The organism is Streptomyces sp. NPDC043996, from assembly GCF_056435225.1.
The window spans coordinates 111,318-167,677 of record NZ_JBWKEY010000007.1 but is presented as its reverse complement, the minus strand read 5'-3'; the positions used below and the strand labels follow the sequence as shown (position 1 = coordinate 167,677).

Below are 56,360 nucleotides of genomic sequence, written 5' to 3'. Positions count from 1 at the left end.
CGCTCGTCGAAGCCCTTCAGGAGCACCGTGCGCGCGCTCGGCCTGCCCTCGGCGTCCGCCGTCGACACGACCATCGCGTTCGGCTCGTACAGCACCCCGCCCGAGGTCTCCGCCTCCGCCGCCGCCTGCTGGAACCAGAGCGTGAACTGCTGGAACGGGTCGGCGGGGAAGTCGGCCTCGGCGATGCCGTCGGCGCGGTACTGCGCGCGCATGGCGGCCAGCCGGGCGGCGTCGGCGGACTCGGAGGCGGTGGCGCGGGACTCGGTCACGCGGTCATCTTGCCGTATACGAATGCCGGTCAACCAAGCGGCAGTCGGCGGGTACACGCCACCCCCAAGAGGTGATGTGTGGCACTGAGTGCCGCAGTGCATCGCCAAGGGTGGCACCAAGGGCTATCGTTCCGAATCCACACGGGTTGGGTGACCTCCGCCCGCACGGGGCATGACCGGGTTACTCCAGACCACGTGTCGAACACGTCACCGATGGTCGAACACTTCCTTTCGTACACCACCTGTCGTACACATCACGAGGAGCCGCCTGATGTCCGACTTCGTACCCGGGCTTGAAGGAGTCGTCGCGTTCGAGACGGAGATCGCCGAACCGGACAAGGAAGGCGGGGCCCTGCGCTACCGGGGCGTCGACATCGAGGATCTGGTCGGCAGCGTCTCGTTCGGCAACGTGTGGGGCCTGCTCGTCGACGGCGCCTTCGACCCCGGCCTGCCCGCCGCCGAGCCCTTCCCCATCCCCGTCCACTCCGGCGACATCCGCGTCGACGTCCAGTCCGCGCTCGCCATGCTCGCCCCCGTGTGGGGGCTGAGGCCGCTGCTCGACATCGACGAGGAGCGGGCGCGCGACGACCTCGCGCGGGCCGCCGTGATGGCCCTGTCGTACGTCGCCCAGTCCGCGCGCGGCCAGGGCCTGCCGATGGTGCCGCAGCGCGAGATCGACAAGGCCGAGACCGTCGTCGAGCGCTTCATGCGGCGCTGGCGCGGCGAGCCCGACCCGCGCCACGTCCAGGCCGTCGACGCGTACTGGACCTCGGCCGCCGAGCACGGCATGAACGCGTCCACCTTCACCGCCCGGGTCATCGCCTCCACCGGGGCCGATGTCGCGGCCGCGCTTTCCGGGGCCGTCGGCGCCATGTCGGGACCGCTGCACGGGGGCGCGCCCTCGCGGGTCCTCGGCATGATCGAGGAGATCGAGCGCACCGGGGACGCGGTCGCGTACGTGAAGCAGGCGCTCGACCGGGGCGAGCGGCTCATGGGCTTCGGGCACCGGGTGTACCGCGCCGAGGATCCGCGGGCGCGGGTGCTCCGGCGCACCGCGCGGGAGTTGGGGGCGCCCCGCTTCGAGGTCGCCGAAGCGCTGGAGAAGGCCGCCCTCGACGAGTTGCACGCGCGGCGTCCTGACCGGGTGCTCGCCACCAACGTGGAGTTCTGGGCGGCGATCGTGCTCGACTTCGCGGAGGTGCCGGCGCATATGTTCACTTCCATGTTCACGTGTGCGCGTACGGCGGGGTGGTCGGCGCACATTCTTGAGCAGAAGCGGACGGGGCGGTTGGTTCGGCCTTCCGCTCGGTATGTGGGGCCCGCGGCGCGGGGGCCTCAGGAGATTGGGGGGTACGGGGGCCTTTCCGGCTGAGGTCCCTCGCGGGGCGCCCCAGACCCGCCCCTTCCCACTCCGGGTGCGGCTGCCCCCGTTCCCCCGCTCAACCGCATTGGCGCTCCGCGCCTCGTCCTCAAACGCCGGACGGGCTGGAAACTCACCCGCGAGCCGCTAGGTCGGGGGGTGCGGGGGCGGCTGCAGGTGTAAGGGCGGGCGGGTGGGAGATATAGCCCGTCCGGCGATTGAGGACACGGCGCGGAGCGCCGAGGGGGCCGAGTCTTACCTGGCTTTGCCGTTGTTTTGGCGGGGGTGTGACGTGTGCCCGGCACCTTGTCTCGCGGGGCCCGAACGGGCCGAGGTGAGGAGAGGGCGATGACGTACAAGAGCACGGCCCGGCGCGCGGGCCTCGTGGTGGGCGCGATGGCGGTACTGGCCACCACGGTCCCGGCGGCCACGGCGGCAGCCACGGCGGCGGCCACGGCCGGGGCGCCGGTGAGCGGGCGGGCGGCGGCCACCGCACCCGGCTGGTGCCCCACCGTCGAGGGGCACCGCGTCGACTGCGGCAGCGTCACGCGCCCCCTGGTGGCGGGCGAGCCCCGCCTGGGCACGGTGAAGGTGAGCTACGCGGTGGTGCGGCACAGTGGCTCCGGCCCCGCCAAGGGCACCGTCGCCGTCAACCCGGGCGGCCCCGGCGAGACCTCGATCGACAAGGCGGCGGAGTTCACCTGGGGCCTGGAGCGGCTGGCGAAGGACCACGACCTGCTTCTGGTGGACCCGCGCGGCACCGGCGCCTCCCAGCGCGTCCCGTGCGGCGTCACCGACGCCGAGTACCGCTTCGGCACCCGGGCCCAGCAGCGCGCCGCGGTCGAGCGGTGCGCGAAGAACCTGGGGCCCAAGGCCGCGGGGTACACCTCGGCCGCCACTGCCGACGACATCGACGCCATCAGGGCCAGGATCGGCGTGGCGAAGCTCAGCCTGTACGGGCTCTCGTACGGCACCTATCTGATGCCGGTCTACGCCTCCCGCCACCCCGAGCGCGTGCGCTCCCTCGTGCTGTCCGGCGCGTACCCGCTGAAGTTCGACTCGCTGGCGCGGCCCAGCGCGCAGGCGGTGTCCCTCTCCCTGCGCCGGGTGTGCGAGCGCTCCGTGCCCGCCGCCTGCGACGGCGCGCGGGCCGTCAAGGACCTGGCCACCACGGCGGCGCGGCTGCGGGCCAAGCCCCTCACCGTGTCGATCAAGACAGGACACGGCGTCTACAAGAAGCGGTTCGGTGAGGACAAGCTCGCCAACCTGCTGTTCGAGGCCGCCAGCAGCGGCGTCGGCCTGGCCCCGCACAAGCCCTCGCTGCTCGGGCGACTGCCGCACGCCCTGCACCGGTTCGTGAAGGGCGACACCGGGCCGCTGCGCGCGCTGGTCAAGGAGGAGGGGTCCTCGGGCAGCAAGGCCGACCAGGCGCCGTACATCGCGGTCGTCTGCAACGACTACCGCAGGGCCTGGTCGAAGGACGCGTCGCGGGCCGAGCGGTGGCGGCAGTACCGGGCCGCGCTCGCGGCAGTGCGCCCCGGTGAGCACGGCGCGTTCAGCGCGAAGGGCTTCACCCGGGGCACCACCGACGGCGGCGACACCTGCATCGGCTGGCCCCGCGCGAACACCCCCGCCCCGCAGCCCACGAACCCCCGCCTGCCCGACGTCCCGGTCCTGGTGCTCTCCGGCGACCTCGACGCCAACACGCCCGACTCCAATGGCAAGAAGGCCGCCCGGCAGTTCCGCGACAGCCGGTTCCTCTCGGCCCGCAACATGGGGCACGTGCCCGAGCTTGAGCTGAGCCGCTGCGTCACCGGCGTCTCCGCGCGCTTCCTGCGCACCGGCGCGACGGGCGACACCTCGTGTCTGCGCGCGCTGCCGCCGATCACCGTCACTCCGGTACGCCGCTGACGCCCCCCGGCCCGTGTCACGCCAGTACCTCCGCGAGCAGCACGCCCCACTGCCGCACCACCCGCTCGCGCCGCCCCCGGTCGTCCGTGAGGAGGTTCGCGAGGCCGAGCCCCCGGGCCATGTCCAGGAGCCCCTGGACGGTCTCGCGGGCCCCGGGGCGGGACTCGTCGACACCGAGGAGCTCCACGGCTATGCGGTGCGTCTCGCGGCCGACGCGGGCCTCCAGCTCCGTTACTCGCGGCCCCAGTTGGGGTTCGTTGGACGCGGCCACCCACAGGTGCAGGGCCGCCCGGAACAGGGGGCCGGTGTAGAGGTCCACCAGGGCGGCGACGACCGTCTCCCGGTCGGCGCCGGTGGCGCCGTCGGGGAACAGGCCCCGCAGCGCCTCCGAGCGCCGCTCGGCCACGTGCTCGACGGCCGCCGTGAACAGGTCCTCGCGGGTCGGGAAGTGGTGCTGGGCCGCGCCCCGCGACACCCCGGCCCGCTCGGCGACGACGGTGACCGTCGAGCCGGACCAGCCGTGCTCGGCGAGGCACGCCACGGCGGCCTCCAGGAGTGCGCGCCGCGTGGCCCGGCTGCGGTCCTGCTTGGGCGAGCGGTCGGCCTCGGTCACAGCACCCATGGGCGCTCCCGTCGTTCCAGGAACGCCGCCACGCCCTCGCGCGCCTCGGCGGAGCGGAAACGGCGGGCGGACAGGGCGATGGCGGCGTCCGCGTCCTCATCGAATGCGGTGAGCACCTTAGCCGTGAGCAGTCCCTTGGTGTCGGCGAGGGCCCCCGGAGCCGCCTCGCGCAGGCCGTCGAGGAGCGGCGCCAGGACCGTGTCCACCTCGGCCGCGTCGGGCGCGTACGCCGTCAGCAGGCCGATCCGCGTCGCCTCCGCCGCGTCGAAGCGCTCCCCGGTGAGGCAGTAGCGGCTCGCCGCCCGCGCGTCGAGGCGCGCCAGGAGGGGGATGGAGATCACGGCCGGTACGACCCCGATGCGCACCTCGGTCAGGGCGAAGGTCGCGTCCGGGCCGCCCGCGACCGCCAGGTCACAGGCGGCGACCAGGCCGAGACCGCCCGCCCGGACGTGCCCGGACACCCGCGCCAGCACCGGCTTCGGCAGCGACACGATCCGCCGCAACAGGGCCACGAACGCCGCCGGTTCGGGCGGCTCGCGCAGATCGGCGCCCGCGCAGAACGTCGTTCCCGTGTGCGTGAGCACCACGGCCCGTACGCCGGGGTCGGCTCCCGCCCGCTCCAGGGCGGCCGACAGTTCGGCGACCAGGGCCCCGGAGAGCGCGTTGCGGTTCGCGGGCGAGTCGAGCGTGAGCGTCACGACGCCCCGCTCCGGCTTCGATACGGCCACCAGGGTCACCCCGGTCATCGGCGCACTCCTCCTGGAATCAGCTGGAATCAGTACGACTTGGGCAGGCCGAGGGTCTGGTGCGACACGTAGTTGAGGATCATCTCGCGGCTCACAGGGGCGATCCGCGCGACCCGGGACGCGACGATCAGCGACGCCAGTCCGAACTCTGCCGTCAGGCCGTTCCCGCCGAGGGTGTGCACGGCCTGGTCGACGGCCTTCACACAGGCGTCGGCCGCCGCCAGCTTCGCCATGTTCGCGGCCTCGCCCGCCGCGAGGTCGTCCCCGGCGTCGTACAGGTGCGCCGCCTTGCGCGTCATCAGGCTCGCCAGTTCGAGGTCGACGTGGCACTGCGCCAGCGGGTGCGCGATCGCCTGGTGCGCGCCGATGGGGGTCGCCCACACCTGGCGGTCCTTGGCGTAGGCCACGGCCCGCTCAAGGGCGTACCTGCCCATGCCGAGCGCGAACGCCGCCGTCATGATCCGCTCGGGGTTGAGGCCCGCGAACAGCTGGAGCAGGCCCGCGTCCTCGTCGCCGACGAGCGCGTCGGCGGGCAGCCGCACGTCGTCGAGGACGAGCTCGAACTGCTTCTCGGCCGCCTTGAGTTCCATGTCGATGGCGCGGCGCGTGAACCCCGGCGCGTCCCGGTCCACGATGAACAGGCACGGCTTGAGGCGGCCCGTGCGCGCGTCCTCCGTGCGGCCGACGATCAGGGTGGCGTCGGCGATGTCGACGCCCGAGATGAAGACCTTGCGGCCGGTCAGGAGCCAGTCGTCGCCGTCCCTGCGGGCGGTGGTCGTGATGCGGTGCGAGTTGGAGCCCGCGTCCGGTTCGGTGATGCCGAAGGCCATGGTGCGGCTGCCGTCGGCGAGCCCGGGCAGCCAGGTCCGCTTCTGCGCGTCGGTGCCGAAGCGGGCGATCACCGTGCCGCAGATCGCCGGGGACACCACCAGCATCAGCAGCGGGCAGCCCGCCGCGCCCAGCTCTTCGAGGACGAGGGAGAGTTCGGCGATGCCGCCGCCTCCGCCGCCGTACTCCTCGGGCAGGTTCACGCCCAGGTAGCCCAGTTTCGCGGCGTCCGCCCACAGCTCGTCGGGGTGGCCGCCGTCCTGGACGACGCGGGTCAGGTAGTCGCGGCCGTAGCGGCGGCCGAGCGCGGCGACGGCGGCGCGCAGCGCGGTGTGCTCCTCGGTTTCCAGGACTGTGCTCATGCGGGGACTTCCTCCCGAGACGTGGGTTCCTGGGGTGGGGGTTCCTGATCCGTGGACTCGTACTCGTGTGCTGGTACTGGGGGTTCCTCGGCCCCGGCCTCCTGGACCACCGCGAGCAGCGCGCCCACCTCCACCTGCTCCCCCGGCCGCGCGTGCAGCGCGGTCAGCGTGCCGGACGCGGGGGCGGTGACGCGGTGCTCCATCTTCATGGCCTCCAGCCACACCAGCGGCTGCCCGGCGGTGACCCGCGCGCCCTCGGCGAGGCCGTCGGCGACCCGGACGACCGTGCCCGGCATGGGCGCGAGCAGCGATCCCGGCTCCTGGCGCGCGGACGGTTCGGGGAGCGCGGGCAGCGGGGTCAGGGCCACGTTCCCGACGTACACGCGGCCGTCGGCGTACGAGGAGACGGTGAACGCGCGGCGCACGCCGTCCGTTTCGAGGACGACGCGGTCGGGCGCGGCCGCGAGCACCCGGGCCCCGTCCACGGCGAAGCCGTCCCGGGTGGCCGCGTACCGTGCCTCGTGCTCGGTGCCGTCCGCGTCGGCGTACCGCTTGACCTGCGGCTGCGAGCGCAGGTTGCGCCAGCCGCCGAAGCGGGAGCGGGAGCGGCCGCACGCGTCGGCGAGCGCGGCGGCGAGGGGCGCCCAGCGCGTCCCGGGGCCCGTGTCCGTGGCCGTCAGGTCGGCCAGGTGCCGGTCGTAGAACGCCGTGGTCATGCGCCCGGCCGTGACCTCGGGGTGGCGCAGTGAGCGGATCAGCAGCTGCCGGTTGGTGGCGGGGCCGTGGACGGTGGAGCGCTCCAGGGCGCCCGCCAGCTTGCGCAGGGCCTCCTCGCGGGTCGGCGCGTGGGCGATGACCTTGGCGAGCATCGGGTCGTAGTGCACGCCGACCGTGTCGCCGTCGGCGTACCCCGTGTCGAGGCGCACGCCCTCCGGCACCGAGAGCCGGTGCAGCGTCCCGGTCTGCGGGGCCCATCCGGCCGCCGGGTCCTCCGCGTAGAGGCGGGCCTCCACGGCGTGCCCCTGGGGCTGGGGCGGACTCTCCAGGGTGTGGCCTTCGGCGACGCGGATCTGGAGGGCCACGAGGTCGATCCCGCACACGGCCTCGGTGACGGGGTGCTCGACCTGGAGGCGCGTGTTCATCTCCAGGAAGTGGGGGGTGCCGTCCGCCGCGACGAGGAACTCCACCGTGCCCGCGCCCCGGTAGCCCACCGCGCGCGCGGCCTGTGTCGCGAGGCCGTAGAGCCGCTTGACGAGGGCGTCGGGCAGGCCGGGGGCCGGGGCCTCCTCGATGACCTTCTGGTGGCGGCGCTGGAGCGAGCAGTCGCGCGTCCCGTACGGCCACACCGTCCCGGCGGCGTCCGCGACCAGCTGCACCTCGACGTGGCGGCCGCCCTCCACGTACGGCTCGACGAACACCTCGCCGTCCCCGAAGGCGCTCGCGGCCTCGGCGCGGGCGGCCGTCAACGCGGCGTCCAGGTCGGCGAGGTCGCGGACGACGCGCATGCCTCGGCCGCCGCCCCCGGCCGCCGCCTTCACCAGGACCGGCAGGTCGTCCTTGGTGACGTCGCCCGGCGCGAGCGGGGCGAGGCCGAGCAGTCGCTTCGCGCGGGTCTTGGACGCCATCGCCTCGATGGCCTCGGGCGGCGGCCCGATCCACACCAGGCCCGCGTCCAGGACGGCCCGCGCGAACGCGGCGTTCTCGGACAGGAAGCCGTAGCCGGGGTGGACGGCGTCGGCGCCGGTCGCGAGGGCGGCCCGCACGAGGAGGTCGCCGCGCAGATACGTGTCGGCCGGGGCCGCGCCCGGAAGGCGTACCGCCTCGTCGGCCTCGCGCACGTGCAGAGCGTCGGTGTCGGCGTCGGAGTGCACGGCGACCGTGCCGATGCCGAGGACGCGGCACGTGCGGAAGACCCGGCAGGCGATCTCGCCCCGGTTGGCGACGAGCACTGAACGGATCACGAGGGCCTCACATCCGGAAGACGCCGAAGCCGCCGCGTGCGCCTTCGTAGGGGGCTGTGTGCAGGGCGGACAGGCAGATGCCGAGGACGGTGCGGGTGTCGCGCGGGTCGATGACGCCGTCGTCGTACAGCCGCCCGGAGAGGAACATCGGCAGCGACTCCGCCTCGATCTGTTGCTCCACCATGGCGCGCAGGGCCGCGTCGGCCTCTTCGTCGTACGGCGCTCCCTTGGCCGCCGCCGACTGCCGGGCCACGATGGACAGGACGCCCGCGAGCTGCTGCGGGCCCATGACGGCCGACTTGGCGCTGGGCCAGGCGAACAGGAAGCGCGGGTCGTAGGCGCGGCCGCACATGCCGTAGTGCCCGGCCCCGTACGAGGCGCCCATGAGCACCGACAGGTGCGGGACCCGCGAGTTGCTCACCGCGTTGATCATCATCGAGCCGTGCTTGATGATGCCGCCCTGCTCGTACTCCTTGCCGACCATGTAGCCGGTGGTGTTGTGCAGGAACAGCAGGGGGATGTCGCGCTGGTTGGCGAGCTGGATGAACTGGGCGGCCTTCTGCGACTCGGCGGAGAACAGCACGCCTTGGGCGTTGGCGAGGACACCGATCGGATAGCCGTGCAGGCGGGCCCAGCCGGTGGTGAGCGAGGTCCCGTACAGCGGTTTGAACGCGTCGAAGTCGGAGCCGTCGACGATGCGGGCGATGACCTCGTGCGGGTCGAAGGGGGTGCGCAGATCGCCGGGGACGACGCCGAGGAGTTCGTCGACGTCGTACTTGGGCGGCTCCCCCGGGACCGGATCGGCGTACGCCTTGCGCCAGTTGAGGCGGGCGACGACCCGGCGCGTCTGGCGCAGCGCGTCGCGCTCGTCCTGCGCGAGGTAGTCGGCGAGGCCCGAGGTGCGGGCGTGCATCTCGGCGCCGCCGAGGGACTCGTCGTCGCTCTCCTCGCCGGTCGCCATCTTCACCAGCGGCGGGCCGCCGAGGAATACCTTCGCGCGCTCCTTGACCATGATCACGTGGTCGCACATGCCGGGCACGTAGGCGCCGCCCGCCGTGGAGTTGCCGAAGACGACGGCGATCGTGGGGACCCCGGCGGCCGAGGACTGGGTGAGGTGTTTGAAGAGGGCGCCGCCCGGGATGAAGATCTCCTTCTGCGAGGGCAGGTCGGCGCCCCCGGACTCCACCAGGTGGATCGAGGGCAGCCGGTTGGCGTGCCCGATCTCGTGCGCGCGGAAGGCCTTCTTCAGCGTCCAGGGGTTGGAGGCGCCGCCGCGCACGGTCGGGTCGTTGGCGGTGATCAGGCACTCGACGCCCTCGACGACGCCGATGCCGGTGACCATGGAGGCGCCGACGGGGTACTCACTGCCCCAGGCCGCGAGCGGCGACAGCTCCAGGAACGGCGTGTCCGGGTCGAGGAGCAGCTCGACCCGCTCCCGGGCGAGGAGCTTGCCGCGCCGCCGGTGGCGCTCGACGTACTTCTCGCCGCCGCCTTGGAGCGCCTTCGCCTGCTCCGCAGCCAGCTCGTCAAGTTTGGCGAGCATGGCGGCGCGGTGGGCGGCGTAGTCGGGCCCGGAGGTGTCCAAGGCCGAGGAGAGGACGGTCACGGGGCGGCCTCCGGGGGGTGCGGGTGCGTCACGGCGGAGCCTCCGGAGGGCCCGGATGGGCCACGACGGCGAGACCTCGATAGGTCCGGGTACGTCACAACAGGGCCTCCGGGATGTCCAGGTGGCGGGAGCGGAGCCATTCGCCGAGGGCCTTGGCCTGCGGGTCGAAGCGGGCACGCGCGGCGACGCCCTGGCCGAGGACGCCTTCGACGGTGAAGTTGAGGGCGCGCAGGTGGGGCAGGAGGTGCCGGACGACGGTCAGCTCGCGGCTCTCGGGGATCAGGTCCTTGAACGCGTCGGCCGTCAGGCGGTGGGCCAGCCACCGCCACGCCTCGTCCGTGCGGGCCCACACCCCCACGTTCGCGTCGCCGCCTTTGTCGCCGCTCCTGGCCCCGGCGATGAGGCCGAGGGGGGCGCGCCGGGTGGGTCCTTCGTACGGCAACGGCGGAGGGAGCGGCGGTGGTTCGCAGGGGGCGAGCGCCTGGGTCCGGGCGGGCGGCGGGATCTCCACGCGGCGCCCGTCGTGCAGCACGGCGGTGTGCGCGACCGACGCCTGGTCGGCGTGGGCCGCCTCGAACACGCCGTAGGGGGCGCCCTTGCCGGGCGGGGCCGTCACGTGGAAGCCGGGGTAGCTGCCGAGGGCGAGTTCGACGGCGGCGCCGCTGAGGGCGCGGCCCACGGCGTCCGGGTCCGGGTCGCGCACGACGAGCCGGAGCAGGGCACTCGCGGTCTCCTCGGTGTCCGCGTCGGGCCTGTCGGTGCGGGCCAGCTCCCAGCGCACGTCCGCCGGGCGGGACGCGGCCGCGTCGAGGGCGTCCTCGATCTGGGCGCGGACCAGGGCGGCCTTGGCGTCGACGTCGAGGCCGGTGAGCACGAACACGACCTCGTTGCGGTACCCGCCGAGCCGGTTGAGCCCGACCTTCAGAGTGGGCGGCGGCGCCTCGCCGCGCACGCCGTGGACGCGGACGCGGTCAGGGCCTTCCTGCGTCAGGCGTACGGAGTCGAGGCGGGCGGTGACATCGGGTCCCGCGTACCGCGCGCCGCCCGTCTCGTACAGGAGTTGCGCGGTTACCGTGCCGACGTCCACGACGCCGCCGGTGCCGTCGTGCTTGGTGATGACGCTGGTGCCGTCGGCGTGGATCTCGGCGAGCGGGAAGCCGGGGCGGCGCAGCGCGTCCTTGTCGTGCCGCGTGAGTTCGGTGAAGAAGGCGTAGTTGCCGCCGGTGGCCTGCGTGCCGCACTCCAGGACGTGCCCGGCGACGACGGCGCCCGCGAGCGCGTCGTACGCGTCCGGGCCCCACCCGAAGTGGGCGGCGGCGGGCCCGGTGACGAGGGCGGCGTCGGTGACGCGCCCGGTGACCACGACGTCCGCGCCCGCGCGGAGCGCCTCGGTGATGCCGAAGCCGCCGAGGTAGGCGTGGGCGGCGAGGGCGCCGGGGTGGCGTCCGGTGAGGTCGTCGCCCTCGACGTGGGCGACGCGCGCGGGCAGGCCGAGCCGGCCGGCGAGCCGCCGCACGGCGTCGGCGAGGCCCGCCGGGTTCAGGCCGCCCGCGTTGGTGACGACGCGGACGCCCCGGTCGAGGGCTTCGCCGAGGCACTCCTCCAGCTGCGCGAGGAACGTCTTCGCGTACCCGCGCGCGGGGTCCTTCAGCCGGTCCCTGGCGAGGATGAGCATGGTGAGTTCGGCGAGGTAGTCGCCGGTGAGGACGTCGAGGGGGCCTTGGGTCAGCATCTCGCGGACGGCGTCGAAGCGGTCGCCGTAGAAGCCGGAGGCGTTGCCGACGCGCAGGGGCGCGGTCACCGGCGCCCGCCCTTGGGGGCGCGCCCCTTGCCGGGCGGTCCCGCGAAGGCCTGGGCGATGTCCAGCCACCGGTGGGCGTCCGGGCCTTCGGCGCGCAGGGCGAGGTCGTCGCGGTGGGCGCGCTGGGTGACGAGCAGGCAGAAGTCGAGCGCGGGGCCCGTGACGCGCTGGGCGGCGCCTTCGGGTCCGTACGCCCACAGCGAGCCGTCGGGCGCGGCCAGCTCGACGCGGAACTCCCCTTCGGGGGCGGCGAGTCCGCGTGCGGCGAAGGCGTAGTCCCGGGCCCGCACGCCGATGCGGACGACGTGCCGAAGGCGGGCGCTGGGGACCCGGACCACACCGAGGGTGTCGGCGACGTCCTGACCGTGCGCCCAGGTCTCCATCAGCCGCCCGGTGGCGACGGCTGCGGGCGACATGGGCGGGCCGTACCAGGGATACCGGGTTCCCGGCGGGGCCGCCCGCAGTACCCGCTGGAGCTGGTCACGGCCCTCCCGCCACCGGCCGAGCAGCTCGGCGGGCGCAAGCGCGGCGCCTTCGCGCGCGCCGTCGTCGACGAACGTGTCCGGCGTCTTCAGGGCCTCGGCGGCCCCCGCCGCGAACGCGTCGGCGTCGGTCGCGGCGAGCAGCGCGGCGCGGTCGGTCCAGGCGAGGTGGGCGATCTGGTGGGCGATGGACCAGCCGGGCGCGGGCGTGGACCGCGCCCACGCCCCGCCCTCCAAGTCCCGTACCAGCTCGTCGAGTTCATCACTCTCGGCACGCAAGTCGTCGAGTACGGCGGCGACATCGGACACGGTGCGCTCCCCTCGGGCAGGGCGGTGTGCCTGGGAGCATGGCAGCGGTCACGGAAACAAGCAAGCGTGCTTGGTTATTTTCTGACGGTCAGCCCAGGGCGAGGGGTGTGCGCGAAGTCGGGCGGGCGGCGGAATCTGTCGTTGCCGCTCCGTCCGCTCCGTCCGCCAGGGGCCGCAGGACCGCGTAGTCACCGAAGCTCCGCCGGTAGCGGCGGTGGCCGGTGTCCTGCGTGTGCTTGCGCTGCCACTCCTCCACGGGGCCGGGGGCGCCGTGCGTGCCGGATCGCGCGCCGCAGTCCGCTTCGTCGCCGGACACGCACCGGGCCTCGTACTCCGGTTCCGCCGTCCGGTCCTGCTCGATCGCGAACGGGACGTACCGGAACACGCGCCGGGTCACCGCGCCGCCTCCTGCCCGCCGCCCGCCGCGTCCATGACGTGCAGGAAGCCCCCCGCCTTCTCGACCTCGCGCGCGACCTCGTCGTACTCCTGCGCGACCGGCGAGATCATCGAGCGCCACGCCGTGAGCACCGCGCCCGCCTCGCCGGACGTGACGCGCCCGATGGCCCGCCCGAGCCCCTCACGCCCGTGCGGCGGAAGGAGTCCGGCGCGCTCCTCGATCACGTCCGTGATCTCCCACCCGAACGCCTCCGCGTACTCCACGCACTCCTTGCGGGGCGCGGCGATGTTCGTGCGGGCGGCACCGCACAGGTAGATCACACAGCGGAACCGCTCTATCCGCGCGACCCGAGCCGGTACGCCGGCCGCACCCGGCGTGACGCCCGCCGCCGCGTCGGCGAGGGCCTGCCGCCGCCGCAGCTCGCCTTCGGTCCGACGGTGCCTCTGTGGTTCGCGTGGTTCGCTCTCGATACCGGCCATGCGGACAGCGTGCCCGGGTGATCACACACAGTGAAGTGATGAGGCGTGCGACCGCGCGAGGTTGTCAGGCCTCAACTCGTACGCTCCGTAGGGCCTACGCGATCAGAGGTACGCCGATCAGATCGCTGATGGTCCGCACGCGCGCCGTGGAGACCTTCGCCAGGCGCTTGCCGATCACACCGGGCAGCGCCTGGTGCCGGACCCACTCCGGGGCGTCGAGGCCCACCTCGATCAGCGTGTCTCCGGCCTGGTCGTGGAGCCCGGCCGCGCACTGGGCGAGGGCGACGTCGAGTTTGTAGCGGTTGCGGGCGACCTTCGACATGGACTGGGGGAGTTTCCTCATGTCGGGTTGGCTGGCGAGCTGGAGGGCGCGGCCGTAGTTCCTCAGCGCGACGTGAATCCCCACAGCCTCGGTTTTGGCCGCTGTTGGGCCGAAGTTGGTTCCGTACAGCTTCTCGTCCCGGCCGAGGCGTGCCGCCGCGGCGTGCGCCTGGGAAATGAAGTCGTCAGCCGCGCTCTCGTCCTCGCGCCTCGACGCGGCCACGGCGGCGGAGATCATCAGGCGTCCGTACGCGAGGAGTTGCGGGCGGTTCCCGCTGCTGAACGACGGCTCGATGGCCAGTGCCGCGCGCTCGGCCACGGCCACGGCACGGGGCAACTTGGCGCCGCGCAGGTAGATCCATGACAGCGTGGACTCCAACAGCGCCGTCATCACGGGATCGTCGACGTCCTTGGCCAGGTGCTTCGCCGACGTGAGCGCGCTCAGCGCGAGGTCTCGCTGCCCGAACCCGTTCGAGCACGACGCGGCCACGCGGTAGGTGCTGGCCAGGATGGAGCCGAGCTGCTCGCGCTCGCTGCCTGTGGCGCTGGCGTACCGCACCTGCCCTTCCATGAGGACCTTCGAGGCGTAACCGCTCACCTTCGTCGTGTCGCTCGCCCAATAGGCCGCCCACGCACGATTGCGAGCTTCGGCCAGGTCGGCGACGGTGCTCGGGTCCTCGATGCCCGCCCACTCGCCGAGGGCGCTCTCGTGCACGGCATCGGAGAGTTGCCGCAGGGCGGCACGGTCGCCCTGGTCCATACCCCGTCGCGGCGCCTGCTGCCCCAAGATCACCGACACATCCGTGTGCAGCGCGTGCGCGAGCTTGAGCAGCGAGCCGACCGACAACTCACCCCTGTCCTGCTCGGCCTTCTGCACCAGCGCGAGGGAGAGCCCCGCGGCATCGGCGAGGCCCTGCTGCGTCAGGTCGGAGCCCCGCAGGTGCTTGATGCGCTTGCCGTTCGTCAGGTCGGACCAGTTGCTCACGGTCACCCCAGTGCGTTCGCTCAGGCTGCTGTAGTCCGATGGTAAGTCCGTCGCCGTAGCCCCGTCCTAGCCTTGGCCGTCCCGGCGGATCTCGGCGACCGTACGGCCGAATTCCCTCTTCAGCCGTCGGGACAGGTGAGCGGGGTCGTCGATGCCCCAGCTCCTCGCGATCGCCGACGCCGCATGGGAGCGGAGGGCGGGGTCGCTCAGGTCGCGGTAGACGCGGCGAAGGCGCTCGTGGCGCAGCCATGCCTGGAAGGTGCGTTCCTCGCCCTGGAAGAGCTGTTGCAGGCGGCGCAGGGAGATGTGGTGAGCGCGGGCGACGTCCGCGCCCCTCAGCTTCGCGTTGCCGATGTTGGCCAGGGCGTACTCCCTGATCCGTTCCAGGAGGCAGAGCCCGGGCAGTTCGACCCGCTCGGCCGGGACGTCGACCAGGGCGCTGATCAGCAGCGCGGTCAGCGCGTCGGCCATGGACGGAGCGACACGCGGGGCGACGAGGCCGTCGAGGTGGTCCCCGGTCGCCGACAGGATGGCGGCACAGAGACCTCGTACCCCCGCGTCCATGGGAACGCTGGCCCCGCTGTGCCGGGTCAGGGTGCGGGCGTGGCAGCCCAGGAGATCCCGGGGCAGGCCGAGGACGACCACTTCGCACGGGTCGGGCAGGACCAGCGTGTAGGCGCGGCGCGTGTCCAGGGCGAGCAGTTCACCGGTGGCCACGCTCCGCTGCGGGCCGTCCTGGCTGACGACGGCGCTGCCACGGCGGTGCAGGGTGACCTTGAACAGGTCCGGGTCGGTCGAGGACATGACGCGCGGCCCCCGGTGCACCGTGTGCGGGGTGGACCGCACGATGCCGACGCGCACCAGGCGGCCCTCGGCGGACTCGACGCTGGCCTGGAAGGGGCGCGTGCGCGGGGCCTTCACCTGGAGCGGCAGGAGCAGGGTGGACGCCGCGTCCTGCAGTTCCTCGGTCCGCGTCATCAGCGCGGACGGCCGCTCGGTCTTCCGTTCCATACCCGGTCCTCCTGCCAAGCCGCACCGGACTCCAGTGAAGCACCACCGGCCCGGTCGAGGACTGCGCTCAGCGGTGAGAAGCCTGCGCGCTACGGCGTGGGCGCCTGCTCCTGGTGCTCCTAGCGTTTCCACCGGCCCCGGGGGACTTCGCGGAGCGAGGGACAGCCAGCCGGGGGCACGGCCGGGCCGGGGCCCCGCTTCCGTCCCGGGTGACAGCACACGATCCGCAGGCACAAGGAGCCGTCCATGCCGGAAGAACAGCCCAGGATGACGTTCACCAACGACCGCTCGAACGTCGGTGTTCAGGGCATAAGCGAGGGATCGGTCCAGTTCTCCGGCGGTTGTTCATCGCCGTCGGCCGAGGCGCCCCTGCCACTGGACCGGCTCCTCGGGGTGGTGCGCGACGAACTGCGCGCCGCGCGGAACCGCGAAGAGCTCGACCCTGACTCCTACGCCGATGCCGAGGCCCTGGTCGAGCGGGCCGCCGAGGCGGCCGTACGGGCCAGGGCCACGGGGCCCGACGAGGAGGGGGCACGGGCGACGATCGTCCGGTCGCTACGGCAACTGCGCGGGCTCGCGGACGGGTTCACGGGGGTACTGGCCGCGATCGGCGCCGCCCTCGCGGCCGCGCAGGGGATCGGATGAGCGAGCAGCGGTACGAGAACCTCCTCACCACCGTCGGAGTTCAGGGAATCAACCGCGGTTCTGTGCACATCCACCAGCACGCCCCTCCCCGCCGCACACCCCAGCAGAAGTACGAGGAAGGCCTGCGCTATCTGCGCTCCCACGACGGGGTGAACGCGCAGCGCTTCCTCACGGCCGCGCTGGGCGGCGAACATCCGCCGCCCGACATCCACTTCCGCAGGATGCTCGCCGTCGTCACCGGCCGCAGCCTCAGAGAACTCGACGACAACGACCTGGAGGCCCTGGTCTCCTGCCGCCAAGCGGCGCACCGGGAACAGGGCCAGGAGGCCCAGGCGGCGGCGCGGGCCGCCACGGTGGTCATCGATCTCCTGCGCCGCGCCCTGAACGCCCAGCCGGACAAGGGCGGGACGGGGTCAGGCACGACGTCCGCGTTCGACAGCGCGGAACTGAAGACGCTGCCGGACGAGACCCAGGCCGAGGTACGGAAACACCTCGGGAAGATCCTCACAGAGCTGGACAGCAGCGAGGCCGAGCGGAAGCTGCGCGCCAAGCTGAAGGAGGACCGCACGGCCGGGGAGCGCCAGGAGCGGGTGCCGCTGTTCTTCCTGCCGGACCCGGTCCTCCCGCTGCACCGCCCGCCCGTCCCTCACCGGGCCGCGCCCGGGCTCCGGTTCGGCCTCGCGGTCGCCCTGACGGGGCTCGCCGCGGGCGTGGTCCTCGCGCTGGGGGTGCTGTTCTCCGCCAGCGTCGGGGCCGCGCTGGGCGTCCTGCCGCTCTGGGGCGTCGGCGGGTACGCGCTGACGCGCACGGCGCCCGGCATCCGGTGGCGGCGCGAGCGCGCGCGGGTGCCGGACGCCGGTCCCTACGGGGTGGGCGGGGACGGGCCCGTCGACGACCGGCTCCGCGAGGAGATCAGCCAGTTCCTCGTGGCCTTCGTACGGGGTCTGGCGCCCAGGCGCGAGTCGGACACGCTCCTGCGGGAGACCCTGCCGCGGCGCGCCGCCCTCGCGGAGCGGCTCACCGCCGACTGCCCGCCCCGCACCCGGAGCGCCGCGGGCCTGTCCTGGCTGTTGTCCGCGTACGCCCGCGACCTGGTGGCGCGGTGGAGCGCGGGCACCCTCCTCGCCCCACGGCGGGAGTCGCGCGTCCGGCTCCACGAGTGGCTGCTCTGCCTGCTGGCGGCGGGCCTCCTGGGCGTCGGTTCGCTGTGGGCCCTGGTCACCATGTTCCAGGCGGCGGCAGTCGCCGCGCTCGGCATCTGGCTTCTGCTGGCCGGTTCCCTCTGGGGCACGGTGGCCCTGGGGCTCCGCTTCGACGGCGGGCGCAGGGACCAGGCCGCCCGCGACCAGGACTTCCAGGAGCGCGTCGCCTTCGAGCAGCGGGCCCTCGCCGCGTACCAGGAGATCCTGCTCAGACGTCCGCGGGACTCGGATATGGCGGCCTGGCTCGATGGCGATCAGCAGCGGCTGTGGTTCGAAGCACTCGACGGGCACGGGCTGCGGACGGAGGACGTACAGGAGTCGCTCTTCCTCCTGGAGGGCGCCCAGGACAGCCCCCGCGCGCGGGTGCTCGGCTGCCCGACCCGCTACCGGCACTACACGGTCCGCCTGTTCATGGTGACCAGGCGCAGCGTGCGGCAGAGCACCTGGCCCCTGGACTTCGCCACCGGGGAGACCGGGGTGGAGACACGCCGCGCCTTCCCGCACAACGCCATCACTTCCGTGCGCATGACCGAGCTGCGCTCACCCGGCTCCACCGCGCCCGGCACGGCGGAACCCAGGGTGCACGGGCTGGAGTTCGACCTGCGCCTGGGGGCCGATGCGGGCGAGCGGATCGTCATCGACTCCGGGGGGCGGATGTCCGGCGCCGACCTGGCCGAATGGCGTGACCTGGAGCTGCGCTGCTCGGGGGTTGCCAAGGCGCTGCGCGTACTGGTGGCGATGGCGGCCGAGGGCGAGGAGTGGTTCGCTCGGCGACGCACCCATCTCGCCCACGAGATGGAGCGCCTCCTGCGGCAGGGTGAGCAGGGGCCGTGAGGACGGGCGAGGGCGGCGCCCTCGCCGCCGCGCCGCCGCCTCACGCCGTGAGCGCCGGAGCGTGGGCCCCCGTGGCGCCGTGGCCGAGGGCTCGTTGCGCTTCGGCTAGTCGGCGGATGGCTTCGGTCAGTTGGGGTGGCGGGAGGGTGTAGGGCAGGCGGACGTTGCGTTCGAAGGCGCCGCCCACGCCGAAGCGGGGGCCTGCGGTGAGGGTGAGGCCGTGGTCGGGGGCGATGGCGGCCAGGCGGGAGCTGAGGGGGGTGGGGAAGGTGGCCCACAGGGTGACGCCGCCCGTCGGGTGCGGGGCGTGGACGTCGGGGAGGCGTTCGGCCAGCGCCTGGTGCAACGCCGCGCGCTGGGCGCGGAGTTGGTGGAGGGTGGCGGGGCGGCGGGTGTGGCCCTCGTTGAGGAGGTGGGCCGTGGCCAGTTGTTCGACCACGGGGGTGCCGAGGTCCGTGGCGAGGCGGGTCTGGGCCACGCGTTCCAGGAGGGCCGGGGTCGCGCGGATCCAGCCGATGCGCAGGCCTCCCCAGACGCTCTTGGCGACCGAGCCGACACTGACGGCGGTCGGCGCGTACGCCGCGTACGGCTGCGGGGGCGGGCCGTCCAGCGCCAGGTCGGACATGGTCTCGTCGGTGATGACGGGGCAGGCGAGGCGCAGCCCGTGGCGGGTTCCGGCGGGCATACACAGGCCCGTCGGGTTGTGGAAGTCAGGGATGAGGTAGGCGAGTTGGGCTTCGCGGGCCGCCGCGCGCAGTTGGGCCGCGTCCCAGCCCTTCGGCGTCAGGGCGACGGGCACGAGGCGGGCCCGTACGTCGGTGAACGTCCGGATCGCGTGCGGATACGTGGGGTGGTCGACCAGGACCCGGGCGCGCGGCGTCAGGAGGGTCCGGGCCAAGAGGGCGAGGGCGTGCTGCGCGCCGTTGGTGACCAGGATGTGGTCGGGCGCGGTCGGCAGGCCGCGCCGCCGGTACCAGTGGGCCACGGCCTCGCGCAGGTCGGCGGTGCCGTACCGGCGGTCGTAGCCGTGGCGTTCGTAGTGCCTAGGCAGTTGTTCGAGCGCGGTCGCGAACGCGGCGTGGAGGATCTCGCCGGGTGCGGGCGGGGCGGCGACGGACAGGTCGATGGGGAGGTCGCCCGCGCCATCGGGTCCGGCGCCGTCCGGCCACGCGTCCGGCTCGCGCGCGGGCGGCGCCCCGCCCGGCAGCCGCACCGTCGCCCGCGTCCTCGACCGCGTCACCAGGTACCCGTGCTCGACCAGCGTGTGGTACGCGGCGCCCACCGTCGTCCTGCTCGTACCGAGCGCGGCCGCCAGGTCGCGTTCGCTCGGCACCGCCGCCGCCAGCGGGATGCGGCCGTCGAGGACCAGCGACCGCAGCCGGTCGGAGAGGCGCTGATGCGCCGGACCCGGGCCCTGCCGCCAGTCCCCCAGCATGCGCGCCACCGCGTGCGATGCGATCTTCATGCGGCCAGCGTAGGCAATCTGGCCATGGAATCCATGGCCAGTGTGCTCGCAGGGTGGCCCCATGGCCCACTCCACGACCGCCCGTCCCCGTCCCCGTCCCCGCCCCCGTCGCACCGCCCGCCGCGTCCCCCAACTCCTCATCGGCCTCGCCGGATACGGCGCCTCCGTGATGCTGCTCGTCACGGCCGGGCTCGGCCCCGCCAGCTGGAACGTCCTCACCGAGGCGACCGCCGCCGCCCTCGGCGTCTCCTTCGGCTGGGCGACCAACCTGATCTCGCTTACCGTGCTGCTCGCCTGGATACCGCTGCGGGAACGCCCCGGCGTGGGCACGGTCCTCAACGTCCTCGTCGTCGGCCTCGCCGCCGACGCCACCGCGCTGGTGCTCCCCGACCCGTCGGGGCTGCCCGCCCGGTGCGCCTACCTCGGCGTCGGCGTCGTGGCGCTCGCCTTCTTCGACGCGCTCTACCTGGGTGCCGGGTACGGTTCGGGGCCCCGCGACGGCCTGATGACCGGCCTCGTACGCCTCACCGGCCGCCCCATCGCCGTCGTACGCACCGCCATCGAGGTCACCGTCACCGCCGTCGGCTGGCTCCTCGGCGGCACCGTCGGCGTGGGAACGGTGCTCGTCGCCCTGTGCATGGGACCCCTCGTCGGCTGCTTCCTGCCCCGCGTCACGGTCCACCCGCCCGCTTCGTGACGGCGCCGGGTCAGGGACCGCACGCGGGTGGCGGTACGGGCGCCGACGGCACCCCCTTCGCCTTCCCCCGCCCCACCTGCGTCCGTACCGCGCCCATGCTCGCCCCGATGACCAGGGCGATCGCGAGCGCCTCGACCGTGGACAGGCCCTGGTCGAGGATGAGGAACCCGGCGCAGGCGGCGATGGCCGGTTCCAGGCTCATCATGACCGCGAAGGTGGAGGCGGGCAGGCGGCGCAGGGCGAGGAGTTCGAGGGTGTAGGGCAGGACGGACGAAAGGACCGCGACGGCGGCGGCGAAGCCCAGCGTGCTGGGCACGAGCAGCTTCGATCCGGACTCGACGATCCCGAGCGGCAGGACGAGCACGGCCGCGACGCCCATGGCCAGGGCGAGCCCGTCGGCCTGCGGGAAGCGGCGGCCTGTGCGGGCGCTGAAGACGATGTACGCCGCCCACATGGCGCCCGCGCCGAGCGCGTAGGCGACGCCGACCTTGTCGAGGCCGCCGAGGCCGCCGCCCCCGCCGAGCAGGAACACACCGCAGAGGGCGAGCCCGGCCCAGACGACGTTCACCAGGCGGCGGGAGGCGAGGACGGACAGGGCCAGCGGGCCGAGGACTTCGAGGGTGACGGCGGGGCCGAGGGGGATGCGGGCGACAGCCTGGTAGAAGAGGCCGTTCATCGCGGCGAGGGCGACGGCGAAGGCGAAGACGGTGCCCCAGTCGGCGCGCGAGTGGCCGCGCAGGCGGGGGCGGCAGACGACGAGGAGGACGAGGGCGGCGAACACGAGCCGCAGCGTGACGACGCCGAGCGCGCCCGCGCGGGGCATCAGGCTGACCGCGATGGCGCCGCCGAACTGCACGGAGACGCACCCCGCGAGCACGAGCCCCACGGGCGCGAGAGCGGCCCGCCGCCCTCCGGCGGCCCCGGCGGACGCCCCGTCCGCACCCGCCCGCTCGGCCGCCCCCGCGACCTCGGGCTGCGCGACGGTGGCCGGGGCTTCCAGGGCGGCCTCCGCCCCGGTCACCGAACCGCCCCGCCCGCCGGAGCCACCGCTGCCACCGCTGCCACCGGCTCCCGCCTGGCCCGTCGCCCGCTTCGTACCCGAGATGTTCACGCCGTGCCTTCCCACCGCTGCCGGACCGCGCCTCACAGTCCAGCCTCTTGCACTACTCCGTCCAAGGTAATGCACTCACTTGGGGTTGGGAAACGCATTCCCGGCCGAGGGGCGGGCTAGCCGGCGCCCCGCGCGTCCGGCAGCGCCGCCGCGAGCAGCTCGGCCAGATGGCGTGCGCGGACGCCGCCGAGCTGCTCCAGCTGGGTGCGGCAGGAGAACCCGTCCGCGAGGACGGCCGCGCCCTCGGGAGCCGCGCGCACCGACGGAAGCAGCTGCTCCGCCGCGCAGGCCGTGGACACCTCCCAGTGGCCCTTCTCGAAGCCGAAGTTGCCCGCGAGACCGCAGCAGCCGCCGCTGAGGTCACCGGTCAGGCCCGCCCGCTCGCGCAGGCGGCGCTCGGCCGCGTCGCCGAGGACCGCGTGCTGGTGGCAGTGGGTCTGACCGACGACCGGGCGGTCAAGGCGCGGGGGCCGCCAGTCGGGGGCGAGCTCCTCCAGGGCCTGCGCGAAGGTGCGGACGGAGTCGGCGAGCACGCGCGCGTGGGGGTCGGCGGCGCCGACGAGCTCCACCAGGTCCGTCTTCAGGGCCGCCGCGCAGCTCGGTTCGAGGACGACGACGGACACCCCCGCCTCCAGGAGCGGCCGCATCCGCTCCAGGGTGCGGCGCTGGACGGCACGGGCCCGGTCGAGCCGTCCCGTCGAGACGTACGTGAGACCGCAGCACACGCCGTCCGGCGGCAGCCGCACCGTGAGCCCTGCGGCCTCCAGGACGGCGACGGCGGCGCGGGCGACGGACGGGGCGAGGTGGTCGGTGAAGGTGTCGGGCCACAGGACGACCGAGGGCCCGGACCCCGGCGCGGCCCGCTGGCGACGCCACTGCGCCCGGAACGTGCGCGGGGCCACGCGCGGCAGCGCGCGCCGCGGCTCCAGGCCGCCGAGTCGCTTGGCGAGGGCCGCGAGCGGACCCACGGCGGCCAGGGCGTTGACGAGCCGGGCGGCGCGGAGCGCGGCGACCGCGCGCAGCCAGCGGGGCAGCGAGCCCATGGCGTAGTGCGCGGCGGGCCTGAGCCGCCCCGCGTAGTGCTGGTGCAGGAACTCCGCCTTGTACGTGGCCATGTCGACGCCCACGGGGCAGTCGGACCGGCAGCCCTTGCAGGACAGGCACAGGTCGAGGGCGTCCCGGACCTCGGGCGAGCGCCAGCCTTCGGTGACGACGTCCCCGGCGAGCATCTCGTGCAGCAGCCGGGCGCGCCCGCGCGTGGAGTGCCGCTCCTCGCCGGTGGCGCGGAAGGACGGGCACATGACGCCGCCGCCGGACGCCGGTTCCGTCGTACGGCACTTGGCGACTCCCACGCAGCGGCGCACGGCGGCGGCGAAGTCACCGCCGTCGTGCGGATAGCCGAAGGCCGTGTCCGGGGGGCCGACGGGTTCGAGGGGCAGGACGGCGAAGCGCAGGTTCGCGTCCAGGGGCGCGGGGCGGACCAGCATGCCCGGGTTGAGGACCCCGGCGGGGTCCCAGAGGTCCTTCACGCGCTCGAAGAGCCGCACGAGCTCGGGCCCGTACATCTTCGGCAGCAGCTCCGCGCGGGCCTGCCCGTCGCCGTGCTCGCCGGACAGGGAGCCGCCGTGCGCGACGACGAGGTCGGCGAGGTCCTCGGAGAACCGCCGGAACCGGGCGACGCCGGGCGGCGTGAGCAGGTCGAAGTCGATGCGTACGTGGATGCAGCCGTCGCCGAAGTGCCCGTACGGGGTGCCGCGCAGGCCGTGCTCGGCGAGCAGCGCGCGGAAGTCCCGCAGATACGGGCCGAGCCGGGCGGGCGGCACCGCGCAGTCCTCCCAGCCGGGCCAGGCCTCGCTGCCGTCCGGCATCCGCGTCGCCGTCCCGGCGGCGTCCTCGCGGACCCGCCACAGGGCTCGCCGCACCGCCGGTTCGGTGACGACGACGGCGTCCGCGCAGTCGGCGGCCCGCACGACCGCGTCGGCGCGGGCCCTGGCCTCCCCCGGTGTGGCGCCGCCCGTCTCCACGAACAGCCAGGCGCCGCCCTTGGGCAGCCCCTCCGCGTCGCGCACGAGGTCGGCGGCCATGCCCTCGACGGTGAGCGGCCGGTGCGCGAGGAGCCCGGCGGCCGCTTCCGCCGCCGCGCTCTCGTCGGCGTACCCGAGCACGGCGAGCGCCCGCGCGCCCGGCGCCTCCACCAGGCGGACCGTGGCCTCCGTGACGAGGCCGAGGGTGCCCTCGCTGCCGCAGAAGAAGCGCGCGAGGTCGGCGCCGCGCTCCGGGAGCAGGGCGTCCAAGGCATAGCCGGAGATGCGCCGTGGCAGGTCGGGGAAGCCGGTGCGCAGGCGGGCGAGGGCGCCGTCGACGAGGGGGCGCAGGCCGGTGGGGGCGGCGTCCCAGGCGCCGGGGGCGAGGGTGACGGCGGTGCCGTCGCCGCGGACGACGGACAGCTCCCGGACGTTGTCGGCCGTGGTGCCCCAGGCCACCGAGTGCGCGCCGCAGGAGTTGTTGCCGATCATGCCGCCGAGGGTGCAGCGGCTGTGTGTGGAGGGGTCCGGGCCGAAGGTGAGCCCGTGCGGGGCCGCGGCGGCGCGCAGGGCGTCGAGCACCAGGCCCGGCTGGACGCGGGCCGTCCTGGACTCCGGGTCGAGCTCCACGAGCCCGTTCAGGTGCGCGGTGAAGTCCAGGACGACGCCCGTGCCGGTCGCCTGCCCGGCGATGGAGGTGCCCGCGCCCCGGGCGACGACGGGGGCGTCGTGGGTGCGGCAGACCGCCAGCGCGGCGGCCACGTCGGCCGCGTCGCGCGGGGCGACCACCGCCGTGGGGATCCGCCGGTAGTTGGAGGCGTCCATCGTGACCAGCGCCCGCGCGGCGGGCGACCCGTCCACCGCGCCGCGCACCTCACGGCGCAGGGCCCGCACCAGTTCCTCACCCTTGCTCATGGGGGTGAGCCTGCCCGGCTGCCCCCTTGCGTAACAGTTGCCCGGCGGCTTCGGGCTGTGCCCACCCGTTCCGCCCTCTGGGCGGACCAGCTGCCCACAGCGGGTACGGCGGAAATCGCACCCACCCGCAGCGCCACGCGTCGAGCCCCCCGTTTCGCAGCCCAGGGGCGCACGGGTGGGGCGGGTGGGAGACACCCGCCGCGGTAGCGGCGGGAAACCACCCACGCACCCGCACCCGAGAACCCACCCCCGGACAGAACGTCTCGCGGGGTGGACGGGCCCACCCGTCGCCCCGCAAAGACAGCTACGCTCCGGACGTGGCTGAGATCCAGATCCCCGCAGACATCAAGCCCGCCGACGGACGCTTCGGCGCGGGTCCCTCCAAGGTGCGGACGCAGGCCCTTGAGGCGCTGGCCGCCACGGGCACATCGCTGCTCGGCACGTCCCACCGCCAGGCCCCGGTGAAGAACCTGGTGGGCCGCGTGCGCGACGGCGTGCGCGAGCTGTTCCAGCTGCCCGACGGCTACGAGGTGGTGCTCGGCAACGGCGGCTCCACCGCGTTCTGGGACATCGCGACGCACGGGTTGATCGAGAACAAGTCGCAGCACCTGACGTTCGGCGAGTTCTCCTCGAAGTTCGCGAAGGCGGCGAAGCTGGCCCCGTGGCTCGCGGAGCCCACCGTCATCGCCGCGGACCCGGGCACGCACCCCGAGGCCGTGGCCGAACAGGGCGTGGACGTCTACGCGTTCACCCACAACGAGACCTCGACCGGCGTGGCCGCGCCGATCCAGCGGGTCGCGGGCGCCGACGACGGCTCCCTGGTCCTGGTGGACGCCACGTCCGGCGCGGGCGGCCTGCCGGTCGACATCGCCGAGACCGACGTGTACTACTTCGCGCCGCAGAAGTCCTTCGCGTCCGACGGCGGCCTGTGGCTCGGCGTGTTCTCCCCGGCCGCGATCGAGCGGGCCGAGCGGGTGCACGCCTCAGGGCGCCACGTGCCGGAGTTCTTCAGCCTGCCCACGGCGATCGACAACTCCCGCAAGAACCAGACGTACAACACCCCGGCGCTCGCCACGCTCTTCCTGCTCGGCGAGCAGCTGGACTGGATCAACGGCCAGGGCGGCCTCGACTGGTCGGTGCGCCGCACCGCCACCTCCGCCCGCGCCCTGTACGGCTGGGCGGAGGAGTCGAAGTACGCGACCCCGTTCGTCGCGGACCCGGCCAAGCGCTCCCAGGTGATCGGCACGATCGACTTCGCGGACGAGGTGGACGCCGCGGCGGTGGCGAAGGCGCTGCGCGCGAACGGGATCGTGGACACGGAGCCGTACCGCAAGCTGGGCCGCAACCAGCTGCGCGTGGCGATGTTCCCGGCCATCGACCCGGCGGACGTCGAGGCGCTCACGCGCTGCGTGGACTACGTGATCGAAAAGCTCTAGTCCGTACGGACACGACGACGGGGCCCGGTGCGACACCACGCACCGGGCCCCGGTCGTACATCGGCAGCCAGCGCTCAGCGACTGAGCGCCTGATACTTACGCACCGCAAGCGGCAGAAACACCGCGGCGACCACCAGCGGCCACACCACCGCCATCAGGACGGCGTTCTGCTCGATCCAACTGGCGCCGCCCGCCCCGGGGTTGCCGAAGAGCTCGCGCGCGGCCGTGCCCGTGGACGACACCGGGTTCCACGCGGCGACGGGCGCGAGCCAGTTGGGCATCAGGGAGGGCGCCACGAACACGCTGGAGATCATCGTGAGCGGGAAGGCGACCGCGTACAGACCGCCCGCGGCCTCCGGCGTCGGCACCACGAGGCCGAGCCACACGCCCACCCAGATCAGGCTGAAGCGCAGGAGAAGGAGCAGGCCGAAGGCCGCCACGGCATTGCCCGCGCCGTTGTCGGGGCGCCAGCCGATGGCGACGGCCGTGAGCGCGAGGATCGTCAGCTCGGCGCAGGCCACGACGAGGTCGGCGACGCCGCGCCCGGCGGCGACGGCCGAGGGCGCCATCGGCATGGACCGGAAGCGGTCGATCACGCCCTTGCGCGCGTCGGTGACGACGCCCATCGCGGTGTTCATGAAGCCGAAGGCCATCGTCATCACGAACATCCCCGGCATCAGGAAGTCCTTGTAGTCGCCTTCCCCGCCGGGCACCTTCATGGCCTCGCCGAAGACGAAGCCGTACAGGAGCACGCTGATGATGGGGAAGCCCAACTGCCAGGCGATCAGGACGGGCTGGCGCTGGAAGTGGGTGAGATAGCGCCGGGCCACGTTCAGGGTGTCGGCCACCGCCCAGTAGGCGCGCCCGCGCTCGGGGCCCGCGCCCAGGGACGCCCCGCGCGTCAGTGTCTCGCTCATGCCGCCGCCTTCGCTTCCCGGCCGGGGGCCGTGGTGGTGTCGTGGGTCGTACGGGCCGTGCCGCCCGTCAGCTTCAGGAACACGTCGTCCAGGCTCGGGCGCCGAAGGCCGATGTCCTCGACGGCGACGCCCTCCTCGCGCAGGGTGCGGGCGACGTCCGTGAGGGCGCCGAGCCGGTCGGTGACGGCGGCCCGCACGCGGCGCTCGGCGTCGACGGACTCCGGTTCGCCGACGGCGACCCGGGCCAGGGCCTTCACGGCGGCGGGCAGGTCGGCGGCCTCGGCGACGACGACCTCGACGTGGCTGCCGCCGATGGTGGCCTTCAGGCCGTCGGGGGTGTCGTCGGCGATGGCGCGGCCCTGGTCGATGACGGTGACGCGGGAGGCGAGCCGGTCGGCCTCCTCCAGATACTGCGTGGTCAGCAGCACGGTGGTGCCGTCGGCCACCAAGTCACGGACGGAGTCCCAGACTTCGCTGCGGCTGCGCGGGTCGAGGCCGGTGGTCGGCTCGTCGAGGAAGAGCACGGACGGCGCGAGGATCATGGACGCGGCCAGGTCGAGGCGGCGCCGCATGCCGCCGCTGTACTGCCCCGCGCCCTTGTCGGCGGCGGCCTCCAGGCCGAACCGTTCGAGCAGTTCCCCCGCGCGGGACGCGGCGCGCCGGGCGCCGAGGTGGAAGAGGCGGCCGAACATCTCCAGGTTCTGCCGGCCGGTGAGGATCTCGTCCACGGCCGCGTACTGACCGGTGAGACCGATGCGGGCGCGGACCGCCGCCGCGTCCCTCACCACGTCCGCGCCGCCGACCTCGGCGCGGCCGCCGTCGAGGCGGACCAGCGTGGCCAGGATGCGCACGGCCGTCGTCTTGCCCGCGCCGTTCGGCCCGAGCAGGCCGTGGACCGTGCCGCGCTCGACGGCCAGGTCGAAGCCGTCGAGTGCCTTCTTGTCGCCGTACCGCTTCTCCAGGCCGCGGGCCAGCACCGCGCACTCCCCGTGCGCTGCCCCGCGCGCCGCCTCGCTCCTCGCGTCCATCGCCCCTCCACCACCCGTTCCGCCTCGCCGGACCCTTGCTGAGTACACCGTACCCAATAAAGAGTACGCCGTACCCAGTTTCAGTCAAGCGCTGCTCGGAGGGCCTATCGTGAGATCCATGGCGACCACGGAGACCAGCGGCAGCGGCGATGTCACGCGCAGCCTGGAACTGATGTGGGGCGACGGCGAGCGCCCCACGCGCGGCCCGAAACCGGCCCTGACGCTGGAGCGGATCGTCACGGCGGCGGTGCGGCTCGCCGACGCCGAGGGCATCGCCGCGGTCTCCATGCGCCGTCTTTCGCAGGAGCTCGGCACCGGCACGATGTCGCTGTACCGGTATCTGCCGGGCAAGGCCGAACTGCTCGACCTGATGCTCAATCACGTCCAGGCGCCGGGCCCCGACGAGTACCCCCGCGAGGGCGGCTGGCGCGCGGCCGTCGAGGCCTACGCCCGCGAGACCCTCGCGCGCTTCCGGGCCCACCCCTGGCTGCTGCACGTCAACCAGTCGCGGCCCGTGCTCGGCCCGAGCGCCGTCGGCGGCCTGGAGAAGGTCCTGGCCCGCATCAAGCCGACCGGCCTGCGCGACCCCGAGCTGATCTCAGTGCTGATCATGGTCGAGGGGTATGTGTCCGGGGCCGCCCGGACGCATCTGCACGAGGCGGAGGCCGAGCAGGACTCCAAACTGTCGCAGGAGGCGTTCTGGGAGGCGCAGAGCCCGATCCTGGAGCGGGTGATGGCGAGCGGCCGCTATCCGCTGATCGCCGGGCTCTCCGAGGAGGCCTTCGGCCCGGACTTCGACCACTTCGAGTTCGGCCTGCAGCGCATCCTGGACGGACTGGCCGTCTTCGTGGAGCAGCGCGAAGGGGCGGCGGGCAAGGCGCCGACGACGGGCGAGACGCGGACGTCGCACGACGGCCGGTCGGCGCCGGGCGCGTGCGCCACGCCCTGACGCCCCGCCCCGCACTCGCGCCGCTGCCCCAAAGCGGGCACGCTGAAGTCCGCTGCGGCGCGGAGCGCCCCGAAGGGGCGCGGGGCTGTGTCGAAATGCGGCTCCGCCGCGTGGGCGCGACCAGCCACGACGAACCCGCAGGCGCCCGACGGCACGGCGCGGCACATCCAGCGAAGCGCTTAGCGCCGGAACAGCCGCTTCAGCCCCACCACGGCGAGCACCACCGCGCCCAGGACGAGCGCGCCCTTGGTCGCCCCGCCGGTGAACCCGTCGGGCCCTTCGCCGTCGTCCCCGCCGCCGCCCGAGGACGAGCCGCCCCCGGAGCCCTCCACCTCGCGCGCCTCGACGTCACTCTCCAGGCCCTCCGTGCCGTACATCAGCCGGGAGCCGTCGGGGCTGTACGCGACGGACTCGCCCTGCCGCTGGAGCGGCACGCTCAGCCGCCCCTCGCGCTTGATCTTCCCGCCGCCCTTCCAGGAGTACGAGACGCCGCCGAAGTAGCCGCGCAGGGCGAGCTGGCGGCCGTCGGGCGAGAAGGCGCCGTCGGTGACCCACAGGTCGGTGCTCGCCACCCGCCGGAAGACGTTGGTGCCGGAGGCGGAGAGCCGGGCCGGGCCCTCGTACAGGGAGCCGCCGTCCTCCTGCTTGTCGGCGATGTAGACCCGCCCGGTCTTGGGGTGGACCATCAGCGCCTCGGCGTCGCGCGGCCCGTCGGAGTACTTCACGACGTACTGCTTCGCGCGGATCGTCTGGTCCTTGAGCTCCTTGGGCTCGGGCAGTTCGTAGACCCACACGAAGGACCACTTGCCGTGGAAGTTGTCGCCGATGTCGCCGACGTACAGATGGCCATTGGGACCCATGGAGATCGCCTCGACGTCGCGCGGCTTGCCGACGCCCGTCAGGGTGATCCTGGCGACGGTCTTGCCGGTCCGGCTGTCGACGGCGTAGAGGTAGGCGCCGTTGTCCTGGTCGTTGTGGGTCCAGTAGACGCCGGGGTGGGCGCGGGACGCGACCAGGCCGCTGGACTCGGCGATCCGCGGGTCCTTGATGGTGAAGCTGTCGTTGCCCGGCTTGTCGGCGGCCCTGGCCGGGCCGCCGACCGCCACGAAGACCGCCACCGCCGCCGCGGCCCCGGCCGCGCACACCCTCGAAGAACGCATGTCCCCAAGCCTGCCACCCCGCCGCCCGAGGCCAGGTGTCAAGGCTCACATCGCTGGCCGCGGGCGCGATCCGCGATGATGAGCGGATGCTCAGGTTCATGTTCGTCGGCGACTCGATGACCATCGGAAGCGCCGGTGAACACACCTGGCGCTACTGGATGTGGCGCCACCTGTGCGCCACGCTCGGCGGCCCCTTCAAGGTCGTCGGCCCGCGCGAGGCGCTGTACGACAAGGCCGCCGACGCGCCCTGTTCGTACGAGTACGCCCAACCGGACTTCCCGCGCACCCACTTGGCGGGCTGGGGCGAGGGCTGGCTGCACATGGCGCCGCTGATCGGCGAGCACGTCCGGCGGGAGCGCGCGAACGTCCTGCTCGTCTCGCTCGGCCTGATCGACCTCGGCTTCTACACGAACGCCGGGCAGACCGCCGCGAACGTGCGCGCCTTCGTGGCCGAGGCCCGCGCCGCGAACCCGCGCGTCGCGCTCGCCGTGCTTCCCGTCATCCCCAACGTCCGCGCCCAGGACGACCCCGCCTTCGCCGCCGAGGTCGCCCTCTTCAACGAGCTCCTCGCGAAGACCGCCGCCGACCTGGACACCCCCACCTCCCCGATGCTCCTGGTCTCGCCCCCGCCGGGGTACGACATCCACGCGGACACCTACGACGGCACCCACCCCAACGAGCACGGCGAACGGAAACTGGCGGCCGCCTTCGGCGACGCGCTGGCCCAGGCGTGGGGCTGGGGCGAGGTCGCGGAGGCCTACTGAGCGGGGCGTGACCGCACGGCCGTGCGTATCGTTGTACTGCGCGGCCGACCACGATCGGGGGGCGGCCGGGGAGGAGCGCCACAGTGACTGTTCTTGGAGACAGGACCGAGATGGCCGAGATCACCAACGAGCAAGCCCTGGACGAGATGTTCGAGGCGCTTGAGCGGGAGCCCTTCCTCGAGGGATACAAGGTCGAGATCGTCGAGGGGGCCGTTTACATGACGCCGCAGCGGGCCAACCACTGGGACATCATCGCAGGCATCTACGATCAGCTGAGGATCAAGTATCCGCGTCAGCGCGTGCTGTCCGACGTGCGCATCGACTACCCCGGCGACCTCAACGGCTTCTGCAGCGACGTGACGCTGGTCGCCGAGGACGCCAAGCGGACGGAGCGGGGCGGCTTCTTCTGCGAGGACGTCGAGTTCGTCGCCGAAGTGATCTCCCGGGGCACCGGCCAGAACGACTACGGCCCCAAGAAGACCGCGTACGCCGAGGCCGAAGTCGCCGTCTACCTCGTTATCGATCCCTACCAGGGCAAGTGCCACGTCTACACCCAGCCCAAGAACAGCGCGTACCGCATCGAGACGACGGTGGAGTTCGGCGAGGAGATCGACCTGACCCACACCCTCCTCGGTCTCAGCCTCACCACCGACGACTTCTCCCGCGACTGACCCCCAACTCCCAGCGCCCTCTTGCCCAATCCCCCGTCACACCGTTGGCTAGGGCCCCATGAGGTACACGCAGCTGGGACGCACCGGGCTCAAGGTCAGCAGGCTCACGCTCGGGACCATGAACTTCGGGCCGCAGACGACCGAGGCCGAAAGCCACGCCATCATGGACGCCGCGCTCGGCGCGGGCATCAACTTCTTCGACACGTCCAACACGTACGGCCCCAACGACCACAAGGGCCGCACCGAGGAGATCATCGGCAGCTGGTTCGCGGGCGGCGGCGACCGGCGCGACCAGGTCGTCCTCGCCACCAAGGTGTACGGCAACATGAGCCCGCACGGCGTCCGGCCCTGGCCGAACCACGACAAGCTGTCCGCGCTCAACATCCGCCGGTCCGTGGAGGCATCCCTGCGCCGCCTCCAGACCGACCACATCGATCTCTACCAGTTCCACCACATCGACCGGAACACCCCGTTCGAGGAGATCTGGCAGGCCGTCGACGTGCTCGTGCGCCAGGGCAAGATCCTGTACGCGGGCTCCAGCAACTTCCCCGGCTACAAGATCGCCCAGGCCAACGAGACCGCCCGCGGGCGCGGCGGCTTCGGCCTGGTCAGCGAGCAGTGCCTGTACAACCTCGCCGAGCGCCGCGCCGAGATGGAGGTCATCCCGGCCGCCCGCGAGTACGGCCTCGGCGTCATCCCCTGGTCGCCGCTGCACGGCGGTCTGCTCGGCGGCGTCCTGAAGAAGGAGGTCGAGGGCGGGCGCCGCACCTCGGGACGGGCCGCGTCCGCCCTCGCCGACAGCGCGGTACGGGCGCGCGTGCAGGCGTACGAGGACCTGCTCGACAAGCACGGCCTCGAACCCGGCGAGGTGGCCCTGGCCTGGCTGCTCACGCGGCCCGGCGTGACCGGGCCGATCGTCGGGCCCCGGACGGCCGGGCAGCTCGCGTCGGCGGTGCGGGCGGTCGACCTGAAGCTCAGCCGCGAGGTGCTCACCGACCTGGAGGAGATCTTCCCCGGTCCCGGGGCGTCGCCGGAGGCCTTCGCCTGGTGAGCGGGGCCCTGGTGGCGGCTACTGTCCGAAGGCCGCCGCCAGGGCCACGACGACGAACATCAGCACGAGCACACCGGCCATGATCCGGTTTCTGGTCTTGGGGTCCACACCATGGAGCCTAACGGTCGGCCGCCGTGCCCTCGCGGGGCGCCCCAGGCCCGCCCCTTCCCGCTCCGGGTGCGGCTGCCCCCGTTCCCCCGCTCACAGCGATCGGCCTTCGGCCTCGTCCTCAAACGCCGGACGGGCTGAGAGTTCCAGCCCGTCCGGCGTTTGAGGACGAGCCGCGGAGCGGCGATTACGGGGGTCCAGGGGGCGGAGCCCCCTGGTTTCGGGAAGGGGCGGGATTGGGGAAAGCCCACGCTCCCACCGTCTCGTACCGCACCCCACTCCGCACCAGAGCCACCCCCCGCACCTCCCACTCCACCCCCACAAACTCCCCCAGCGCCTCCGCAAAGACCCCCAGCTCCACCTCCCCCCGCCCCCGGGCGAGCGTCAGATGGGGATGAAACGCCCGGGCCTCATTCACGGCGAGCCCCACCCCCCGAGCCACCCCCTCCACCCTCCCGGCGAGCAGCCGCAGCGCGGACACCTGCCCGGACACCCCGGCCCACAGCGCCCGCTCCCCGAACCGCCCACCACCCCGCAGCGCCAGCGCGAACGGCTCCGTGTGCCGGGCGGCTGCGGCGAGGCGCGCCGAAAGGCCGGGGACGACCGCCTCGTCGACGTCCCCCAGGAACGCCAGCGTCAGATGCCACCCCGCCCGCTCCGTCCAGCGCAGCGCCCCCGCCCCGGGCAGCCGCTTCAAGTCGTCGACGCGTGCGGCGAGTTCGGCCACCACCGGCTCCGGGGGCAGCACCGCCAGGAAGAGTCTCATGGGTCTAGCCTGCCTCCATGGACGCGATAGATCACTCCCCTTCGGCCACGGCCACGGGCCTCCACATCCGCGCGGGCACCAGCGCGGACGTCCCCGTCATCCTCGGCCTCCTCGACGGCGCCGTCGACTGGCTCGTCGCCCAGGGACGCACCGGGCAGTGGGGCACCAGACCCTGGTCGGGGAACCCGAAGGCGGTGGAGCTCGTGGAGCGGTACGCGGCCGTCGGCTCGCCGTGGATCGCCGAGGTGGACGGCGTCGCGGCGGGCACCCTCACGCTCTCCGACGGGCCAGGCTCGTATGTCGAGCCCGCCGGTGAGCCCGAGCGGTACGTGCATCTGCTCGTGGCGGACCACCGCTTCGCGGGACTCGGCGTCGGCAGGGCGCTGCTGGCCCACGCCGTGGCGCGGACCCGCGCGGAGGGCGTGTCCCTGCTGCGGGTCGACTGCTACGCGGGCGACGACGGCAAGCTCGTCGCGTACTACGAGAGCAACGGCTTCGTACGGGCCGAGTCCTTCACGGAGAAGGACGGCACCTGGCCGGGCCAGGTGCTCGCCCTGCGCGTGTAGCCCCCGGGGAGGACGCCCCGGGGGCGGGCTCAGGCGGCGGTCACCGGCTCCAGGTCCCGCTCGCGGGGCACGAACCGCACGTGCTGGCGGCCGCGGCGCAGGTCCACCCGCACCTTCAGATCGGCGGCGCGCGCCAGGACGAGGCCGACGCCGAGCGCGGCGAGCGCGGTGACGAGCCCGCCGACGGCGAAGCTGACGCGGACCCCGTAGGCGTCGGTGAGCCAGCCGAAGAGCGGCCCGCCGAGCGGGGTGCCGCCGACGAAGACCATCATGAACAGGCTCATCACCCGCCCCCGCATCTCGGGGTCGGTGGCCATCTGCACCGAGGAGTTCGCGGTGACGTTGACGGTCAGGCCGATCGCGCCGACGGGGATGAGCAGCGCCGCGAAGACGTACGCGTTCGGCACGGCGGCCACGGCGATCAGGACGACGCCGAAGAGCCCCGCCGTGGCGGTGAGCATCCGCAGCCGCGTCGCCGGGCGGCGGGCGGCGAGCAGCGCGCCGATCAGCGACCCCGCGGCCATCAGCGTGGTGAACGCCGCGTACAGGCCGGAGCCGCCATGGAAGACGTCGTCGGCGTACGCGCTCAGCCAGATCGGGAAGTTGAAGCCGAACGTGCCGATGAACCCGATCAGGACGATGGGCCAGATCAGCTCCGGGTGCTGGCGGACGTAGCCGAGGCCCTCGCGGAGCTGGCCCTTGCCGCCGCGCGGGGCCAGCGGGCTGTGGGTGAGCTCGCTGGTGCGGATCAGGAGCAGGCCGGTGATCGGCGCGAGGAAGGACAGGCCGTTCGCGAGGAACGCCCAGCCAGGACCGGCCGCGGCGGTGACCAGGCCCGCGACGGCGGGGCCGACGAGACGGGCGGACTGGAAGTTGGCGGAGTTCAGGCTGACGGCGTTGCGCAGCTGGTCGGGGCCGACCAGCTCGGAGACGAAGGACTGCCGGGTCGGGTTGTCGACGACGGTCACGAGGCCCGTGAAGAACGCCGTCAGGTAGACGTGCCAGACCTCGACGTGGCCCGTCAGGGTCATCGCGGCCAGGAACAGGCCGCCCAGGCCCATGGCGCCCTGGGTGACGAAGAGCAGGTTCCGCTTGGCGAAGCGGTCGGCGATGACGCCGCCGTACAGGCCGAAGAGCAGCATCGGCAGGAACTGCATGGCCGTCGTGACGCCGACGGCGGCGGAGGATCCGGTGAGGCTGAGGACCAGCCAGTCCTGGGTGATGCGAGCCATCCAGGTGCCGGTGTTCGACACGACGGCTCCAGCCGCGAAGAACCGGTAGTTCCGGATCCGTAGCGAGCTGAACATGGAGTTCTTACGGGGGCGGGCGGGCTTGTCGAGGGCGGTTGGTGCGGGGGCGGAGTCTGCTCCGGATCCCGTACTCAAAGGGGTTCGCCTCCTTTGGCGGTCCGGGCCCGGCGTGGGGCTCCGGAACGGGGCACGGCCCCCGGCGGGGGGCCGTGCGCGGTGGTCAGTCGGTCACAGGTGGGCCAGCTTCTCCAGCACGGGCGCGGCGTCGCGGAGCTTCGCCCACTCGTCGTCGTCGAGCTCCTCGACGAGCCGTGCGAGCCAGGCGTTCCGCTTGCGGCGGCTCTCCTCGAGCATCGCCTCGGCCTGCTCGGTCTGGGTGACCACCTTCTGGCGGCGGTCGTCCGGGTGCGCCTCCAGGCGCACCAGGCCCTTGGATTCAAGCAGCGCCACGATGCGTGTCATCGACGGCGGCTGCACGTGCTCCTTGCGGGCGAGCTCGCCCGGTGTGGCACTGCCACAGCGGGCGAGGGTGCCGAGCACCGACATCTCTGTGGGGCTCAGCGACTCGTCGACCCTTTGGTGCTTGAGCCGACGGGACAGGCGCATCACGGCGGAGCGCAGCGAGTTCACGGCGGCGTCGTCGTCGCCATGGGAGAGGTCCGGCATGGTCGTTAGCATAACTCATTACCCAGGCTAAGTACCACCGCGAATGCACGTGCAGGCGCACGATCTGCCCGTGACACGGGCCACGGAACCCTCTCGTCACCCATATGAGTGAGCTGAATTCGGAAAGTAACGCATCCCCCGTCCGTGGACGGCGACCCTGTCCCGCATGGGATCGACTGTGCTCAGCCTGCGGATAGACAGTGAGCTGCTCGACCGGCTCCGCAAGCACGCCGCCAAAAGGGGAATGAGCGTCCAGGACTACGTGGCCCGGACGCTCATCCGTGATGACTTCGATGAACGGTTCAAATCGTCGGTAGAGGAGACAGAGAGGTTCTACGCCTGAGGGCGGCGGCGCCGCGCCCCGAAGGGGCGCGGGACTGTGTCGATATGCGGCTCCGCCGCGTGGGCGCGCCCAGCCACGACGGCGCCGCACCTACGTAAGGTCCAGCGCGGGCATCAGGTAGTAGAAAGCGAACACGGCCGACACGACATACATGGCCACCGGCACCTCACGCCCGCGCCCCGCCGCCAGGCGCAGCACCGTGAAGGTGATGAAGCCCATTCCGATGCCGTTAGTGATCGAGTACGTGAACGGCATCATCAGCATCGTCACGAACGCGGGGATCGCGATCGTGTAGTCGCTCCAGTCGATCTGCCCGATCGAGCCGGACAGGATCAGGAAGCCGACCGCGAGCAGCGCCGGCGTCGCCGCCTGCGAGGGCACCATCGTGGCGAGCGGGGTGAGGAAGAGCGCCACCGTGAACAGGCCGCCGGTGACGACGTTGGCGAAGCCGGTGCGGGCGCCCTCGCCGACGCCCGCCGTGGACTCCACGAAGCAGGTGGTGGCCGAGGAGGACGAGGCGCCGCCCGCGGCGACGGCGATGCCGTCGACGAAGAGGACCTTGTTGATGCCGGGGAAGTTCCCCTTGTCGTCGGTCAGATGGGCCTCGTCGCCGATGCCCATGATCGTGCCCATCGCGTCGAAGAAGCACGAGAGCAGCACGGTGAAGACGAAGAGGATGCCGGTGAGGACGCCGACCTTCCCGAAGCCGCCGAAGAGGCTGATCTCGCCGACGAGGCCGAAGTCCGGCGTCGCGACCGGGTTGCCGGGCCACTCGGGGGTCGTCAGGCCCCAGGAGGGCACGTCGGCGACCGCGTGGATGATCATGGCGACGGCCGTCATCACGACGATGGACAGCAGGATCGCGCCCGGCACCTTGCGCACGAGGAGCGCGAGGGTGAGCAGCACGCCGAGGACGAAGACGAGCACCGGCCAGCCGTTGAGGTGCCCGTCGCCGCCGAGCTGGAGCGGCACCGTGGTGTGCGCGGCGTCCGGGATGCGGGAGACGAAGCCGGCGTCGACCAGGCCGATCAGCATGATGAACAGGCCGATGCCGATCGCGATGCCCTTGCGCAGGCCGGCCGGCACGGCGCTCATCACGCGCTCGCGCAGGCCCGTCGCGACCAGGAGCATCACCACGAAGCCCGCGAGCACCACCATGCCCATGGCGTCCGGCCAGGACATGCGGGGCGCGAGCTGGAGGGCGACGACGGTGTTCACGCCGAGACCGGCGGCGAGGGCGATCGGCACGTTGCCGATGACGCCCATCAGGAGCGTGGTGAACGCGGCGGTCAGCACGGTGGCGGTGACCAGCTGCTTGTTGTCCAGCTGGTGGCCGTACATGTCCTTCGCGCTGCCGAGGATGATCGGGTTGAGCACGATGATGTAGGCCATCGCGAAGAAGGTGGCGAAGCCGCCGCGGATCTCCCGCGCCAGGGTCGACCCCCGCTCCGTGATCTTGAAGAAGCCGTCCAGGCCCCCCTGCGGGGCGTGCGGCGGTTTGGCGTCGACCGGAGCGGTGGCCGAGGGGGACATGCGGGACCTCATGACCTCTGTGGAACGGGATGGACCCTGTGGAACGGGATGGACCGAGTGTGCGCGAATTTGTGTCTTCGTACGAAAGCAACCGGCCATTAAGAAGCCGTTTCAGTATGAATACATAAGCTTGAAATGGCCATCTCCGCGCGTAGAGCCTTGTGGCACAAGGGCCCCGGAGCGTGCTCGGGGCCCGGCGCGGGCCCCGTCTAAGCTGAGGGCATGGCGAAGTGGACACCCAAGCACGAGGCACCCGAGCCCCTGGAAGGGCCCGTCGTCGCCACCATCACCGGCGGCACGATCCTCTGGTTCGTCCTCTTCCTGGTCCAGCTGCCGTTCTACGGCTGGTTCGACGACCGCGGCACCACCTGGTGGGTGTGGACCTGCCTCGCGGGCGCCGGCCTCGGCCTCATCGGCATCTGGTACGTGCGCGGGCGCGACGCGGCCATCAAGCGCGCGGAAGCCTCTCGTACCGCGGAAGCCTCTCGTACCAGCGCGGTACGGGATGCGACCTGAGGGCAAACCCTGTCCTACCGTGGTCGGATCTTTCGGACATTCAAGGGGTGAACCCCACCCTCCCGCTTTACCGTCGAAGGCATGACGCATATCGACGCGGGCGCCGAGCTCGACCCGGTCCATCCGGTGGCGCCCCCCGAGGGGCGCGCCACCGGCCTCACGTCGGCCGAGGTCGCCGAGCGGGTCGCCCGCGGCGAGGTCAACGACGTACCGGTCCGCAGCAGCCGCTCCACGACCGAGATCATCCGCGCCAACGTCTTCACGCGCTTCAACGCGATCATCGGCGTGCTCTGGGTGATCATGCTGTTCGTCGCGCCGATCCAGGACAGCCTCTTCGGCTTCGTGATCGTGGCGAACACCGGCATCGGCATCATCCAGGAGCTGCGCGCCAAGAAGACCCTCGACGGGCTCGCCGTCATAGGCGAGGCCAAGCCGACGGTCCGCCGCGACGGCGTCGCCGCCGAGATCTCCACCTCCGACATCGTCCTCGGCGACCTGGTGGAGCTCGGCCCCGGCGACAAGATCGTGGTCGACGGCGAGACGGTCGAGGCCGACGGCCTGGAGGTCGACGAGTCCCTGCTCACCGGTGAGGCCGACCCGGTCCTGAAGAAGCCCGGCGACAAGATGATGTCGGGCTCGTTCGTGGTCGCGGGCGGCGGCGCGTTCACCGCGACGAAGGTGGGCCGCGAGGCCTACGCCGCGCAGCTCGCCGAGGAGGCCAGCCGCTTCACCCTCGTCCACTCCGAGCTGCGCTCGGGCATCTCCACGATCCTCAAGTACGTGACGTGGCTGATGATCCCGACGTCGATCGGCCTGATCATCTCCCAGCTCGTCGTCAAGGACGACAACTTCAAGGAGTCGATCGCCTACACCGTCGGCGGCATCGTCCCCATGATCCCCGAGGGCCTGGTCCTGCTCACCTCCGTGGCCTTCGCGATCGGCGTCATCCGCCTGGGCCGCAAGCAGTGCCTGGTACAGGAGCTCCCCGCCATCGAGGGCCTCGCCCGCGTCGACACCGTCTGCCTCGACAAGACGGGCACGCTCACCGAGGGCGGCATGGACGTCACCGAGCTGCGCCCCCTCAACGGCTCGTCCGAGGACTACGTACGCAAGGTGCTCGGCGCGCTCGGCGAGTCCGACCCGCGGCCGAACGCCTCCCTGCAGGCCATCATCGACGCCTACCCCGACAGCGAGGAGTGGCGCTGCACGGAGTCCCTGCCGTTTTCCTCCGCCCGCAAGTACAGCGGCGCGAGCTTCAGCGAGGGCGACGGCGAGAGCTCGACGTGGCTGCTCGGCGCGCCCGACGTGCTCCTTCCCGCCGGTGACCCCGCCCTGGCCGAGGTCGAGGACCTCAACCACCAGGGCCTGCGGGTACTGCTGCTCGCGCGCGCCGCGGCCGACCTGGACGCCCCGGACGTCGCGGCCGGGGCCCGCCCCACCGCCCTCGTCGTCCTCGAACAGCGGCTGCGCCCCGACGCCGCCGACACGCTGCGCTATTTCGAGGAGCAGAACGTCCAGGCCAAGGTCATCTCCGGTGACAACGCGGTGTCCGTCGGCGCGGTCGCGGGCAAGCTGGGCCTGCCCGGCGCGCAGAACACGGTGGACGCCCGGCAGCTGCCCACCGACCAGGCCGAGATGGCCGAGGCCCTGGACAACAACTCCGTCTTCGGCCGCGTGACCCCGCAGCAGAAGCGGGACATGGTGGGCGCGCTCCAGTCCAAGGGCCACACGGTCGCCATGACCGGCGACGGCGTGAACGACGTCCTCGCCCTGAAGGACGCCGACATCGGCGTCTCGATGGGCTCGGGCTCGGAGGCGACGCGCGCGGTCGCCCAGATCGTCCTGCTCAACAACAGCTTCGCGACGCTGCCTTCGGTGGTGGCCGAGGGCCGCCGCGTCATCGGCAACATCACCCGCGTGGCGACGCTCTTCCTGGTGAAGACGGTCTACTCCGTCGTCATCGCCCTGCTGGTGGTCTGCTCCCAGGTGGAGTACCTGTTCCTGCCGCGCCATCTGACGCTGCTGTCCACCCTGACGATCGGCGTCCCCGCCTTCTTCCTGGCGCTCGCCCCCAACAAGGAGCGCGCCAGGCCGCACTTCGTGCGCCGCGTCATGCGCTACGCGCTCCCCGGCGGCATCATCGCGGCGCTCTCCACCTTCGCGACGTATCTGCTCGCCCGCCACCACTACGCGGGCGAGGGCGCCCGCGAGGCCGAGACCAGCGCGGCGACGCTGACCCTGTTCCTGGTCTCCCTGTGGGTCCTCGCGATCATCGCCCGCCCGTACACCTGGTGGCGGATCTGCCTGGTCGCGACGATGGGCCTCGGCTTCCTGCTGGTCCTGACCATCCCCTACCTCCAGGACTTCTTCGCCCTGAAGCTGGTCGGCACGACGATGCCGTGGGCGGCGGTCGCGATCGCGGCGGTCGCCGCGGCGGCGACGGAGTTCGCCTTCCGCTGGGTCGACCGCCGCGTGCTGGCGTAGCGCTTGCGCGCTACGCCAGCGTGGCGGTGCCATGGCTGCGGGACCGTCGTGGCTGGGCGCGCCCACGCGGCGGAGCCGCACATCGACACGCCCCGCACCCCTTCGGGGCGCTCCCGCGCCGCTTCCGCCTAGCGGACGTCGACGAAGTCCCCGGTGGAGGTGACCGAGGGCGTCGTCGACGAGCCCGCGAAGACGTACCGGAAGGTGCCGTCCACGTTCGCCTTCACGGTCGTGCTCAGCGCGCCCTTCGCACCTGACTTCACCGTCTTCACGGTGGTGTAGGCGCTGGTGCCCGCCGCCTTGAACTGGAGCTTCACCGGCTGCCCGGTGTAGCCCGCGTACTTGTGGGTGTCCCAGTTGGCGCGGGTCAGGGCACCGGCGACCGTGATCGTCTTGCCCTTCTTGACCGGCTCCGGCGTGGCGTTGGTGGTCAGCTTCGCGGCGCGCTTGAGGTGGACGCCCTTCTTATACGCCATGCGGATGACGTGGTCGCCGTCCCTGCCGCCCGCGCCCGCCATGAGCTTCCAGCCGCCGCCCGCCATGTGGTTGGCGAGACCGTTCTTGTCCCAGCCCGCCTTCGGGTTCACGGTGATGGTCACCGTGCAGGTCGCGCTGGTGGCGCTGAGCTTCTTGCACTTCTCGTCGGCGGTCGGCGCGAGCAGGCCGGTGAGGTTCCGCTCGTCGAACTTCGCGCCGTGCCACAGCAGGCCACCGGCGCCCTCGATGCCCTTGGCGTCGGTCGCGGTGACGGCGATGGTGAACTTCTTCTTCGTGGCGGCGCCGACCACGATGTCCTTGCCACCGTTGATCACCACCTTGGTGATCTTGGTGTCACCCTTCTGCCGGTCCTTCAGCCCGAGGTCGGGCCCGGCGGCCTGGGCGGCCGGAGCGACGAGGGCGGACAGGATCACGGCGCCGGAGACGGCGGCCACGGTGGTGCGGATGCGCATGGGTATTCCTCAGGGGTGGTGCGACAAAGGGTGGTGCGACAAAGGGCGGTGCGGAAACGGGGTCAGCGGACGTCGATGGCGTCGCCCGTGGAGGTGACGGCCGAGGTCGTCGACGTGCCCGCGAAGACGTACCGGAAGGTGCCGTCCACGTTCGCCTGCACGGTCGTGCTCAGCGCGCCCTTCGCACCCGACTTCACCGTCTTCACGGTGGTGTAGGCACTGGTGCCCGCCGCCTTGAACTGGAGCTTCACCGGCTGCCCGGTGTAGCCCGCGTACTTGTGGGTGCCCCAGTCGGCCCGCGTCAGGGAACCCGAGACGGTGATCGCCTCGCCCTTCTTCGCCGGCTCGGGGGTGGCGTTCGTGGTGAGCTTGGCGGCGCGCTTCACGCCGACGGTCTTGTACTTGTTCTTGATGACGTGGTTCTCGGCCTTGCCCTTGCCCAGCAGACCCGCCATCACCTTCCACTTGCCCGCGGTGGCGTTGTCCAGGTGGTTCGGGTTGGCCTTGATGACGACCTTGCAGGTGCCCTTGGTCGCGCTGACCTTGGTGCACTTGGGGTCCTTCCGCGGGAAGAGCAGGCCGTCGAGGTGCTCCGGGTCGTACTTCTTCCCGTGCCACACGAAGGCCATGGCCTCCTTGATGCCCTTCGGGTCGGTGCCCGTCACCGTGATCGTGAACTTCTTCGTGGACGTGCCGACCACGATGTCCTTGCCGCCGTTGACGACGACCTTCGTGATCTTGGTGTGGCCCTTCTGGGAGTCCGCGGCCTGGAAGTCCTGAGCGGCCTGGGCGGCCGGGACGGCGAGGGCGGACAGGACGACGGCGCCGGAGACGGCGGCCACGGTGGTGCGGATGCGCATGGGTGTTCCTTGGGGGTGGTGTGGCTGAGGGTGGTGCGGAAAAGCGGAGACGGGGCCAACGGGGTCAGCGGACGTCGATCGCGTCGCCCGCGGAGGTGACCGACGGGGTCGTCGACGTGCCCGCGAAGACATAGCGGAAGGTGCCGTCGACGGACGCCTTCACGGTGGTCTTCAGGTTGCCCTTGGAGTCCGACGTCACCGTCTTGACGGTGGTGTAGGAGCTCGCGCCCTTCTTCTTGAACTCCAGCTTCACCGGCTGCTGGGTGTAGCCCGCGTACTTCTGCGTGTCCCAGTTGGCGCGCGTCAGGGCGCCCGAGACGGTGATCGTCTTGCCCTTCGTGACCGGCTCCGGGGACGCGTTGACGGTGAGCTTCGCGGCGCGCTTCACGCTGACGGTGCTGTACGCGTCCACCGCGTGCTTGCCGCCCGTCTCCTGGCCCGCGAGGGGGTTGCCGTGGGCGATGGCGAGCGTCTTCCACTTGCCGGCCAGGGCGTTGCCGTAGATGTTCTTGTTCGGGTCGGCGGTGACGGTCACGGTGCACGTCGAGGTGGTCGCGTCCACCTCGGTGCACTGCGGGGGAACCGTGGTGTCGTAGACGATCGACCCGTCGAGGTGGTCGTACGACGGGCCGTGCCAGAGGAAGCCGCTGGCCTTCCGGATGCCCTCGGGGTCCGTGGCCGTGATCGAGAAGGTGACCTTCTTCGCCTTCGTGGTGCCGACCACGATGTCCTTGCCACCGTTGACGGTGACGTCGGTGATCCTGGTCTCGCCGATGGTCTCGTCCGCCTGCGCGGCGGGAACGGCGAACGCGGACAGAGCCAGGGCGCCGGACACGGCGGCCACAGTGGCACGGATGCGCATGTGTTTCCCCAGGTGGAGAAGGGGGCCCGCGGTGTCGGAGCCAGCACGCGGAGCCCAAGCGATCTAGGAGTCTGTTGACTCCGATCATCAGACCCGCATGCATGGCCAAAGGTTGTACGCCCCGTGAAACCCACAGGCCGGACCACTCGGACCGCTCAGACCCCCCGGAACCACCGGGTCCGCCCGGCCCGCCCTGGCTAGTCGAACCAGCGGTCCCGCGCCAGCTCCTCCGTCCGCGACGGGTCCTCCAGGAGCGCCGCCACCTCGAAGCGCCGCGGCCACTGCCGCGCCGCCCAGGCCAGGCCCGCCGCCACGCCCTCGACCGTCGCCGCGTGCACCGTGCCGTCGGGGGTGCGGCGCCACTCCAGGTCGACGCCGTCGACGACGAGCTCCTCGTGCTCGCGGTACGTCGCCGGGGTCCCGGGGCCGAGCAGGACGCGCACGGCCCCCGGCACCTCGTGCTCGACGCCCGCGCCCGGGTCGACCCCGGCCCGCACGAGATCGCTCAGGCGGCGCACCTGCAGCAGCTCCGCGAGGTCACCGGCGCGGGCCGGCGCCACCGGAAGCAGTGGCACCCCGGACGCGAACGGCAGCAGGTCGGGCGCGTCCGCGACCACCGCGTCGGCGGCGTCGACGACCGTGACCTCACCGGTGGTCCCGCCGTCGCCGCCGAGGACCGCGCGCAGCTCCTCAGGCAGCGTCACCCGCTCCGGGTCCAGGTCCGCGAGCGCCCCGTACAGGGCGTGCAGGCGCGCGGGCGACACGGTCCGCTCCGGGTCCGCGAGCCGGTCCAGGAGCTCGGCGGCGCCCCCGGGCTCCGCGAGCAGCGCGCTCACCGAGGTGCGCACGCCGAGCGCCCGAAGCACCTGCTCGTCGTCGAAGCCGGTGGCGTCCACCGCGTCGTAAAGCCCCTCAAGGAGCGGATCGCCGCCCGCCGCGCGCAGCCCCGCGGGACGGCGGCCGCCGAGGACCGGGTGCCCGCGCAGCCACCACGCGGTGTAGGGGCGCACGCTCTCCGTCGTGCCGTCCGGCAGCAGGACCCGCACCGGCTGGGTGAGCGCGTCCCTGAGCGGCGGCCGGGACAGGAGCGCGAGCGCCCTCGGCCACTGGTCGTCGTCGACGAGGTCCAGGTCCCGTACGGCCACGATCTCCGTCGCGACCGGCGGCACCGGCGTGTCCGGAAGGCGGTCGATGACGTCCTCGCACCACACGTCGACGGCGTCGAGCAGACCGGCGTCATCGGGCTCGGCGAAGTCGCCGTCGCGCGGCTCGAGCTCGTCCGGGTCGAGGACCACGTCCGTGGCGCGCACCAGCGTGAACGACGCGAGGACGCCGCACGCCGCCAGCGGCCGCTCGCCCCAGCGCCCGGCGAGCTCCCCGTCCACGAAGGCCAGTTCGTCCTCGCGCATGACCTCGGCGAACGCGCTGCCGGGCAGCACGAGCTCGCCCGCGGGCGCGGGCTCGCCGTCCTCGTCGGGCAGCGCGAGCGCGCCGAGCCAGGGCTCGTCGCCCGGCTCCAGGTCCGCGTCGCGCACCAGGGCGAGGACGAGGTCCGCGAGCTCCTCGGCGTCCAGGGCGTCCTCGTCCCAGCCGTCGTCGTCGAGCGAGGCCGCGACGGCCGCCCGCACCTGCGGGGTCGTCAGGACCGCGCGGGGCGTGGCGGGCAGCGCGCCCAGCTTCTCCAGGAGCGGATGGGCCGCGTCCGCGTGCGCCACCTTCAGGCCGAGGCGGGCCAGGGCCTCGGGCGCGGGCCCCTCGCCCGGCGCGGGCAGCAGGACCTGGCGCGGCCCGATCGTCGTCCGCCCGCTGGCCAGCGGCACCGGAAGCCCCGAAAGCCGCTCCGGGTCGACGCCCGCGAGCGTGTCGTACAGGCGCCGCCACCAGGACGGCTCCCGCTCCAGACCGGCGAGCCGGTCGATCGCCTCCGTCAGCGGCACCCGGGCCACGCCAAGGGTGCGCAGCTCGCCGCGCCGCTCCAGGCCCGCGGGCAGCAGGCTCGGCAGGACCTCGGCGAGGACCCGCACGGTGTCCGCGCCCGCGCCCTCGACCACCTCGGCGTCCCGCGGCCGCAGCGCGTCGGGCACCTTGGCCTCGGACCACTCGTCGGCGCGCTCCCGCACCGGCTCGACGGCGGGCGGCAGGAACTCGGTGCGGGGCAGCCGGTCGAGGACGGCCTGGCGCAGCGCGCCGTCGAGCGCGCTCTTGCCGAGCGGCCCCGGCACCAGGCCGATGATTCCCTCCGTCACCGGCCGCCAGCCGGAGAGCAGTTCGGCGTACGCGTCGGCCGCGCGCTCCACCAGGAAGTCCGTCAGGGGTCCAGGGGCCGGGTGGCGGCGGCTGCTGTCCAGCGGGAACGTGCCGATCAGCAGGGCGGGCACGCCGAGCGGCTCGTCGCTGGGGGTCGGCGCGTGCACGACGGCGGTGGTGCGCGGCGCCACCGGGGCGCCGTCGGCGCCCACCGGAACCGCCCAGGTGATCTGCCAGTAGGGGCGAAGGCGCTCCTCGACGGGCCGGTCCGCGAGCAGTTCGGGCGTCAGGGCGCCGGTGCGGGTGACGGTGCGCCAGCGCGTCGTGCCGTCGCGGGTGTCCTCGACGACGGTGTCGTCGCCGTCGGCCGAGCGGCGCAGGACGCGGGTCGCGCCGTCCGGGGTGTGGACGGCGACCTCCGTGAGGCCGGGCAGGGCCAGCAGCAGCGCGTCGTCGACGCCGTCGAGCAGCCGGGACACCAGGTCCTCGGCGGCGGCGTCGCGCAGCGGCAGGATGACGACGGTGTCGTACCCGTCCGGGGCGCTGCCCTCCGCGGGCAGCGGCAGCCTCAGGAGCGGTACGTGTCCTTCGCGGCGCCGCATCTCGTCGCCGAGCCCCGGGCTGAACCTGGCCCGCTCCGCCGCAAGGTCGCGGGCCTCCGCGAGGGACCAGCGGACGCCGCCGGTGCGGCCCACCACGGCGGGCTCGTCCGACACGGCGAGCACGGCGGCGAACCCGACGCCGAAGCGTCCGGTCGTCTGTCCGGCGGCGGCGCTCTCCCGCTTCGCGGACGCCCGCAGCGTCGCCAGGGACTCCACGCCCGTCGCGTCCAGCGGGGCACCGCTGTTGGCGGCCGCGAGGACGCCGTCCTGAAGGGTGAGGGCGAGCCGTCCGGGCACGCCCGCGCGGGCGGCCGCGTCCGAGGCGTTCTGGGCGAGCTCGACGACCAGGCGGTCGCGGTAGCCGCCGAGCGCCAGGTCCTCCTCGGCGTTGGCGTCCTCCCGGAACCGGGCCGGGCTCGCCACCCAGGCGTCGAGCACGGAGCGGCGCAGACGGGCGGTGCCGAACGGGTCGATGCCCTCGGAGGCCGGCCGCACGGTCTTGCTCACGGTTCGTTGCCCTTCTCTGGCGGGGGCGCCCGCCGCTGCCGGGGGCGCCTTGGGAGGTCCGGGGGCGAACGGTACCGCGTCCAGAAGGGGTTCTCGTCAGGTGCGGGCGGCGGCCTGCCGCGGGCCCGCGCCCGGCGGGCCCGCGAAGGCTACGAGTGCCCCAGGTCCTCGCTCGGTCCGGCCGGCGGGACGGAACCCGAGTCGGGGGCCGGGCGCAGCGGCAGCTCGTCGACCCTGGTCTCGTCGAGGACCGGCGGCGCGGGCCGCGACGGCTTCGGCATGACGGCCGCCTCGGAGTGCCCGCCGCAGCCGTACGCGAGGGAGACGACGCGGCCGTCCGCGGGCCCGAACTCGTTCGCGCACACGCCGAAGGCCTGGCCCAGGGACCCGCCGATCGGCTCCAGGAAGCCGCAGCTCACACAGGAGGCGGGGGCGGCCTGCGCCATCGGGGTCTTCGCGCCGAACGACTCGTCCCAGCGGTCGGCGGCGGTGTGCAGGCCGTACCGCGAGAGGACCCGGGCGCGCCGCATGCCGAGCTCCTCGGCGACGGCGGCGATGGAGCCGCGGGCGGGAGCGGGCGCGATCTGGGTGCCGTCGGTGCCGGCGGCGGGGCCCGCGGCGGTGACCTCCGCGTCCTCGGCCTCGACGCGCTCGGCCAGCTCCTCGGAGAGCACGGAGTTCGGCGGCGGCACGTCCTCGCCGGACCAGCCGGGCTCCAGGCGCAGGTCCTCGGCGTCGGTGGGCAGCAGGTCGCCGGGGCCCATGTCGCCCGGGCGGAGGCGCTCGCTCCACGGCACCCACTCGGGGGCGAGGAGCGCGTCGGGACCCGGAAGGAGCACCGTCTCGTCGAGCGTGACGAACTTCGCGCGGGAGGCGCGGGCCACCGTCACCGCCCAGCGCCAGCCGCGGTAGCCGGGCTCCTTGCACTCGAAGAGATGCGTGACCACGCGGTCGCCCTCCACGACGACCTCGACATGCTCACCGACCACACCCGGCGCGGCGGCCTCCTCGGCCGCGGCCCGGGCGAACCCCACGGCCTCGGCGCAGAGGCGGTCGGGGGTACGCGGGGTGCGCTGGGTGCGGCTTCGCGTTGTCGCTGCGCTCACAGGTATCGCTTCTCTCCTACGCCGTCTCACGAGTGCGCCACCCTTACGCGGGGGTACGGACGGAGCGGACCGGAGGGCCGCGTCGACGTCCGCGCCCGACGTCACGGGCGCACCTTCGGCATCCATTCTGCGGGATGGCCAGCGGGCGCGCGGCCGAGAACAACCGGCGTAGGCGCGTTACGCACGCTACCTGTTCCTGGCCCCTGGGCCCACACCGGCGCCCCCACGGATGGCCCGGGCCCTCGCCCCGGGGGGCGCTTTTCCCCCGCCCACCCGCCCCTCCATCGCGCTGACGCGCTCGTCCTCAAACGCCGGACGGGCTTTTTTCCCCACCCGCCCGCCCTTACAGCCCCAGCTGCTCCCGCACTCCCCGACCTAGCGGCTCTCGCGTGGGTGGGTGGGAAAAACAGCCGGAGCAGGCGGACATCCAGCCCGTCCGGCGCTTGAGGACGAGCGCGCAGAGCGGTGTTTCAGCCCGTCCGGCGCTTGAGGACGAGCGCGCAAGCGCGGTGATTCAGCCCGTCCGGCGCTTGAGGACGAGCGCGCAAGCGCGGTGATTCAGCCCGTCCGGCGCTTGAGGACAAGCGCGCAGCGCGGTGATTCAGCCCGTCCGGCGCTTGAGGACAAGCGCGCAGCGCGGTGATTCAGCCCGTCCGGCGCTTGAGGACGAGGCGCGGAGCGCCAATGGCTTTGAGCGGGGGGACGGGGGCGGCCAGCACCCGGATCGGGAAGGGGCGGGTCTGGGGCGCCCCGCGAGGGTGGCGCTAGATCGGGGTTCGGCGGGGCACTATGACTGAGTGGCAGGCGCCAGGACCTCCTCACCCCCGCCCCGCCGGACATCGCGGGCAGCCCGCGCGCTCACGCGCGCCCTGCACCTGCCGTTCACCGGCACCGCCCGCGGCATCCGCAAGGCCACCCACGCCCACGGCGCGGGCGAATCCGGCCTCGGCAAGCTGATCGAGCTGCACGCGGTGAACGGCGCGGGCGACGTCATGATCACGGTGGCGCTCGCCTCGACGGTGTTCTTCTCCGTGCCGACGGACGAGGCCCGCGGCCGCGTCGCCCTGTACCTGGCGATCACGATGGCCCCGTTCACCCTGCTCGCCCCCGTCATCGGCCCGCTCCTGGACCGCCTCCCGCACGGCCGCCGCGCCGCGATGGCGGCGGCGATGCTGGCCCGCGCGCTGCTCGCGCTCACCCTTTCGGGCGCGGTGGTGACCGGCGGCCTTGAGCTGTATCCGGCGGCGCTCGGCGTCCTGGTGGCGTCCAAGGCGTACGGCGTGGTGCGCAGCGCCGTCGTGCCCAGACTGCTGCCACCCGCGTTCTCCCTGGTGAAGGCCAATTCGCGGGTGACCCTGAGCGGGCTGCTCGCGACCGGCGTGGCGGCGCCGGTCGGGGCGGGGCTCCAGGCGGTCGGGCCGCGCTGGCCGCTGTACGGGGCGTGCGCGCTGTTCATCGCCGGGACGGTCCTGTCGTTCACGCTGCCGCCGAAGGTGGACTCGGCCAAGGGCGAGCGCAAGGCGCTGCTCGCGGCGGACGAGGAGCACCTGCACCTCGCGCGGGCCCGGGACCGCGCGGACTCCGCCCGCAGGCGGCGCCTCGGCCTGCGCACGGTCGGGCCTTCCGTGACGCACGGGCTCGCCGTGAACGCCGCCCAGCGCGGGCTGTCCGGCTTCCTGATCTTCTTCCTCGCCTTCCTGCTGCGCGAGCATCCCCTCGGCGGGCAGAGCGCGGCGGTGTCCCTCGGCATCGTGGGGGTCGCCGCGGGCACGGGCAACGCGCTCGGGACGGCCGTCGGGGCGTGGCTGAAGGCCCGCGCCCCGGAGCTGATCATCGTCACGGTGGTGGCGGTGGTGCTCGGCGTCGCGGTGTGCGCGGCGCTGTTCTACGGGCCTGTGGGCATCGCCTGTCTCGCGGCGGTCGCCGGGTTCGCGCAGGCCCTGTCGAAGCTGTCGCTTGACGCGTTGATCCAGCGGGACGTGCCGGAGGAGGTCCGTACGTCCGCGTTCGCGCGCGTCGAGACGCTGTTGCAGATGGCGTGGGTGGTGGGGGGTGCGATCGGGCTCGCGCTGCCGTTGAACGGGACGCTCGGGCTGAGTGTGGCCGCGGCGATCGTGGCGGTGGGCTGGCTGCCCACGGTCCGGGGGCTCCTGGCGGCGGCCCGCCGGGGCGGCCGCCGCGTCCGCGTGGCGTAACCCTCGCGGGGCGCCCCGCTGTGTCCATTAGCGCGCTCCGCGCGCGGGCGCCCCTCCCCGCTCCGGGTGCTGCCGCCCCCGTCCCCCCGCTCAAAGCCATTGGCGCTCCGCGCCTCGTCCTCAAACGCCGGACGGGCTGAAACCGGCAGGTTCTAGCCCGTCCGGCGTTTGAGGACGAGCGCGCAGCGCGATGGAGGGGCGGGTGGGTGGGGAGGACGGGGAGAAACGCCGGACCCCGGCCGTCCGGGGAGGCGGTGGGGCCCGATAGCCTTCGGGGCATGACCTCCCTGGTAACCCGCTCGGCGCGCAGCCGCCGCACCGTCGCGGCCCTCGGCGCCGCATCCGCCGGACTGCTCGTCCTGTCGGCCTGTGACAAGCCGACGCCGCTGGCCACCGTGACGGTCGGCAGCGAGTCCGTGCACTCCGAGGCGGTCTGCTACGAGGACGGCAAGGAGCTGACGCCGTCCGAGGTGCAGGACTGCCTGAAGGACAAGTCGGACATCAAGTCCATCACCGTCGACCCGGACGAGAAGGTCCGCTTCGGCGTGGACCCGGAGATCGCCGACAAGGGCTGGACGCTGCTGATGAACGGTCAGCCGCTGACCGCCGCCAGCAAGAAGACGTACGTCGTCATCCCGGGCAGCGTGTTCTTCAACGAGCAGTACGGCGGCGGCGGCTCCTCCTCCACGGTCAGCCTCCTTGAGGGCGGCAAGAGCGAGGGCCAGGCGAAGGCCACGGGTCTGTGGTCGTTCAAGCTCAAGAAGGACAAGGACGCCTGACCGGGTCCGCCGTGACCGGCCCGCGCGCCCGCGTCCTCGTGGCCACCGCGGTCCCCGCCGAGCGGGACGCGGTGGCCGCCGGGCTTTCCGGCCTGTCGCACGGTGACGTGCTCGCCGTCGGCGTGGGGCCCGCCGCCGCGGCCGCCGCGACGGCCCGCGCCCTGGCGCTGGCCGCCGCCGACGGCACCCCGTACGACCTGGTGGTCTCCGCCGGGATCGGTGGCGGCTTCGCCCCCGGGGCGCCCCTCGCCTCGGTCGTCGTCGCGGACGCCGTGACGGCCGCCGACCTGGGCGCCGAGACCCCGGACGGGTTCCTGCCGGTGACGGAGCTCGGCTTCGGGCGCGTCACGCACGAGCCGCCGCCCGCGCTCGTACGGGACCTGGCCGCCGCCGCGGGCGCCGCGGTCGGCACCGTCCTGACCGTGTCCACCGTGACCGGCTCCGCCGCGCGCGCGAAGGACCTGCGCGCCCGCCATCCGCGGGCGCTCGCCGAGGCCATGGAGGGCTTCGGCGTCGCCGAGGCGGCCGCCCTGCACGGGCTTCCCGTGTGCGAGGTGCGCGCCGTGTCCAACCCGGTGGGCCCGCGCGACCGGGACGCCTGGCGCATCGGCGACGCCCTTGCCGCCCTCACGGCGGCGTTCGGGAAGTTCGCGCCCGTACTGGAGAGTTGGAACAGGCATGACTGAGACCTCCCCCGAGACCTCCCCCGCCGTGCCGGAGCCGCTGCGCATCGCGTACTCCCCCTGCCCCAACGACACGTTCGTCTTCGACGCCTGGGCCCACGGCCGGGTGCCGGGCGCGCCCGCGCTCGACGTGACGTTCGCGGACATCGACGTCACCAACGGTATGGCCGAGCGCGGCGAGTTCGACGTCCTGAAGGTGTCGTACGCCGTCCTGCCCTACGTCCTCGACGAGTACGCGCTGCTGCCGTGCGGCGGCGCGCTCGGCCGTGGCTGCGGGCCGCTGGTCCTCACCCGGGAGCCGGGCGTCGACCTCACGGGCAAGACGGTGGCCGTGCCGAGCGAGAAGTCCACGGCGTATCTGCTGTTCCGGCTGTGGGCCGCCGATGTGCTGCCCGGCGGCGTCGGCGAGATCGTCGTGCTGCCCTTCGACCGGATCATGCCCGCCGTTCGGGACGGGAAGGTCGACGCGGGTCTCGTCATCCACGAGGCGCGCTTCACGTACCAGAACTACGGCCTGCACCGGCTCGCCGACATGGGCGAGCACTGGGAGGCCACGACGGGGCTGCCGATTCCGCTCGGTGCGATCATCGCTCGGCGGGCGCTCGGGGGTGAGGTGCTGCGGGGGCTCGCGGGGGCCGCGCGGGCGTCCGTGCGGATGGCCTGGGAGGCGCCTGAGGTGTCCCGGCCCTATGTCCTCGCGCATGCGCAGGAGATGGATCCGGCGGTGGCCGATCAGCACATCGGTCTGTACGTCAACGAGTTCACGGCGGATCTGGGGGAGGACGGGTACGCGGCCGTGCGCGGCCTGCTGACCCGCGCCGCCGCCGAGGGGCTGGTCCCGGCCTTGGCCCCCGGCGCCCTGACCTTCCCCTAACCCTCGCGGGACGCCCCAGACCCGCCCCTTCCCGCTCCGGGTGCTGCCGCCCCCGTCCCCCCGCTCAAAGCCATCGGCGCTCCGCGCCTCGTCCTCAAACGCCGGACAGGCTGAATCTTCGCGCTGCGCGCTTGTCCTCAATCGCCGGACGGGCTTGAACTGCCGCCGGACGGCCACATCACCGCGCTGGCGCGGGGGTTCCCGCGCCAGCGCAGGTGTTTTCCCACCCACCCACCCGAGAGCCGCTAGGTCGGGGAGTGCGGAGGCAGCTGGGGCTGTAAGGGCGGGCGGGTGGGGAGGAAAGCCCGTCCGGCGTTTGAGGACGAGCGCGCCAGCGCGTTGGGGGCCGCTACCGGAACCCGCGGTTATACGTCCAGCTGGTCCGCTACTGCGCGCAGCAGGCCCGCGATCTTGGCGCCCGAGGCCTTGTCGGGGTAGCGGCCCTTCTCCAGCATGGGGGTGATGTTCTCCAGGAGGGTGGTGAGGTCCTGGACGATGGACGCGAGTTCGTCCGGCTTGCGGCGCTGGGCCGCGGCGACCGAGGGGGTCGGGTCGAGAAGCGTCACCGAGAGGGCCTGGTCCCCACGCTGGCCGGCGACGACGCCGAATTCCACGCGCTGGCCGGGCTTGAGTGTGTCGACGCCGTCGGGCAGTACGGAGGAATGCACGAAGACGTCACCGCCGTCGTCGCGGGAGAGGAAGCCGAAGCCCTTCTCGCTGTTGAACCACTTGACCTTGCCGGTAGGCACGTGAAGTCCTCGTCCTCGTACTAGTCGTCGTATCGGCGGCGCCGTGCCGCCTTCGGCGTGGACCCTCCGGTCCGCTCCCCGCCGGGCGTAAACGGCTCTGGATAGCACTACAGCGGGCCGCTCGACCCGCCAGCACCAAGACTATTGGTCCCGGGGCCGGTGACAAGACGTCCCCGGTTTCTTCCTACGCGCTGGGAACTACCCTGGTGCGGTGCGTGACAAAACCCAAGCGAATTCCACCGGACCGGGCGACGGCCTCGTCCGGATTGGCGCGATCGTTTTCTTCGTCGGCGCTGTGGCCACCCTGGTCACGGTGGCCCCGCTGTTCCTCGGCGGTGACCCCTTCCCACCCGTCGCCTACGCGGTGTGCATGCTGATGGGCGTGGGTTTCCTGATCGCTGGTGCGGGCGTGCTCCGCGGCATCGCGGTGCAGCGCCGTCAGGCCAGGTCGGCCGCGGGTCCCTCGGCGACATGAGCCGCGAGCCAGTCCGGGAACTGGCTCAGATCATCGAGTACGGCGTCGGCGCCCGCCGCGCGCAGTTCCGCTGCGTCGCACGGCCCCGTCGCCACCGCTACGGACAGCGCGCCCGCCGTACGCGCGCCGCGTACGTCCCCGGTGTGGTCCCCGACGTACACCGACGCCCCGTACTCCCGCAGGGCCTCGGCCTTCCGCTCCGCCCACAGGTCGCCCACCACGACGTCCGCGGCGATGCCCAGGTGCTCCACGTGGAGCTTGGCGTTCGGCTCGAACTTGGCGGTGACCACTATCGCGCGGCCGCCCGCCGCGCGCACCGCGGCCACGGCCTCGCGGGCGCCGGGCAGCGCGGGCGTCGCCGCGATCGCGTATGTGGGATACATCTCACGGTAGAGGTTCGCCGTCGCCGCGATCGCGTCGGCCGGGAACCAGTGGGCGAGTTCCTGCTCAAGGGGCGGCCCGAGCCGGGTGACGGCGAGGTCCGCGTCGACGTGCGTCCCGGTCCGCTCGGCGAGCGCGACGTAACAGGCGTGAATGCCCGGCCGGGAGTCGATCAGGGTCATGTCGAGGTCGAAGCCGACGGTGAACGGGGCGCCGCCCCGGGGAGTCCGTGAGGTCATGGAGCCCATTGTGCCGAGGGCCGTAGCGCCGGGTCCTGACGGTCGGCCCGCCCTAGACTTAGCCAAGCCTTACCAAGCCCGCCGAATCTCCCCGCGGCCGTCCCCGACCCCCGAAACGAGCCCAGCCGATGCGTGTGAACGCCAGACGCGCCGTCGCCCTCACCGTGGCCGTCGTGGCCCTGCTGCTCGCCGTCCTGTTCAGCCTCGCCGTGGGCGCCCGCGCGATCGCGCCGTCCGCGGTCCTGGACGCCCTCCTGCACGGCGGGCACAGCGACGCCGCCGAAGTGGTCCGTGAGATGCGGGTGCCGCGCACCGTCCTCGGCGTCCTGGTCGGCGCGGCCCTCGCCGTCGCGGGCACCGCCCTGCAGGGCATCACCCGCAACCCCATCGCCGACCCCGGCATCCTCGGCATCAGCCAGGGCGCTTCGGTCGGCGTGGTGTTCGCCATCGCGTACACCGGGGCGCACACCCTCACCGGATACGTCTGGTACGCCTTCGCGGGCGCGGGCCTCGCCGCCGTCGCCGTCTACGCGATCGCCGCGAGCGGCCGGGGCGGCGCGACGCCCGTCAAGCTCGCGCTCGGCGGCGCCGCCCTCAACGCCCTGCTCGTCTCGGTGACCACCGCGATCCTCACCACCAAGGCCTACGCCCTGGACGAGTTCCGCTTCTGGCAGGTCGGCTCGCTGTCCGGCCGCGACGCCGAGCTCGTCGCCCAGACCTGGCCGTTCCTCCTCGTCGGCCTCGCGCTTGTGCTGTCCGTCGCGCGCGGCCTTGACGCCCTCGCGCTCGGCGACGACGTCGCCAAGGGCCTCGGCCAGAACGTCGCCGCGGTCCGCGTCGTGGGCGGCCTCGGCGCCACCGTCCTCACCGGCGCCGGGGTCGCCGCCGCCGGACCCATCGCCTTCACCGGCCTCGCGGTCCCCCACATCGCCCGCGCGATCGTCGGCAGCGACCACCGCTGGGTGCTGCCGATGGCCGCGCTGCTCGGCCCCGTGATGCTGCTCGTCTCCGACACGGTGGGGCGGATCGTCTTCCCGCCGAGCGAGGTGCCCGCGGGCGTCATGACGGCGCTCATCGGGGTGCCGTTCCTGGTGACGCTGGTACGCAGGAAGGCGGTGGCGGCGTGACCAGGACCGCCGAAGGGCCCGGCACCGGGACCCCCTCACGCGCGGCGGCCGGGCGGCCGTTCCGCGTCCGCCCCACCGGATACGCCGTCCTGCGCTGCCGCGGCGCCGCCTTCCTCCTGCACCGCAGGGCCACGGCCGTCGCCACCGCGCTCGCGCTGCTCCTGGCCGCGGCCTGCCTCGCGTACCTCTGCGTCGGCGAGACGTACGTCCAGCCGCTCGAAGCCCTGAAGGTCGTCTTCGGGCAGCCCTCCGCCGACGAACTCGTCGTGGGCACGCTGCGCGAACCCCGCATGGTCCTCGGCCTGCTGGTCGGCGCCGCCTTCGGGGTCGCGGGCGCCCTCATCCAGACCGTCGCCCGCAACCCCCTGGCAAGCCCGGACATCATCGGCGTCAGCCAGGGCGCGAGCGCCGTGACGGTGGCCGCGATGACGTTCGGCCTCACCTCGTACACGGTCCTGCCGTACCTGTCCGTCGCGGGCGGCGTCCTCGCCGCGCTCCTGGTGTACGCCTTCGCGTGGCGCGGCGGCCTGCACGCCACCCGGTTCGTGCTCATCGGCATCGGCTTCGCGATCGCGCTGCGCTCCCTCACCACGCTGTTCATGACGAAGGGCGACTACCTCGTCGCGCAGCAGGCGCAGATCTGGATGACGGGCTCCCTCAACGGCCGCGGCTGGCCCGAGGCCGAACCCCTCGCCCTGACGCTCCTCGTGCTCCTGCCGTGCGTGGCCTGGGCGGCCCGCGCCCAGCGCACGGTGGCGATGGACGACGACACGGCGACCGCGCTCGGGGTGCGGCTCGGCCGGGTGCGCACCGGGCTCGTGCTGCTCGGCGTGGTGCTCGCCTCCGTGGCGACGGGCGCCGCCGGGCCCGTCGACTTCGTGGCACTGCTCGCCCCGCAGACCGCCCGCCGCCTGACCCGCACCGCCCAGCTCCCGCTGGTGTCGTCGGCGCTGCTCGGGGCGCTGATCGTGGTCCTCGCCGACCTGCTCGCCCGACGGCTCTTCGCGCCGACCGAGCTGCCGGTGGGCGTGCTCACGGCGGCCGTCGGAGCCCCGTACCTGATCTGGCTCATCATCAGAGGCGGCGGCCGCGGCCGCGCCACCCGCTCTGGAGGCACCGCGTGACCGCCCCCGCCGACTCAGCCGCCCGGCTGCGCACCCGCGAACTGACCCT

Annotated in this window: 51 protein-coding genes (2 of these 51 cut by a window edge); 22 read left to right on the top strand and 29 right to left on the bottom strand. The window is 73.3% G+C overall.

Annotated elements, in window-relative coordinates; translation table 11 throughout:
* Positions 1-287, bottom strand: partial view of a pyridoxamine 5'-phosphate oxidase gene (gene pdxH, locus AC07A4_RS20030; RefSeq protein WP_478601040.1) — the 5' end (the start) only. The gene continues 448 nt to the left of window position 1, outside the view; 287 of the gene's 735 nt are visible here — the first part of the coding sequence; the start codon lies at positions 285-287; its stop codon lies beyond the left edge, outside the window.
* Positions 288-540: 253 nt separating this feature from the next.
* Between pdxH and AC07A4_RS20025 the strand changes: the two genes are divergently transcribed.
* A complete protein-coding gene (locus AC07A4_RS20025) occupies positions 541-1,641 on the top strand; it encodes a citrate synthase 2 (protein ID WP_478600296.1) in 1,101 nt (366 codons plus the stop codon).
* Between the two features lie 336 nt (positions 1,642-1,977).
* Entirely contained in the window at positions 1,978-3,540 is a 1,563-nt protein-coding gene (locus AC07A4_RS20020; RefSeq protein WP_478600293.1) for an alpha/beta fold hydrolase, read from the top strand.
* A gap of 16 nt (positions 3,541-3,556) precedes the next feature.
* On the opposite strand, the gene AC07A4_RS20015 is transcribed toward AC07A4_RS20020, so the two are convergent.
* The 11 genes from AC07A4_RS20015 to AC07A4_RS19965 all read right to left on the bottom strand — a co-directional run bounded on the left by AC07A4_RS20015 (position 3,557) and on the right by AC07A4_RS19965 (position 15,450).
* Positions 3,557-4,162, bottom strand: a complete 606-nt coding sequence (locus tag AC07A4_RS20015; protein ID WP_478600291.1) for a TetR/AcrR family transcriptional regulator — start codon at positions 4,160-4,162, stop codon at positions 3,557-3,559.
* On the bottom strand, positions 4,150-4,908 hold the full coding sequence (locus AC07A4_RS20010) for an enoyl-CoA hydratase family protein (RefSeq protein ID WP_478600288.1): 759 nt from the start codon (positions 4,906-4,908) through the stop codon (positions 4,150-4,152). Before AC07A4_RS20010 ends, AC07A4_RS20015 begins: the two co-directional genes overlap by 13 nt.
* 29 nt (positions 4,909-4,937) lie before the next feature.
* Positions 4,938-6,098, bottom strand: a complete 1,161-nt coding sequence (locus AC07A4_RS20005) for an acyl-CoA dehydrogenase family protein (RefSeq protein WP_478600286.1) — start codon at positions 6,096-6,098, stop codon at positions 4,938-4,940.
* Positions 6,095-8,059, bottom strand: coding sequence for an acetyl/propionyl/methylcrotonyl-CoA carboxylase subunit alpha (locus tag AC07A4_RS20000; RefSeq protein WP_478600284.1), 1,965 nt, complete (start codon positions 8,057-8,059; stop codon positions 6,095-6,097). Before AC07A4_RS20000 ends, AC07A4_RS20005 begins: the two co-directional genes overlap by 4 nt.
* Before the next feature lie 7 nt (positions 8,060-8,066).
* Entirely contained in the window at positions 8,067-9,665 is a 1,599-nt protein-coding gene (locus AC07A4_RS19995; RefSeq protein WP_478600281.1) for an acyl-CoA carboxylase subunit beta, read from the bottom strand.
* 94 nt (positions 9,666-9,759) lie between these two features.
* Positions 9,760-11,466, bottom strand: coding sequence for an acyclic terpene utilization AtuA family protein (locus tag AC07A4_RS19990; protein ID WP_478600278.1), 1,707 nt, complete (start codon positions 11,464-11,466; stop codon positions 9,760-9,762).
* A complete protein-coding gene (locus tag AC07A4_RS19985; protein WP_478600276.1) occupies positions 11,463-12,257 on the bottom strand; it encodes a TIGR03084 family metal-binding protein in 795 nt (264 codons plus the stop codon). Before AC07A4_RS19985 ends, AC07A4_RS19990 begins: the two co-directional genes overlap by 4 nt.
* A gap of 88 nt (positions 12,258-12,345) precedes the next feature.
* Complete coding sequence (locus AC07A4_RS19980; protein WP_478600273.1) at positions 12,346-12,654, bottom strand: DUF7848 domain-containing protein; 309 nt, start codon at positions 12,652-12,654, stop codon at positions 12,346-12,348.
* Complete coding sequence (locus AC07A4_RS19975; protein ID WP_478600271.1) at positions 12,651-13,133, bottom strand: recombinase family protein; 483 nt, start codon at positions 13,131-13,133, stop codon at positions 12,651-12,653. Before AC07A4_RS19975 ends, AC07A4_RS19980 begins: the two co-directional genes overlap by 4 nt.
* Positions 13,134-13,227: 94 nt before the next feature.
* Positions 13,228-14,439, bottom strand: a complete 1,212-nt coding sequence (locus AC07A4_RS19970; RefSeq protein WP_478600268.1) for a helix-turn-helix domain-containing protein — start codon at positions 14,437-14,439, stop codon at positions 13,228-13,230.
* A gap of 66 nt (positions 14,440-14,505) precedes the next feature.
* Positions 14,506-15,450, bottom strand: a complete 945-nt coding sequence (locus AC07A4_RS19965) for an AraC-like ligand-binding domain-containing protein (RefSeq protein ID WP_478600266.1) — start codon at positions 15,448-15,450, stop codon at positions 14,506-14,508.
* 246 nt (positions 15,451-15,696) lie between these two features.
* On the opposite strand from AC07A4_RS19965, the gene AC07A4_RS19960 reads away from it, so the two are divergent.
* Together AC07A4_RS19960 and AC07A4_RS19955 are read left to right on the top strand one after the other, a co-directional pair.
* The gene (locus tag AC07A4_RS19960; RefSeq protein WP_478600264.1) at positions 15,697-16,095 is read left to right on the top strand and encodes a hypothetical protein; all 399 of its coding nucleotides are present in this window, start codon (positions 15,697-15,699) and stop codon (positions 16,093-16,095) included.
* Complete coding sequence (locus AC07A4_RS19955) at positions 16,092-18,131, top strand: hypothetical protein (protein ID WP_478600261.1); 2,040 nt, start codon at positions 16,092-16,094, stop codon at positions 18,129-18,131. The genes AC07A4_RS19960 and AC07A4_RS19955 overlap by 4 nt, the downstream gene beginning before the upstream one ends.
* Before the next feature lie 40 nt (positions 18,132-18,171).
* Here AC07A4_RS19955 and yczR read toward each other — a convergent pair whose 3' ends face one another.
* Positions 18,172-19,596: a MocR-like transcription factor YczR gene (yczR, locus tag AC07A4_RS19950; protein ID WP_478600259.1), complete on the bottom strand. Its 1,425-nt coding sequence runs from the start codon at positions 19,594-19,596 to the stop codon at positions 18,172-18,174.
* A gap of 61 nt (positions 19,597-19,657) precedes the next feature.
* Between yczR and yczE the strand changes: the two genes are divergently transcribed.
* Positions 19,658-20,293, top strand: a complete 636-nt coding sequence (gene yczE, locus AC07A4_RS19945) for a membrane protein YczE (RefSeq protein ID WP_478600257.1) — start codon at positions 19,658-19,660, stop codon at positions 20,291-20,293.
* Between the two features lie 10 nt (positions 20,294-20,303).
* Here yczE and AC07A4_RS19940 read toward each other — a convergent pair whose 3' ends face one another.
* A complete protein-coding gene (locus AC07A4_RS19940; RefSeq protein ID WP_478601038.1) occupies positions 20,304-21,293 on the bottom strand; it encodes an EamA family transporter in 990 nt (329 codons plus the stop codon).
* Between the two features lie 227 nt (positions 21,294-21,520).
* Positions 21,521-24,343 carry an FAD-binding and (Fe-S)-binding domain-containing protein gene (locus AC07A4_RS19935; protein WP_478600254.1) on the bottom strand — a complete coding sequence of 941 codons (2,823 nt, stop codon included), beginning with the start codon at positions 24,341-24,343 and terminating at the stop codon, positions 21,521-21,523.
* Positions 24,344-24,660: 317 nt separating this feature from the next.
* Between AC07A4_RS19935 and serC the strand changes: the two genes are divergently transcribed.
* The gene (gene serC / locus AC07A4_RS19930; RefSeq protein WP_478600251.1) at positions 24,661-25,779 is read left to right on the top strand and encodes a phosphoserine transaminase; all 1,119 of its coding nucleotides are present in this window, start codon (positions 24,661-24,663) and stop codon (positions 25,777-25,779) included.
* A 74-nt stretch (positions 25,780-25,853) separates the two neighbouring features.
* Here serC and AC07A4_RS19925 read toward each other — a convergent pair whose 3' ends face one another.
* Positions 25,854-26,696 carry an ABC transporter permease gene (locus AC07A4_RS19925; protein WP_478600249.1) on the bottom strand — a complete coding sequence of 281 codons (843 nt, stop codon included), beginning with the start codon at positions 26,694-26,696 and terminating at the stop codon, positions 25,854-25,856.
* Complete coding sequence (locus AC07A4_RS19920; protein WP_478600247.1) at positions 26,693-27,724, bottom strand: ATP-binding cassette domain-containing protein; 1,032 nt, start codon at positions 27,722-27,724, stop codon at positions 26,693-26,695. The genes AC07A4_RS19925 and AC07A4_RS19920 overlap by 4 nt, the downstream gene beginning before the upstream one ends.
* A gap of 118 nt (positions 27,725-27,842) precedes the next feature.
* On the opposite strand from AC07A4_RS19920, the gene AC07A4_RS19915 reads away from it, so the two are divergent.
* Positions 27,843-28,673, top strand: coding sequence for a TetR/AcrR family transcriptional regulator (locus AC07A4_RS19915; RefSeq protein WP_478600244.1), 831 nt, complete (start codon positions 27,843-27,845; stop codon positions 28,671-28,673).
* A gap of 179 nt (positions 28,674-28,852) precedes the next feature.
* Here AC07A4_RS19915 and AC07A4_RS19910 read toward each other — a convergent pair whose 3' ends face one another.
* Positions 28,853-29,833, bottom strand: a complete 981-nt coding sequence (locus AC07A4_RS19910; protein ID WP_478600241.1) for a WD40 repeat domain-containing protein — start codon at positions 29,831-29,833, stop codon at positions 28,853-28,855.
* An 86-nt stretch (positions 29,834-29,919) separates the two neighbouring features.
* Between AC07A4_RS19910 and AC07A4_RS19905 the strand changes: the two genes are divergently transcribed.
* The 3 genes from AC07A4_RS19905 to AC07A4_RS19895 all read left to right on the top strand — a co-directional run bounded on the left by AC07A4_RS19905 (position 29,920) and on the right by AC07A4_RS19895 (position 32,319).
* Complete coding sequence (locus AC07A4_RS19905; RefSeq protein WP_478600238.1) at positions 29,920-30,597, top strand: SGNH/GDSL hydrolase family protein; 678 nt, start codon at positions 29,920-29,922, stop codon at positions 30,595-30,597.
* Between the two features lie 83 nt (positions 30,598-30,680).
* Positions 30,681-31,268 (top strand): Uma2 family endonuclease, encoded by a 588-nt coding sequence (locus tag AC07A4_RS19900; protein WP_478600236.1) that lies wholly within the window; start codon positions 30,681-30,683, stop codon positions 31,266-31,268.
* 58 nt (positions 31,269-31,326) lie between these two features.
* Complete coding sequence (locus AC07A4_RS19895) at positions 31,327-32,319, top strand: aldo/keto reductase (protein ID WP_478600233.1); 993 nt, start codon at positions 31,327-31,329, stop codon at positions 32,317-32,319.
* Positions 32,320-32,614: 295 nt separating this feature from the next.
* Here AC07A4_RS19895 and thpR read toward each other — a convergent pair whose 3' ends face one another.
* Positions 32,615-33,193 carry an RNA 2',3'-cyclic phosphodiesterase gene (thpR, locus tag AC07A4_RS19890; protein ID WP_478600230.1) on the bottom strand — a complete coding sequence of 193 codons (579 nt, stop codon included), beginning with the start codon at positions 33,191-33,193 and terminating at the stop codon, positions 32,615-32,617.
* A gap of 17 nt (positions 33,194-33,210) precedes the next feature.
* Here thpR and AC07A4_RS19885 point away from each other — a divergent pair, with 17 nt between their 5' ends.
* Positions 33,211-33,759 (top strand): N-acetyltransferase family protein, encoded by a 549-nt coding sequence (locus tag AC07A4_RS19885; protein ID WP_478600228.1) that lies wholly within the window; start codon positions 33,211-33,213, stop codon positions 33,757-33,759.
* Between the two features lie 29 nt (positions 33,760-33,788).
* Here AC07A4_RS19885 and AC07A4_RS19880 read toward each other — a convergent pair whose 3' ends face one another.
* The gene (locus AC07A4_RS19880) at positions 33,789-35,144 is read right to left on the bottom strand and encodes an MFS transporter (protein ID WP_478600225.1); all 1,356 of its coding nucleotides are present in this window, start codon (positions 35,142-35,144) and stop codon (positions 33,789-33,791) included.
* Between the two features lie 93 nt (positions 35,145-35,237).
* Positions 35,238-35,675, bottom strand: a complete 438-nt coding sequence (locus AC07A4_RS19875) for a MarR family winged helix-turn-helix transcriptional regulator (protein ID WP_478600222.1) — start codon at positions 35,673-35,675, stop codon at positions 35,238-35,240.
* Between the two features lie 166 nt (positions 35,676-35,841).
* On the opposite strand from AC07A4_RS19875, the gene AC07A4_RS19870 reads away from it, so the two are divergent.
* Positions 35,842-36,018: a ribbon-helix-helix protein, CopG family gene (locus AC07A4_RS19870; protein WP_478600220.1), complete on the top strand. Its 177-nt coding sequence runs from the start codon at positions 35,842-35,844 to the stop codon at positions 36,016-36,018.
* A gap of 90 nt (positions 36,019-36,108) precedes the next feature.
* Here AC07A4_RS19870 and AC07A4_RS19865 read toward each other — a convergent pair whose 3' ends face one another.
* The gene (locus tag AC07A4_RS19865) at positions 36,109-37,551 is read right to left on the bottom strand and encodes an NCS2 family permease (RefSeq protein ID WP_478600218.1); all 1,443 of its coding nucleotides are present in this window, start codon (positions 37,549-37,551) and stop codon (positions 36,109-36,111) included.
* Positions 37,552-37,773: 222 nt separating this feature from the next.
* On the opposite strand from AC07A4_RS19865, the gene AC07A4_RS19860 reads away from it, so the two are divergent.
* A complete protein-coding gene (locus AC07A4_RS19860; RefSeq protein ID WP_478600215.1) occupies positions 37,774-38,067 on the top strand; it encodes a DUF2530 domain-containing protein in 294 nt (97 codons plus the stop codon).
* Positions 38,068-38,148: 81 nt separating this feature from the next.
* Positions 38,149-40,551, top strand: coding sequence for an HAD-IC family P-type ATPase (locus AC07A4_RS19855; RefSeq protein ID WP_478600213.1), 2,403 nt, complete (start codon positions 38,149-38,151; stop codon positions 40,549-40,551).
* Positions 40,552-40,679: 128 nt separating this feature from the next.
* Here AC07A4_RS19855 and AC07A4_RS19850 read toward each other — a convergent pair whose 3' ends face one another.
* The 5 genes from AC07A4_RS19850 to AC07A4_RS19830 all read right to left on the bottom strand — a co-directional run bounded on the left by AC07A4_RS19850 (position 40,680) and on the right by AC07A4_RS19830 (position 47,685).
* A complete protein-coding gene (locus tag AC07A4_RS19850; RefSeq protein WP_478600211.1) occupies positions 40,680-41,501 on the bottom strand; it encodes a calcium-binding protein in 822 nt (273 codons plus the stop codon).
* Positions 41,502-41,563: 62 nt separating this feature from the next.
* Positions 41,564-42,361, bottom strand: coding sequence for a calcium-binding protein (locus AC07A4_RS19845; RefSeq protein WP_478600209.1), 798 nt, complete (start codon positions 42,359-42,361; stop codon positions 41,564-41,566).
* A 64-nt stretch (positions 42,362-42,425) separates the two neighbouring features.
* Positions 42,426-43,223 carry a calcium-binding protein gene (locus AC07A4_RS19840; RefSeq protein ID WP_478600206.1) on the bottom strand — a complete coding sequence of 266 codons (798 nt, stop codon included), beginning with the start codon at positions 43,221-43,223 and terminating at the stop codon, positions 42,426-42,428.
* A gap of 197 nt (positions 43,224-43,420) precedes the next feature.
* Positions 43,421-46,579, bottom strand: a complete 3,159-nt coding sequence (locus AC07A4_RS19835; protein WP_478600204.1) for a sacsin N-terminal ATP-binding-like domain-containing protein — start codon at positions 46,577-46,579, stop codon at positions 43,421-43,423.
* Between the two features lie 149 nt (positions 46,580-46,728).
* The gene (locus tag AC07A4_RS19830; protein ID WP_478600202.1) at positions 46,729-47,685 is read right to left on the bottom strand and encodes a DUF3027 domain-containing protein; all 957 of its coding nucleotides are present in this window, start codon (positions 47,683-47,685) and stop codon (positions 46,729-46,731) included.
* Positions 47,686-48,482: 797 nt separating this feature from the next.
* On the opposite strand from AC07A4_RS19830, the gene AC07A4_RS19825 reads away from it, so the two are divergent.
* The 4 genes from AC07A4_RS19825 (at position 48,483) to AC07A4_RS19810 (ending at position 52,216) form a co-directional block, all read left to right on the top strand.
* A complete protein-coding gene (locus AC07A4_RS19825; protein ID WP_478600200.1) occupies positions 48,483-49,880 on the top strand; it encodes an MFS transporter in 1,398 nt (465 codons plus the stop codon).
* Positions 49,881-50,158: 278 nt separating this feature from the next.
* On the top strand, positions 50,159-50,659 hold the full coding sequence (locus AC07A4_RS19820; RefSeq protein WP_478600197.1) for a DUF2771 domain-containing protein: 501 nt from the start codon (positions 50,159-50,161) through the stop codon (positions 50,657-50,659).
* A gap of 11 nt (positions 50,660-50,670) precedes the next feature.
* A complete protein-coding gene (locus tag AC07A4_RS19815) occupies positions 50,671-51,345 on the top strand; it encodes a futalosine hydrolase (RefSeq protein ID WP_478600195.1) in 675 nt (224 codons plus the stop codon).
* Complete coding sequence (locus tag AC07A4_RS19810) at positions 51,338-52,216, top strand: 1,4-dihydroxy-6-naphthoate synthase (protein ID WP_478600193.1); 879 nt, start codon at positions 51,338-51,340, stop codon at positions 52,214-52,216. The genes AC07A4_RS19815 and AC07A4_RS19810 overlap by 8 nt, the downstream gene beginning before the upstream one ends.
* A gap of 365 nt (positions 52,217-52,581) precedes the next feature.
* Here the strand turns inward: AC07A4_RS19810 and AC07A4_RS19805 are convergent, their stop codons facing one another.
* Positions 52,582-52,965: a cold-shock protein gene (locus tag AC07A4_RS19805; protein ID WP_030363393.1), complete on the bottom strand. Its 384-nt coding sequence runs from the start codon at positions 52,963-52,965 to the stop codon at positions 52,582-52,584.
* 211 nt (positions 52,966-53,176) lie between these two features.
* Between AC07A4_RS19805 and AC07A4_RS19800 the strand changes: the two genes are divergently transcribed.
* Complete coding sequence (locus tag AC07A4_RS19800; RefSeq protein WP_478600190.1) at positions 53,177-53,440, top strand: hypothetical protein; 264 nt, start codon at positions 53,177-53,179, stop codon at positions 53,438-53,440.
* Here the strand turns inward: AC07A4_RS19800 and AC07A4_RS19795 are convergent.
* Positions 53,404-54,060: an HAD family hydrolase gene (locus tag AC07A4_RS19795; protein WP_478600188.1), complete on the bottom strand. Its 657-nt coding sequence runs from the start codon at positions 54,058-54,060 to the stop codon at positions 53,404-53,406. The genes AC07A4_RS19800 and AC07A4_RS19795 overlap by 37 nt on opposite strands.
* A gap of 128 nt (positions 54,061-54,188) precedes the next feature.
* On the opposite strand from AC07A4_RS19795, the gene AC07A4_RS19790 reads away from it, so the two are divergent.
* The 3 genes from AC07A4_RS19790 to AC07A4_RS19780 all read left to right on the top strand — a co-directional run.
* Positions 54,189-55,187, top strand: coding sequence for a FecCD family ABC transporter permease (locus AC07A4_RS19790; protein ID WP_478600186.1), 999 nt, complete (start codon positions 54,189-54,191; stop codon positions 55,185-55,187).
* Between the two features lie 89 nt (positions 55,188-55,276).
* Complete coding sequence (locus AC07A4_RS19785; RefSeq protein WP_478601036.1) at positions 55,277-56,311, top strand: FecCD family ABC transporter permease; 1,035 nt, start codon at positions 55,277-55,279, stop codon at positions 56,309-56,311.
* On the top strand, positions 56,308-56,360 hold the start of the coding sequence (locus AC07A4_RS19780) for an ABC transporter ATP-binding protein (protein ID WP_478600184.1). The gene runs 805 nt beyond the window's last position; only the first 53 of its 858 coding nucleotides appear in the window; its start codon is at positions 56,308-56,310; its stop codon lies beyond the right edge, outside the window. The genes AC07A4_RS19785 and AC07A4_RS19780 overlap by 4 nt, the downstream gene beginning before the upstream one ends.

Bases quoted from the DNA above. Each gene is read 5' to 3' on its own strand.
- AC07A4_RS20025 (WP_478600296.1), top strand. From the start codon at position 541: ATGTCCGACTTCGTACCCGGGCTTGAAGGAGTCGTCGCGTTCGAGACG.
- AC07A4_RS20020 (WP_478600293.1), top strand. From the start codon at position 1,978: ATGACGTACAAGAGCACGGCCCGGCGCGCGGGCCTCGTGGTGGGCGCG.
- AC07A4_RS20015 (WP_478600291.1), bottom strand. From the start codon at position 4,162: ATGGGTGCTGTGACCGAGGCCGACCGCTCGCCCAAGCAGGACCGCAGC.
- AC07A4_RS20010 (WP_478600288.1), bottom strand. From the start codon at position 4,908: ATGACCGGGGTGACCCTGGTGGCCGTATCGAAGCCGGAGCGGGGCGTC.
- AC07A4_RS20005 (WP_478600286.1), bottom strand. From the start codon at position 6,098: ATGAGCACAGTCCTGGAAACCGAGGAGCACACCGCGCTGCGCGCCGCC.
- AC07A4_RS19975 (WP_478600271.1), bottom strand. From the start codon at position 13,133: ATGGCCGGTATCGAGAGCGAACCACGCGAACCACAGAGGCACCGTCGG.
- AC07A4_RS19965 (WP_478600266.1), bottom strand. From the start codon at position 15,450: ATGGAACGGAAGACCGAGCGGCCGTCCGCGCTGATGACGCGGACCGAG.
- AC07A4_RS19960 (WP_478600264.1), top strand. From the start codon at position 15,697: ATGCCGGAAGAACAGCCCAGGATGACGTTCACCAACGACCGCTCGAAC.
- AC07A4_RS19955 (WP_478600261.1), top strand. From the start codon at position 16,092: ATGAGCGAGCAGCGGTACGAGAACCTCCTCACCACCGTCGGAGTTCAG.
- yczR (WP_478600259.1), bottom strand. From the start codon at position 19,596: ATGAAGATCGCATCGCACGCGGTGGCGCGCATGCTGGGGGACTGGCGG.
- yczE (WP_478600257.1), top strand. From the start codon at position 19,658: ATGGCCCACTCCACGACCGCCCGTCCCCGTCCCCGTCCCCGCCCCCGT.
- AC07A4_RS19935 (WP_478600254.1), bottom strand. From the start codon at position 24,343: ATGAGCAAGGGTGAGGAACTGGTGCGGGCCCTGCGCCGTGAGGTGCGC.
- AC07A4_RS19925 (WP_478600249.1), bottom strand. From the start codon at position 26,696: ATGAGCGAGACACTGACGCGCGGGGCGTCCCTGGGCGCGGGCCCCGAG.
- AC07A4_RS19920 (WP_478600247.1), bottom strand. From the start codon at position 27,724: ATGGACGCGAGGAGCGAGGCGGCGCGCGGGGCAGCGCACGGGGAGTGC.
- AC07A4_RS19915 (WP_478600244.1), top strand. From the start codon at position 27,843: ATGGCGACCACGGAGACCAGCGGCAGCGGCGATGTCACGCGCAGCCTG.
- AC07A4_RS19910 (WP_478600241.1), bottom strand. From the start codon at position 29,833: ATGCGTTCTTCGAGGGTGTGCGCGGCCGGGGCCGCGGCGGCGGTGGCG.
- AC07A4_RS19905 (WP_478600238.1), top strand. From the start codon at position 29,920: ATGCTCAGGTTCATGTTCGTCGGCGACTCGATGACCATCGGAAGCGCC.
- AC07A4_RS19895 (WP_478600233.1), top strand. From the start codon at position 31,327: ATGAGGTACACGCAGCTGGGACGCACCGGGCTCAAGGTCAGCAGGCTC.
- thpR (WP_478600230.1), bottom strand. From the start codon at position 33,193: ATGAGACTCTTCCTGGCGGTGCTGCCCCCGGAGCCGGTGGTGGCCGAA.
- AC07A4_RS19885 (WP_478600228.1), top strand. From the start codon at position 33,211: ATGGACGCGATAGATCACTCCCCTTCGGCCACGGCCACGGGCCTCCAC.
- AC07A4_RS19875 (WP_478600222.1), bottom strand. From the start codon at position 35,675: ATGCCGGACCTCTCCCATGGCGACGACGACGCCGCCGTGAACTCGCTG.
- AC07A4_RS19870 (WP_478600220.1), top strand. From the start codon at position 35,842: ATGGGATCGACTGTGCTCAGCCTGCGGATAGACAGTGAGCTGCTCGAC.
- AC07A4_RS19865 (WP_478600218.1), bottom strand. From the start codon at position 37,551: ATGTCCCCCTCGGCCACCGCTCCGGTCGACGCCAAACCGCCGCACGCC.
- AC07A4_RS19860 (WP_478600215.1), top strand. From the start codon at position 37,774: ATGGCGAAGTGGACACCCAAGCACGAGGCACCCGAGCCCCTGGAAGGG.
- AC07A4_RS19855 (WP_478600213.1), top strand. From the start codon at position 38,149: ATGACGCATATCGACGCGGGCGCCGAGCTCGACCCGGTCCATCCGGTG.
- AC07A4_RS19850 (WP_478600211.1), bottom strand. From the start codon at position 41,501: ATGCGCATCCGCACCACCGTGGCCGCCGTCTCCGGCGCCGTGATCCTG.
- AC07A4_RS19845 (WP_478600209.1), bottom strand. From the start codon at position 42,361: ATGCGCATCCGCACCACCGTGGCCGCCGTCTCCGGCGCCGTCGTCCTG.
- AC07A4_RS19840 (WP_478600206.1), bottom strand. From the start codon at position 43,223: ATGCGCATCCGTGCCACTGTGGCCGCCGTGTCCGGCGCCCTGGCTCTG.
- AC07A4_RS19820 (WP_478600197.1), top strand. From the start codon at position 50,159: ATGACCTCCCTGGTAACCCGCTCGGCGCGCAGCCGCCGCACCGTCGCG.
- AC07A4_RS19810 (WP_478600193.1), top strand. From the start codon at position 51,338: ATGACTGAGACCTCCCCCGAGACCTCCCCCGCCGTGCCGGAGCCGCTG.
- AC07A4_RS19795 (WP_478600188.1), bottom strand. From the start codon at position 54,060: ATGACCTCACGGACTCCCCGGGGCGGCGCCCCGTTCACCGTCGGCTTC.
- AC07A4_RS19790 (WP_478600186.1), top strand. From the start codon at position 54,189: ATGCGTGTGAACGCCAGACGCGCCGTCGCCCTCACCGTGGCCGTCGTG.